This window comes from Klebsiella sp. GG_Kp175 (assembly GCF_040062325.1).
Lineage (GTDB): Bacteria > Pseudomonadota > Gammaproteobacteria > Enterobacterales > Enterobacteriaceae > Klebsiella > Klebsiella quasipneumoniae.
This window is the reverse complement of the sequence record NZ_JBEAFX010000004.1, coordinates 1-56259: the sequence shown is the minus strand read 5'-3', so window position 1 is coordinate 56259 and position 56259 is coordinate 1. Positions and strand designations below refer to the sequence as shown.

Below are 56259 nucleotides of genomic sequence, written 5' to 3'. Positions count from 1 at the left end.
GAACGTTGTTCGAAGTCAGCTTTGGCGAGTAATGGCGTGATGGCGTCGGGATCGCCGACTAAAAGAAGTGTGAGTTGCGAATTAGAGTTCAGTGCCTGCAGTGCTGCAGGCACTGTCACGGATGGGCCGAAATCGCCCCCCATGACATCTAACGCCAGGGTTAGACGTGTCAAGGTATCGTCGCTGCCCGGTTCGGTGATTCCCCAGTTGCCCGGGGAGTCCTCACTAAGCTTCATCACGCTGGCACCCGCGAATTTTCACGCTGCAGACGCAACAATCCGGGCATTGACGCCTCTGGTTATCGGGTTAACCGAGTGCCCAGGTACGTACAAACCCGCCATGGCCTGCAACGGGAAATCCTGCGAGTATCGCGTGATTACTTAGCGATAACCTTGCGACCGCGGTAGAAACCGTCGGCAGTGATGTGGTGACGCAGGTGTTTCTCACCAGAAGTTTTGTCTACAGACAGGCTGGTGACTGCGGTCAGCGCGTCATGGGAACGACGCATGCCACGTTTGGAACGGGTTGGTTTATTCTGTTGTACGGCCATGGACCTTACTCCTCAATTACTTACGCTTTAAGCTGGCTAATACGGCAAATGGGTTTGGTTTTTGTGCCTCTTCAGGCAGTTCGCCAAAGACCATGTCCGCGTCGGACACTTCACAGTGTTCAGAATCATGCACCGGAACTACGGGCAGGGAGAGGATAATTTCATCCTCGACCATTGCCTGCAGGTCGATTTCACCGAATTCGTTAACCTCAATCGGCTCATACGCTTCCGGTAGTGCTTCGGCCTGTTCGTCATTTCTGACGGGGCTAAAACAATACGTGGTGTGGACGTGATGGGAAAACGGTTTCCCGCAACGCTGGCATTCGAGGGTTACCGTCACCTTCGCATCGCCTGTAATAACGGCGAGACGCTGGTTATCGATAGCGAACGACATGCTGCATTCCACATCGCTGTCCACGCTGACTACAGAATCGGCTACACGTTCAACCTGATCGCGGGCATAGATGCCTTCGTAATCAAGGCGTTTTTGAGCCGTGCGTACCGGATCAAGAGTCAGGGGTAATTTTACCTTTTGCATAGGGCGCGCATATTAACTTTGTAATGTCATAGAGTCAAAGAAAAAGGCAGCCTCAGGTTGCCTTTTGCCATTTATTCGCACACATTGCGGCGCATAGTTTAAGATGATGCTCTGCGAAGCGCTATATGTGGATGAAAAAATATGTCTCAACTTATCCTGGCGTCAACCTCTCCCTGGCGGCGCATGCTGCTGGAAAAACTGGGGTTACCATTTGAATGTGCGGCGCCTGACGTCGACGAAACGCCCCGCCCTGAAGAATCCGCGCGTCAGCTTGTCACCCGGCTGGCGCAGGCCAAAGCGCAGAGCCTGGCTTCGCGCTACCCCAATCACCTTATTATAGGCTCCGATCAGGTTTGCGTATTGGACGGTGAGATCACCGGCAAACCGCACACCGAGGAAAATGCCCGCAGGCAGTTGAGAAAGGCGAGCGGGTCGATCATTACCTTTTATACCGGGCTCGCGCTGTACAACTCCGCCAGCGGTCATCTGCAAACCGAATGCGAGCCCTTTGACGTCCACTTCCGGCATCTCAGCGATAAAGAGATCGAAGGCTATGTGCGTAAAGAGAACCCGCTGCAGTGCGCCGGGAGTTTTAAGAGCGAGGGGTTAGGTATTACGCTGTTCGAACGGCTGGAAGGCCGAGATCCGAATACGCTGGTCGGTTTACCCTTGATCGCGCTCTGTCAGATGCTGCGCCGCGAAAATTACAACCCGCTGTTAGGCTGAGGTAAAAAAAACGGCGGAACTGATTCCGCCGTTGCACTTATTTGCTCTTCCGTAGCACCTGTAGACAGTGCTTCAGCTGGTTATCCAGCGGCGCCTCAACGCGCATCACCTCCCCGCTCCCCGGGTGGGTAAACTTCAGCGCAGCAGCGTGGAGGAACAGGCGGTTTAAGCCGGTACCAGAGAGTTGCTTGTCAAATTCGCGGTCGCCATAGCGGTCGTCAAAGGCGATAGGATGGCCGGCATACTGGGTATGAACGCGAATCTGATGCGTGCGTCCGGTGACCGGACTGCAGCGCACCAGAGTGGCGAATTCATAACGCTCTTCCACTTTGAAGCGCGTCTCTGACGGCTTGCCTTCCTGACTCACGCGGACGATTCTCTCGCCGCTCTGCAGAATGTTCTTCAACAGCGGGGCCTGCACCACTTTGGTATGCGACTGCCACTGGCCGCGCACCAGCGCCAGATAGTCTTTCTGCATGCCTTTATCACGCAGCTGCTCGTGCAGCGAACGCAGCGCCGAGCGCTTTTTCGCCACCAGCAGCACGCCAGAGGTATCGCGGTCGAGCCGATGCACCAGCTCAAGGAAGCGCGCCTCCGGGCGCAGGGCGCGCAGCCCTTCAATCACGCCGAAGCTCAGGCCGCTGCCGCCATGTACCGCGGTACCGGAAGGCTTATTGAGGACCAGAATATGATCGTCTTCATAGAGGATCACCTCAGAGAGCGCCGCCACTTTCTGCAGATGCGGCGATACCGCCTCTTCTTCACGCTCCGCCACGCGCACCGGAGGGATACGGACTTCATCGCCCGCCTCCAGCTTATACTCCGGCTTCACGCGTTTTTTATTCACCCGCACCTCGCCTTTACGCAGGATGCGATAAATCATGCTCTTCGGTACGCCTTTCAATTGGGTACGCAAAAAGTTGTCGATACGTTGCCCCGCTTCATCAGCAGCAATGGCAACCATTTTTACGGTTGGGGTCTCAGTTTTCATGGTGCGCGATTCTAAATAGCCGGACACATTAGCGCCACTCATTTTTATATGCTTATATTTATCATTATCCTGTTTTCACGGTTTGCCTGACCGCCATATTGTTTGTTATTAGAACAATCTGTATGGGCAGGTGATAAAACTGTGAGTAACCGGGTGATAAAAGGTGAAAGTCAACTTGCTATAACAAGGTTAGCAATGGAATAATGAGACCGTTTTCCGTATTGCATCTTGTTAGAACAAGACATTAGCGGAATGACCAGTTTTGTCTGACCGATCGCCCACGCAGCAATGGCGTAAGACGTTGTGATCTTTCAGACAGTTAGCGGGCTGCGGGTTGCAGTCCTTACCGGTACAGGCTCTATGGATTTCAAGTCGCAGGAAGGCGTCAACTCCGGGACTCCCGGGAGCTCATCTGGATCCGCTGATCGAGGTGAGCAGGTTAAGCCATCATGCCTGCAACGCGAAAGACGACGAGTATAAATGGAATATTCTCTGGTGATACATCCCAGGCTGTTCCCCTGAATAATTGCGCTGTGTTTCCGTTTGAAACACAGGCGACCGACACTCTGCGCCTCTTAAGCGCGCGACAACCGTGAGGTTGGCGACGTGAACCAGACACGAGGCCATCGGTTTTCCCCCGGAAAGGCATTACTCTGCCCGCAGCTTAGTCGTCAATGTAAGAATAATGAGTAAGTTACGATGAAAAGAATGTTAATCAACGCAACTCAGCAGGAAGAGTTGCGCGTCGCCCTTGTTGATGGGCAGCGCCTGTACGACCTGGATATCGAAAGCCCCGGGCACGAACAGAAAAAAGCGAACATCTACAAAGGCAAAATCACCCGCATTGAACCCAGCCTTGAAGCCGCGTTTGTTGATTACGGCGCCGAGCGTCATGGTTTCCTCCCCCTCAAAGAAATCGCCCGCGAATACTTCCCCGCCAACTACAATGCGCACGGCCGTCCTAATATCAAAGACGTACTGCGTGAAGGTCAGGAAGTTATCGTGCAGATTGATAAAGAAGAACGCGGCAACAAAGGCGCTGCGCTCACCACCTTTATCAGCCTGGCGGGCAGCTATCTGGTATTGATGCCGAACAACCCGCGCGCGGGGGGAATTTCCCGCCGTATCGAGGGCGACGACCGTACCGAACTGAAAGAAGCGCTGGCGAGCCTGGAGCTTCCGGACGGCATGGGCCTTATCGTTCGCACCGCTGGCGTCGGCAAATCTGCCGAAGCCCTGCAGTGGGACCTGAGCTTCCGTCTGAAACACTGGGAAGCGATTCAGAAAGCCGCGGAAAGCCGTCCGGCGCCGTTCCTTATCCACCAGGAAAGCAACGTCATTGTCCGCGCCTTCCGTGACTATCTGCGCCAGGATATCGGCGAAATCCTGATCGATAATCCGAAAGTGCTCGAGCTGGCGCGCCAGCATATCGCCGCGCTGGGTCGTCCGGATTTCAGCAGCAAAATCAAACTGTACACCGGTGAAATCCCGCTGTTCAGCCACTACCAGATCGAATCCCAGATTGAATCCGCCTTCCAGCGTGAAGTGCGTCTGCCGTCCGGTGGCTCTATCGTCATCGACAGCACTGAAGCGCTGACCGCGATCGATATCAACTCGGCCCGCGCCACCCGCGGCGGCGATATCGAAGAGACGGCGTTCAACACCAACCTCGAAGCGGCTGACGAGATTGCCCGCCAGCTGCGTCTGCGCGACCTCGGCGGCCTGATCGTTATCGACTTTATCGATATGACCCCGGTTCGCCACCAGCGCGCTGTGGAGAACCGTCTGCGCGAAGCCGTCCGTCAGGACCGGGCGCGCATTCAGATCAGCCATATCTCGCGCTTCGGCCTGCTGGAGATGTCCCGCCAGCGCCTGAGCCCGTCGCTGGGCGAATCCAGCCACCACGTCTGCCCGCGCTGCTCCGGCACCGGCACCGTGCGTGATAACGAATCGCTGTCGCTCTCTATTCTGCGTCTGATTGAAGAAGAAGCGCTGAAAGAGAACACCAAAGAAGTGCACGCCATCGTTCCGGTACCGATCGCCTCCTATCTGCTGAACGAAAAACGTGCCGCGGTGAGCGCTATCGAATCCCGTCAGGGCGATGTGCGCGTGATTATCGTGCCAAACGACGAAATGCAGACGCCGCACTACTCCGTCCTGCGCGTGCGCAAAGGTGAAGAGACCTCAACGCTGAGCTACCTGCTGCCGAAGCTGCATGAAGAAGAGATGGCGCTGCCGGGCGACGATGAGCCGGCAGAACGGAAACGTCCGGAACAGCCGGCCCTGGCCGCTTTTGTCATGCCTGACGCGCCGCCGGCCCCGATGCTTGAAGAGCCTGTCGCCGCACCTGTCGCCGCAGCGGCACCGGTCGCGGCCGCCGCACCGGCGCAGCCTGGCCTGCTCTCACGCTTCTTCAGCGCGCTGAAGAATATCTTCTCTGGCGCCGAAGAGGCCAAACCGGCTGAGGTTAAGGTCGAGAAGAAAGCGGAAGAAAAACCGGAGCGTCAGCAGGAGCGCCGTAAACCGCGCGCCAACAACCGCCGCGATCGCAACGACCGCCGTGAAAACCGCGACAATCGTGACAACCGCGATAACCGTGACAATCGTGACACTCGTGCGGACAATGCCGAGGGCCGTGAACCGCGCGAATCGCGTGAAGAGAACCGTCGCAACCGTCGCGAGAAGCCGTCGCAGAATGTGGAAGCCCGTGATGTTCGCCAGACCTCAGGCGACGACGCGGAGAAAGCGAAATCTCGTGACGAGCAGCAGCCGCGCCGCGAACGCACCCGCCGCCGCAATGACGACAAACGTCAGGCGCAGCAGGAAGCCAAAGCGCAGACTCGCGAAGAGCCGGTAGCGCAGGAGACGGAGCAGGAAGAGCGTGTGCAGACCCTGCCGCGTCGTAAACCGCGCCAGCTGGCGCAGAAAGTACGCGTTGAGTCCGCTGTCGTTGAGCAGGTTGCCGAGATCGTGCCAGAAGCCGTAGTGGCGGAAGTTATCGCTCCGCGCAGCGAGCCGGTGAAAGCCGAGCTGCCAGCAGTAGTGGAGAGCGTGGCGGACCAGGACGAAAATGGCGAATCCCGTGAAGCGAACGGTATGCCGCGTCGCTCACGTCGTTCCCCGCGTCACCTGCGCGTCAGCGGTCAGCGTCGTCGTCGCTATCGTGACGAACGCTATCCGACCCAGTCGCCAATGCCGCTGACCGTAGCCTGCGCATCGCCGGAGATGGCTTCCGGTAAAGTCTGGATCCGCTACCCGGTGGTTCGTCCGCAGGATCAGCAGCCGGAAGAGGTTCAGGTTCAGAACGACAACCTCGTGGAAACCGTCGCGCCCGTCGCGACCCCGGTTGCCGTCGTTGAAACCGTTACCGCTGCCCCGGTCACCGTCGAGCCGGCTACCATGGAGCCGGTTACCGCCGAGCCTGTGGTCGTCGAGCCGGTCGTAGCCGCCGAGCCGGTGGTGGTTGATGCTGCGGAAGGTGTCGCGCCAGCAGCCGTCGAGCCAGCGCCGCAGGAGCTGGTCACCGAAGCGCCGGCTGTCGAAGCGCCTCAGGCTATCGCGCCAGCGACGCTCGACGCCGAGCCGGTGGTGGTAGAACCTGAAGTGGTGGAAACGGCGCCTGTCGTTGAAGCGCCAGTGGAAACCATCACGCCGGCGGCGGAAACCGCAGTTGAAGCACCGGTTGTTGACGCACCGGTTGTCGAAGCCGCGCCTGTCGAGCCGGTCAAAGTCGAGCCTCCGGTGAGTAAGCCGGTAGTGGTGGCGGGTCATCGCCATGCCACCGCGCCAATGACCCGTGCGCCAGCGCCGGACTATGTCCCGGAAGCGCCGCGCCACAGCACCTGGGTGCGCCCGCCATTCGCTTTTGAAGGCAAAGGCGCCGCCGGCGGTCATAGCGCCACCCATAAAGCCACCGCTGAACCGACCCGCCCACAGCCCGTCGAGTAAGCGTGCTAAATAAAAAAACCGGCCTCCTGGCCGGTTTTTTTATGCGCTTTGCGGAGGCTGCATGCCGGCGAGGTCCGGCATGATCTCCCGCATCAGGTCGAGGAATTTACGCAGCCGCGTCGGATAATAGCGCGCCCAGGGATAGACCAGGTGGACCGGCAGCGAGGCGGGACGCCACTGCGGGAACAGCTCTGTCAACCTTCCGGCAGCAAGATCCTCCGCCACGGCCCAGCTGGACACCATCGCCACCCCCAGCCCCGCCAGCGCAGTGTTACGCGCGACGTAAAGGCTGTCGGTGCTCAGACAGGGGGTGATCGCCGTGGAGACGAGCTGTCCGCTGACCTGATGTCGGAGCCGCACCTCATGCTGATAAAAGGTGTTAATGGCGATCCACGGCAGGCCGGATAACGCCTCCAGCGAGGTTAACGGCGGGTACTTCGCCAGCAGTTCAGGGGAGGCCACCACGCAGCGCGGCACTTCCGCCAGCAGCACGGAGACCGTGGCCGGATCCACCTCCGCCCCCACGCGGATGGCGCAGTCGATATTATCGCTGAGAAAGTCGACAGTATTATCATTCAGCATCCACTCCACCGACAGTTGCGGGTGGCGCTGGAGAAAGGCGACCAGCGGCCCCAGCAGCTGCTGCTGGCCAAAAGCGTGCGGCGCCCTCACCCGCAGCACCCCCACCGGCCGATCGTCGGCAATACGCAGGTCATCTTCCAGCGCCAGCCAGGCATCCACCAGCTGGCGGGCGTGACGGTAGCAACGTTCGCCATCGTCAGTGAGCTTCATCGCATGGGTGGTACGCAGGATCAGCTTGACTCCCAGCAGCCCTTCAAGGGACTGCAGGCGGCGGCTGACGGTCGCCTGGGTGGTCTCCATCTGCCCCGCCGCGGCGGAGAGCGACCCTGCCTCTATAATACGAATATAGGTACGCATCAGCTCAATGCGATCTATACGCTCCTGTCTTTTCATTTTTCTTTTGCCTATACGTGCTACGTATAACCGTTTTACCACCAGCCCGGCTACCGCGCCAACCGCATTCAGGGAAAAATAGCCCCATCGCATTCACGAGGTATTGATCATGACACCGACTTCCCTTTCCACCCGCGACGCAGGCTGGATTATCTTCATTCTCGCGCTCGGCGCCGGCTTTAGCGTCGCCTCTATCTACTACGCGCAGCCGCTGCTGCCGTTGATGGGCGCCAATCTCCACCTGACGGTAGAAGGTATGGGTCTGGTCCCTACTCTGACGCAGGCGGGTTATGCGCTCGGCATTCTGTTCCTGCTCCCGCTCGGCGACCGCCACGATCGCCGCCGGCTGATTTTGGTGAAAAGCGCGCTGCTGGCGCTCCTGCTGCTCCTGTGCAGCCTCACCGGCCAGCTCAGCTCACTGCTGGTGGTCAGTCTGCTGATCGGTATGGCGGCGACCATGGCGCAGGATATCGTCCCTGCGGCGGCGATCCTCGCCCCGGCGGGCAAGCAGGGCAAAATGGTGGGCACGGTGATGACCGGGCTGCTGCTGGGGATCCTGCTTTCCCGGACGGTCAGCGGCGTGGTGGGCGCAGTGTTTGGCTGGCGGGTGATGTATCAGGCGGCGGCGGTCAGCGTGGCGCTGATTGGCCTGGTGATGTGGCGGGTGCTGCCGCGCTTCGCCATTCACTCGACGCTGAGCTATCCGCAGCTGATGGCCTCAATGGCGCATCTGTGGCAGCGCTACCCGGCGCTACGCCGCGCTGCGCTGGCTCAGGGGGCGCTCTCTGTCGCCTTCAGCGCCTTCTGGTCGACGCTGGCGGTGATGCTCTCCGAACACTATCACATGGGCAGTGCGGTAGCGGGCGGCTTTGGTATCGCCGGGGCTGCCGGGGCGCTGGCCGCGCCGCTGGCCGGCGGACTGGCCGATAAATTTGGTGCCGGTAAAGTGACTCAAATGGGGGCGGCGCTGGTCACCGTCTCCTTCGCCCTGATGTTTATACTGCCGCTGCTGCCACTGCATGGCCAGCTGGCGCTGATTGCCCTGTCGGCGATTGGCTTCGACCTTGGCCTGCAGTCAAGCCTGGTGGCGCATCAGAACCTGGTGTATGGCCTCGAGCCGCAGGCCCGCGGCCGCCTTAACGCCCTGCTGTTTACCGTGGTCTTCATCGGGATGTCGCTGGGGTCGGTGCTGGGCAGCAAGCTGTACGTGCTGGCCGGCTGGAACGGGGTGGTTACCCTGGCGGTGGTCAGCGGGGCGATCGCCCTGGCAATCCGCCTGCTGGAGAATGCCCGTATCGTCGCTGCCGAACGCCGCGCATCATAAAAAAACCCGCTTCGCCTGAGGTGAAGCGGGTTCATCCATTCCCGCACAACCGCTTAGGCTGTACGTCGGGCAAACTCTTTCACGCGGAAGCCCAACAGCAGCAGTGTGGCGAAATAGGCCACCACCCCGGCGACAACCACCACCAGCAGGCGCATCAGACGGAACGGCATCGTCCCCAGCGACCACTCCGGCATGATATGCATGACGCCCAGCAGCGCCGCAGCCATAACCAGCACCGCAGCAATCAGACGCAGCAGGAAGGCCAGCCAGCCCGGTTGCGGGGTAAAGATCTTCTGTTTACGCAACTGCCAGTAAAGCAGCGCGGCGTTCAGGCAGGCCGCCAGGCCAATGGACAGCGACAGACCCGCATGCTTCAGCGGGCCGATAAACGCCAGGTTCATCACCTGGGTCATAATCAGGGTGACAATAGCAATCTTGACCGGGGTCTTGATGTCCTGGCGGGAATAGAAGCCCGGCGCCAGCACCTTCACCACGATAAGCCCCATTAGTCCCACGGAATAGGCCACCAGCGCGCGCTGGGTCATTGCCGCATCAAAAGCGCTAAATTTGCCGTACTGGAACAGGGCCACGGTCAGCGGTTTGGCGAGGATCCCCAGCGCCACCGCGCTCGGCAGCGCCAGCAGGAAGCAGAGACGCAGCCCCCAGTCCATCAGCCGGCAATACTCGTCATGATTACCGCTGGCGAAGCTTTTTGACAGCGATGGCAGCAGGATAGTGCCGAGCGCCACTCCCAGGACACCGGACGGAAACTCCATCAGACGGTCGGCGTAGTACATCCAAGACACCGATCCCGACACGAGAAACGAAGCGAAGATAGTATTGATAATAAGGGAGATCTGGCTTACCGACACGCCAAGGATCGCCGGCCCCATCTGCTTCACCACCCGCATCGCGCCGGCATCTTTCAGATTGATGCGCGGCAGGACCAGCATGCCAATTTTCTTCAGGTGCGGCAGCTGGTAGGCCAGCTGTAGCACGCCGCCGACCGTGACCGCCCAGGCCAGGGCCAGCACCGGCGGATGAAAGTACGGTGCGGCAAACAGCGCAAAGCCAATCATGCTGACGTTGAGGAACGTCGGCGCAAAGGCCGGCACCGAGAAGCGGTTCCAGGTATTAAGGATCGCCCCCACCAGCGAGGCGAGGGAGATCAGCAAAATATAGGGGAAGGTAATGCGCAGCAATTGGGTAGTCAGCGCAAATTTATCGGCGGTATCAGCAAACCCGGGGGCGGTGATGGTGATCACCCACGGCGCCGCCAGCATCCCGATAACGGTGACGATCGCCAGGGCCAGGGTCAGCAATCCGGAGACATACGAGACAAACACCCGGGTGGCATCTTCGCCCTGCTTGCTTTTATATTCGGCAAGGATCGGTACAAACGCCTGAGAGAAGGCGCCTTCGGCAAAAATACGCCGCAGCAGATTAGGCAGTTTAAAGGCGACGAAAAAGGCGTCGGTCGCCATCCCGGCGCCAAAAATGCGCGCCACAATCGCATCGCGGGCAAAGCCCAGCACGCGCGAAAACATGGTCATCGAACTGACGGCCGCCAGTGATTTTAAAAGGTTCATTACGCTGTTATTCCAAACCCTGGAGTAAAACGCCCGCAAATGCGGGCGCTGGAAAGTGGCGATAGTCTACCGGGTTCAACATGAATTACTACTGTCAGTTGTTACAACGGATTATTCGCTGATGGCGTCGCGCCAAAGTTTGTCGACCACCCGCTGAGCCAGCAGCGCCTGTTCGCCTGCGGTTTCAGGAACCGTCTGATTTTGCACGCATTCGATAAAATGGCGCGCACAGCCGACAAAGCCGCGCTGCTCAAGGGTGGTTTGCCAGCTGGCGACCGGGCGCTGGACCACGCCGTGACCGCACTCCTCCTGCCATTCGCGCATCTCGCTGACGGCATATAGCCCGCCATCCGTAACCGCCTGCACCCACTCGCGCTGGCTGCCTGCGCGGCGGTGCATGCTGGTGGTGACCTGCAGCCGGGGCGAACTGAACTGGTGTTCGGCATACAGCATCTCGCCCTGCGGAGTGATCTGTAGCGCGCCACCGCGCAGACGCGCCTGACCGTCGGCCAGCCATAGCGCGGTATCCACCACGTGCAGATAGTCATCAAGCAGGGTAAAGCGCAGATCGTTGCCCACGCTATCGCTGCGGTGCTTATCCATCCGCAGCGAGGCCGCCTCGCCCAGCCGCCCCTTTAGCTCCCGATAGAGCGGTGCGAAGCGGCGATTGAAACCGACCATCAGCGTCAGACGACGCCGCGCCGCCAGCTCGACCAGCGTCTCCGCCTCACTCAGCTTGTCCGCCAGCGGTTTGTCTACGCAAACATGAACCCCGGCATTCAGCAAATGATTCACCACTTCATAATGTGAAGCCGTCGACGTATGAACAAAGACCGCATCGCACTGCGCCGCCAGGGCATCCAGCGATTCAGCGTATGGCATCCGCCAGGTTTCGCAAACCCGCAGCGCCTTCTCTTTTCCCGGCGACCAGGCCGCCTGCAGCGTCCAGCTTTCCGCCGCCCCCAGAACCGGCAGCCACGCTTTCTGCGCAATACCGCCCAGGCCAACCACCCCAATGCGCAATCTTGTCCCCACGTTTAGTCCCCCAGATGGTGTAACAGCGAATCGAGGCGCGCTTTCAGCTCCGCCACCTCGCCTTCCAGCGCTTCAACCCTGGCACGCAGATCGTCTTCCTCTTCCAGGGGCGAGAGTGCTTCCACTGTCGTGATCAGTGTGTCCATGTCGTCGCAAAACAGATGCATATAGCGGCTTTCCCGTTTCCCCGGCTCCCGGGGCAGACGGGCGACAAAGGGACCATCTTCGCGGGTCGCCAGCCCTTCCAGCACGCTTTCCACTTCCGCCATATCGCTGAACTCATGCATCCGCTGCGCCCGACTGCGTAATTCACCCGGCGTCTGGGCGCCCCGCAGCAGCAGCGTCGTCACCACCGCCACCTCGCCGGCGCTGAGCTTCAGATCGCCAAATTCGGAGTTGCAAAAGCGCTGCTCATACTTAGTGACCCGATTGCCGAAGCCACTGACCGTACGCAGATAATGGCGTTTCACCAGGGTATCCAGCAGAGCCTGGACTTCGCCTTCGCTCAGCGACATCACCGGCTCGCGGTTGGTTTTCTGATTGCAGGCGGTCACTACGGCGTTCACCGACAGCGGATACTGCTCAGGCGTGGTGACCTGCTTTTCCAGCAGACAGCCAATGACGCGCGCTTCGTGCGCGGTTAACTGATATTTCATCCTCTCTCCTTAACGTCCCGCTGACCAGTCCGGCGTCGTTAGCGCCGTCAATACATGGTCACGCCACTGCCCGTCAATCAGCAGGTAATCTTTGGCGTAACCCTCTTTTTCAAACCCCAACCGCGCCAGCAGCGCGCCGCTGCGCTGATTATGCGGCATATAGTTGGCCATAATGCGATGAATATGCTGCGTACGCTGCATATAGCGAATCGCAGACGTCAGCGCTTCAAACATCAGTCCCTGCCCCTGCCACTTCTCGCCAATAGAGTAGCCGAGATAACAGGCATGGAATGACCCGCGCACCACGTTGGAAAAATTCGCCACGCCGACGATCTCCTTTTCCTCCGGATCGAGTAGCGCGAAATAAAAAGCAGACCCCTGCTTATGAAACTCGGCGATCATCGACAGACGCGCCTGCCATCCGGAAGGATAGCAGTGGCTGTCGTCACGAACCGGCTCCCAGGGTTTTAAGAACGCCTTATTCTCGGCGTAATAATCGGCCAGACGCCAGGCGTCACGATCGTGAACCAGGCGCACCACCAGCCGGTCCGTCGTCAAACGCACCTTCGGCACGTTACTGCGATAGCCAAACATTTCCTTTTCAGTCCCCCTGACTTCATTCTTGCTGCCTTCACTATACCTGTCCTGCGCGACGGTGTGAAAACAGCAACATACCATTTTCTGCGCCATCTCCTCTTTTCGATGAATAGCCTCAATCGAACTTGCATTTTGATAAAAAAATATTGTCGCAAGGGCGCTGGGAAAAGCAGCAGATTGCCCGCAGAATATCCACGCTTATCTCTATTTTTCCCTGGAGGGGAAATGTCCCGCGTCTCGCAGGCAAGGAGCCTGGGTAAATATTTCCTGTTAGTCGATAACATGCTGGTCGTGCTGGGCTTTTTTGTCGTCTTCCCGCTGATTTCCATCCGCTTTGTCGATCAGATGGGCTGGGCGGCGCTGATGGTCGGCATCGCGCTCGGCCTGCGCCAGCTCGTGCAGCAGGGATTAGGTATCTTTGGCGGCGCCATCGCCGACCGCTTTGGCGCCAAACCGATGATCGTCACCGGTATGCTGATGCGCGCCGGCGGCTTCGCGGCGATGGCCGTCGCCCATGAGCCGTGGGTGCTGTGGTTCTCATGCATACTTTCCGGGCTCGGCGGCACGCTGTTCGACCCGCCGCGGGCGGCGCTGGTGGTTAAGCTGGTGCGCCCGCATCAGCGCGGCCGCTTTTTCTCCATCCTGATGATGCAGGATAGCGCCGGCGCGGTGATTGGCGCGCTGCTGGGCAGCTGGCTGCTGCAGTATGATTTCCGCCTGGTGTGCAGCGCCGGCGCCGCGCTGTTTATCGCCTGCGCGGCGTTTAACGCCTGGTATCTGCCGGCATGGAAGCTCTCGACGGTAAAAACGCCGATCCGCGAGGGGCTGGGCCGGGTGCTGCGGGACAAGCGCTTCGTCACCTATGTCCTGACGCTGACGGGCTATTACATGCTCGCGGTGCAGGTGATGCTGATGCTGCCGATCATGGTGAATGACATCGCCGGCTCGCCGGCCGCCGTAAAGTGGATGTACGCCATCGAAGCCACCATTTCGCTGACCCTGCTCTATCCCATTGCCCGCTGGAGCGAAAAACGTTTTCGCCTTGAGCACCGGCTGATGGCCGGTCTGCTGGTGATGACCCTGGCCATGCTCCCCATCGGCATGACCAGCAGTTTGCAGCAGCTGTTTACCCTGATCTGCCTGTTTTACATCGGTTCCATCATTGCTGAACCTGCCCGGGAGACGCTGGGCGCCTCGCTGGCGGACGCCCGGGCGCGCGGCAGCTATATGGGCTTCAGCCGCCTGGGGCTCGCCTTTGGCGGCGCGCTGGGATATGCAGGCGGCGGCTGGCTGTTTGATGCTGGTAAAGCCGCCGGTCAGCCCGAGCTGCCGTGGCTGATGCTCGGGGTCATCGGGGTTATCACCTTCCTGGCGCTGTGGTGGCAGTTTAGTCCGAAACGCTCTGCCTCCGGCATGCTGGAGCCGCGGACCTGATGCGCGCGGCGGCGGTTTCTCCTGCTTTCAGCCTATTCTGCTGGTATCGAGGATGCTGACAGGTCATGATGCTTTGTGTCAGGATGAATGAAGGTATGAGCCAGAGGAACCCCATGAAAAAGATTTTGATCGCCGCCGCGCTGATTGTCAGCGGCCTGCTGAGCGGCTGTAATCAGCTGACCCAATACACGGTAAGCGAGCAGGAGATTAACCAGGCCCTGCAGAAGCGAAACCATTTTGCCAAAGATATTGGTCTGAAAGGCGTTGCCGACGCCCATATCGAACTGCAGAATCTCACCAGCGCCATCGGGCGCGAGGAGCCGGGCAAAGTCACGCTGACCGGGATCGCTAACGTTGACCTGAACTCCCTGTTCGGCACGCAGAAAGCGACGATCGATCTGAAGCTCAAAGCGCTGCCAACCTTTGACAGAGAGAAAGGCGCCATCTTCCTGCAGGAAATGGAGGTGGTGGATGCCAAAGTGGCGCCCGAGAAGCTGCAGTCGGTCATTCAGGCCCTGCTCCCCTACCTGAATCAGTCGCTGCGAAGTTACTTCAGCCAGCAGCCGGCCTATGTCCTGCGTGAGGACGCCAGCACCGGTGAAGCGCTGGCGAAGAAATACGCCAAAGGCATCGAGGTGAAGCCGGGCGAGATTGTCATCCCCTTTACCAATTAATCTCCAGGGCGCCGCGGCGCCCTCAATTTTTTACGGAAATGAGTGCAAAGGAAAACGTTTACGCTTATCCTTAGTGCCCGGCAAAAAACAGCCCTGATGACTGAACCTATTAGCCGGAGCCTTCCATGACAGCACAATCCCAGGTATTGAAAATCCGCCGCCCAGACGACTGGCATATCCATCTACGTGATGACGATATGCTGAAAACCGTCGTGCCTTATACCAGTGAGTTTTATGGCCGGGCGATCGTGATGCCGAATCTGGTGCCGCCTGTCACCACCGTCGCGGCGGCTATCGCCTATCGCCAGCGCATTATGGACGCCGTCCCGGCCGGGCATGATTTTACCCCGCTGATGACCTGCTATCTGACAGACTCCCTCGACCCGGCGGAGCTGGAGCGCGGCTTTAACGAAGGCGTATTCACCGCCGCCAAGCTCTACCCGGCCAACGCCACCACCAACTCCAGCCACGGCGTCACCAGCACCGACGCCATTATGCCGGTGCTGGAGCGGATGGAAAAACTGGGGATGCCGCTGCTGGTACATGGGGAAGTCACCCACGCCGAGATTGATATATTCGATCGCGAAGCGCGCTTTATTGAAACCGTGATGGAGCCGCTGCGCCAGCGCCTGCCCGAACTGAAGGTGGTCTTTGAGCATATCACCACTAAAGATGCCGCCGAGTATGTGCGTGACGGCAATGAACTGCTGGCGGCCACTATCACCCCGCAGCATCTGATGTTCAACCGTAACCATATGCTGGTCGGCGGTATTCGTCCTCACTTGTACTGCCTGCCGGTACTTAAACGCAATATTCATCAGCAGGCTCTGCGGGAGCTGGTCGCCAGCGGCTTCAGCCGCGCCTTCCTCGGCACCGACTCCGCACCGCATGCCCGCCACCGTAAGGAGGCCAGCTGCGGCTGCGCCGGCTGCTTCAACGCCCCGACCGCCCTCGGCAGCTACGCCACGGTGTTTGAAGAAATGAACGCTCTGCAGCACTTTGAGGCTTTCTGCTCGCTGAACGGCCCGCGCTTCTACGGTCTGCCGGTCAATGAGAGCTACGTTGAACTGGTGCGTGAAGAGACGACCGTTGTGGACAGCATTTCCCTGCCTAATGACACCCTGGTGCCTTTCCTGGCAGGTGAAACCGTTCGCTGGACCGTGAAGAAATAAAAACGTAGCCCCCTGTTGTCAACGCCAACCGGATACTGTATAAATAACCAGTATCGAACACAGGGGGCAATTATGCGCATTGAAGTGTCTATCGCCAAAACTACCGCCTTACCCAACGGCGCGCTGGAAGCGCTGAATAACGAACTCTCTCGCCGTATCGCCGAGCAATTCCCGGCCATCGACAGCCAGGTGAGCGTCCGCTACGCCACCGGCAATCAGCTCTCGGTGTTTGGCGCCCTGAAAGAAGACAAAGACCGGATAAGCGAAATCCTGCAGGAAACATGGGAAAGCGCGGACGACTGGTTTGTCCACGATCTCTCCTGAAGCATGGCGGGATCCAGTTACTCTGGTTTGCTCCCTCATTGTGCTTTTTTTTGCCGGGTCGCCCCGGCTTTTTTTAGCCCCTCTTCTGTTCAGAATAGTCCTGATTATTCTGCTCAATATCGACTAAAGTGGCCATTTTACGCGCTTATCTTGAATAAAAAAGCGGCAAAAGAAGAAAATCATGCTGCCTTTCATTTAATTTCTCGAGTTTATTCTTGATCCCTGATATAATTAACTTGCTTCAAAAAATATGCATTAAACCTCGAGAATTGTTGTCTTTTAACATATGAATAAGGGGTTATGATGGAAAAAAATAATGAAGTCATTCAGACCCATCCCCTCGTTGGATGGGACATCAGCACCGTTGATAGCTACGATGCGCTGATGTTGCGCCTGCACTACCAGAACCCCACTCAAGAAAACAGTAATGATGCTGAGATCGGCCAGACGCTATGGCTAACGACGGACGTCGCACGTCAGTTTATTTCAATCCTGGAAGCAGGCATTGCGAAGATTGAATCTGGCGAATACCAGGAAAACGAGTACCGCCGACATTAACGCGGCTTGCGAATGACTTAACATTAAACTTAACAGGCACCTGCGGGTGCCTGAATTATTTTCGGGCTTGTATAAGCACAGGGAGTTAATTACCCTGCTAACAAGGCAATTACCCGGAACTCACCATGCAATACGATCTTATCATTATTGGCAGCGGCTCCGTCGGCGCCGCCGCTGGCTATTATGCGCGCCGTGCCGGACTCAATGTTCTGATGACCGATGCCCATCAACCCCCCCACCAGGAAGGCAGCCATCACGGCAGCAGCCGTCTTATCCGTCACGCCTATGGCGAAGGTGAGAAATATGTTCCGCTGGTGCTGCGTGCCCAGCAGCTATGGGATGAACTGGCAGAGATCAGTGGCGAAGCCGTGTTTGAACGCACCGGCGTCATTAACCTCGGCCCCGCCAGCTCCGCTTTTCTCGCCAACGTCGCCGCCAGCGCCCGTGCGTTCAAGCTTGAGGTGGAAGAGCTGGATGCCCAGGCCGTGATGCAGCGCTGGCCAGAGATACGCCTCCCCGAGGACTATCGGGCGATTTTCGAACCCGCTTCCGGCGTACTGCGCAGCGAACTGGCCGTCGAAACCTGGATCCGTCTGGCGCGGGAAGCAGGCTGCGCGCAGCTATTCAACTGTCCGGTCTCGGCTATTCATCACCATGCTGACGGGATCACCATCGATACCCTCGACGGTGAATATCATGGTAAAAAGCTGCTGGTCAGCGCCGGGACCTGGGTCACCCGCCTGCTCCCGGACCTCCCCATCCAGCCGGTACGTAAGGTGTTTGCCTGGTACCAGGCCGATGGCCGTTACAGCAGCAAGAATCACTTTCCGGCCTTCACCGGCGAGTTGCCCAACGGCGATCAATACTACGGTTTCCCGGCAGAAGATAACGAGCTGAAGATTGGCAAGCATAACGGCGGTCAACCGATCTCCATGCCGCAGGAGCGAGTGGCATTTGGCGCTGTCGCCAGCGATGGCTCCGAATCGTTTCCTTTTTTGCGCAACGTCCTGCCAGGGATCGGCGGCTGCTTGCACGGCGCCTCCTGTACTTATGACAATACCGTCGATGAAGATTTTATTATCGATACGTTACCCGGCAGACCAGACACGTTGCTAATCACCGGTCTGAGCGGGCATGGCTTTAAGTTTGCCCCGGTGTTGGGGGAAATTGCCAGTCAGTTTGCTCAGGGCGAAGCATCGAGCTTCAACCTGGCGCCCTTCTCGCTGGCGCGCTTTAACGCGTAATGGAATGCGGCACTTTTGCAGTCGGGCAAAAAAAACGGCCTCTGTCGAGGCCGTTAGTCATTGAGAGCGATTATGCGTCGCCTGTTTAATTTGCTGGTCAATAACGTCCGCGAGCACTTTATGATCTACCTGGCGCTTTGGCTGCTGCTGGCGATCATCGATCTCGTCTGGTTATGGTTTTTCTGATGGCTCAGGATCGAGGATCCCGAGTTTGGTGTTCAGCCGACCACGCGATTTATTAAAGATTTTATTGCCGTTTTCACGCCCGGCGCGCAGCTTACGCTGCTCCTCTTCCGGTAGCTTATGCTCTTCCATGCAGGCTTCGCTACAGCAGCCGGCAAACTTCTCGGCGCAGCTCGGGCACTGGATAAACAGCAGATGGCAACCATCGTTCAGGCAGTTGGTATGGGTGTCGCACGGCGTGCCGCACTGATGACAGTGCGCGATAACGTCATTGGAGATCCGCTCGCCCATCCGTTCATCAAAGACAAAGTTTTTGCCAATGAAACGCACAGGCAGCCCCTGCTCACGGGCGCGGCGGGCGTACTCGATGATGCCACCCTCGATGTGCCAGACCTTATTGAAGCCGTTATGCTTCATCCAGGCGCTGGCTTTTTCACAGCGAATACCGCCGGTGCAATACATGACAATTTTTTTGTCTTTATGGTCCTGCATCATTTCCACGGCTTTCGGCAACTGGTCGCGGAAGGTATCCGCCGGGATCTCCAGCGCGTTTTCGAAATGGCCCACCTCATATTCATAGTGGTTGCGCATATCGATAAACACGGCATCCGGATCGTCAAGCATCGCGTTGACCTCAGCCGCCTTGAGATAGTCTCCGACGTTGGAGGCGTCGAAGGAGGGATCGTCGATGCCGTCGGCAACGATGCGGTCACGCACTTTCAGGCGTAGTACCCAGAACGATTTACCGTCGTCCTCGAGAGCGATATTGAAACGCAGCCCCGCCAGCGCCGGATCGAAGCCATAGAGAAACTCACGCAGAGCCTCAACGTTGCTTTGCGGCACGCTGATTTGCGCGTTGATCCCTTCCCGGGCCAGATAGATGCGGCCAAAGACCTTCAGCTGGGTTAAGGCAACCCACAGCGCATCACGGGTCGCCTGCGGGTCGACAATGGTGAAATATTTATAGAATGAGATCGTCGTGCGCGGCTCGGTCTCAGCCAGCATTTGCGCCTTTAACGTCTCATTTGAAATGCGGTTGTGTAACACTGGCATGGTGTACCTGCTCGACATAGAAATGAGGAAATAAACGGCGGGCATGATATAGCAAAGCTAATTAATTTACATCCCTACATTTTACGCTACATTTCTCTCACCCGGTCGCGCCCCGCTTAACAAAACGAGCTGACTGTCGCCGCCTTTGGCTGGCCGGTAAAAAAATGCGATAATATAAGACGTTGCTCACTGATACGGGTATGAAATGACTCATTTGCCTAAATTTTCTCCGGCGCTGTTGCATCCGCGCTATTGGCTGCTGTGGCTGGGTATCGGCCTGCTGTGGCTGGTTGTCCAACTGCCCTACCCGCTGATCTACCGCCTCGGGAACGCCATCGGCCGTCTGGCCATGCGCTTTATGAAGCGCCGGGCGAAAATCGCCTATCGCAACCTTGAGCTCTGCTTCCCCGAGAAAAGCGAGCAGGAACGCCACCGAATGGTGGTGATGAACTTTGAATCGGTGGGCATGGGGCTGATGGAGACCGGTATGGCCTGGTTCTGGCCGGTTCGCCGTATCGCCCGCTGGACCGACACCATCGGCTTTGAGCATATTCGCGATGTGCAGGCGCAGCAGCGCGGCATTCTGCTGATCGGTATTCATTTCCTCACTCTCGAGATGGGAGCGCGGATGTTCGGTATGAACGAGCCGGGGATTGGCGTCTATCGCCCCAACGACAACCCGGTGATCGACTGGCTGCAGACCTGGGGCCGCTTGCGCTCCAACAAGGATATGATTGACCGTAAGGATCTGAAAGGCATGATCCGGGCACTGAAAAAAGGCGAAGTGGTGTGGTACGCACCGGATCACGATTACGGCCCGACCGCCAGCGTCTTTGCCCCACTGTTTGCGGTCGACCAGGCGGCGACCACCTCCGGCACCTGGATGCTGGCGAAAATGTCCAAAGCCTGCATCGTGCCCTTCGTCCCGCGTCGCAAACCGGACGGTAAAGGTTATGAACTGATTATCCTGCCGCCAGAGTGTTCCCCGCCGCTGGACGACGCGGAAACCACCGCCGCGTGGATGAACAAGATCGTTGAGCAGTGCATCATGATGGCCCCGGAACAGTATATGTGGCTCCATCGTCGCTTCAAAACCCGCCCCGAAGGCATGCCCTCCCGCTACTGATCCCTTTCCCGGCCGCGCTCATCCCGGCCGGGAAGCTTCGCCGCTCAGGCTTTAGGCTCTCCTTTAGCTTTAAAAGCTCTCCTCCATTGCGGCATCTATTTCTCAGGCGCATAATTAGCAGGCTCATATTTTCTCTTAATTTGACCTGCCGCGCAGGCCAGTGGAACCCTATGTCGTCTGCTGAAACCCCCATTAACTGGAAACGAAACCTGACCGTGACCTGGCTTGGCTGCTTTTTAACCGGCGCCGCCTTCAGCCTGGTCATGCCCTTTCTGCCACTCTACGTCGAACAGCTCGGCGTCACCGGGCATAGCGCCCTGAACATGTGGTCCGGGCTGGTCTTTAGTATTACCTTTCTTTTCTCTGCCATCGCCTCGCCGTTCTGGGGGGGGCTTGCTGATCGCAAGGGGAGAAAAATCATGCTGCTGCGTTCCGCCCTCGGGATGGCCATCGTGATGATGCTGATGGGAATGGCGCAGAATATCTGGCAGTTTCTGCTGCTGCGCGCACTGCTCGGCCTGCTGGGCGGCTTTATTCCCAACGCCAACGCCCTGATTGCCACCCAGATCCCGCGCCATAAAAGCGGCTGGGCGCTGGGGACACTGTCTACCGGCGCGGTAAGCGGCGCCCTGCTCGGCCCGCTGGCAGGTGGCTTCCTGGCCGACCACTGGGGATTGCGCACCGTCTTCTTTATGACCGCGGCGGTACTATTTATCTGTTTCTTGTTTACCCTGTTTTTAATCCGCGAAAATTTTGTGCCGATCGCCAGGAAAGAGATGCTCAGTGCCAGAGAGGTGTTCTCTTCGCTGCAGAATCCCAAACTGGTGCTCAGCCTGTTTGTGACCTCGCTGATAATCCAGGTGGCCACCGGTTCCATTGCGCCGATCCTGACGCTTTATGTACGCGATCTCGCGGGCAACGTCAGTAACATCGCCTTTATCAGCGGAATGATCGCCTCGGTGCCGGGCATTGCCGCGCTGATGAGCGCCCCGCGGCTGGGCAAACTGGGGGATCGCATCGGGCCGGAAAAAATCCTCATCGTGGCGCTGATTATCTCGGTGCTACTCCTGATCCCGATGTCGTTCGTTCAGACCCCGCTGCAGTTAGGTATCCTGCGATTCCTGCTCGGCGCCGCGGACGGCGCGCTGCTGCCGGCGGTGCAAACCCTGCTGGTGTACAACTCCACCAGTCAGATCTCCGGGCGAATCTTCAGCTATAACCAGTCGTTCCGCGATATTGGCAACGTTACCGGCCCCCTGATTGGCGCGTCGGTTTCCGCTAACTATGGCTTCCGCGCTGTATTTCTGGTCACCGCAGGGGTGGTATTGTTTAATGCGATCTACTCCACCCTCAGCCTGCGTCGGCCAGCCGCGGATACTTCGCATTCAGTAAATTAACGTCGAGAGTGGCTCTGTCCCTTGACGCCGTGCGTACCGCCTTCTATAGATTGAATCGTGTTCAATTCATATTCTTCTCAGGAGATCCGCTATGCCAAAGGATTCGATGTTCTACGCCACGCTTGAAGAAGCTATTGATGCAGCACGTGAAGAATTTCTCGCCAACAACCCTGACAGCGATGAAGAGAGTGCCAACGTTGAGCAGCTCAATATTCAAAAGTATGTGCTGCAGGATGGCGATATCGCCTGGCAGGCCGAATTTTTTGCTGACGAAGAGGAACAAGGCGAATGCTTACCGATGCTTAGCGGCGAAGCCGCGCAGAGCGTCTTCGATGGGGATTATGATGAGATAGAGCTCCGTCAGGAGTGGCTGGAGGAAAATACGCTTCATGAGTGGGATGAAGGTGAATTCCAGCTCGAGCCCTCTCTGGACACCGAAGAGGGACAGACGGCGGCCGACGAGTGGGACGAGCGTTAATCAGTTATAGGGCCCGTGGCTGGCGTCCAGCGGCAGCAGAAGCGTATCGAATACCAGCGAGAACGGCAGATCCAGAATGGTGAGATAGCGCCATGCCGAATCGCGAACGTCCCACTGCACGCCCGGGTAATATTGATTGCCATGCCCCTGCCCGGGCACCGTACGGCTGATAATGCTGCCGCAGCCGCTGAGCAGCAGCGCCATGGCAATGATCGGTAGTATTCGCATCCACAACCTCGTCTTTCAGATAAAAAAATACCGGCATCGCTGCCGGTATTTTCCTTAACGTACGGCTTATTTCGTTTTCAGCGCCAGCGGGTTAAGCGCCAGCTGCTGATAGGCGTTCACCCACGAGGAGTATTTCTCCGGCGCGGCCCATACGCGATAGTGCAGACGCGACATGGTTACCGGGTCGCTCAACAGCACCAGTCGACGATCGCGGTTCAGCTTATCCGGCGTTTCATTCAGCGCCTGCTCGACATGACGCTCGCGGGCGATCTCCAGGATATGACCCTGACGGTGCCGCGCGGTGGCCATTGCGGTGGCGAGGGCGTTAAACGACGGATTAAACACCGCGTGCATAAAGCCATCGTCCAGCGAACGCTGACGGTTCATCGTCAGGTACGCATCGGTATCCTTGAGCACCTGCGGCGGCGAATACTCTTCCGGGATCAGGAACAGCTTCCAGCGCTTGGTGCGCAGGCCCACTGTCGCCCGGCTGGAAATCGCCGACACGAACGGCGAGAGGATCAGCGAGACGACGATCGGCGCCAGCCAGAACAGGAAGCGTAGATCCAGCCATGCCATCCCGACCGCCCACACCAGCCCCAGCAGCAGCTGCGAGCCGTGGCGCATAAAGGCTTCCCCCCACGGCGTGGAGTCATCATCACGCTGCGGCGAATTCCATACCACCTCCCAGCCGAGGAAGGCGCTGACCACGAAGACGGTGTGGAACAGCATACGGACCGGCGCCAGCAGGACCGAGAACAGGACCTCCAGCAGCAGGGAAAGCGTCACGCGAATAAATCCACCGTACTCTTTCGGCCCTTTACACCACACCAGAATAATACTCAGCAGCTTCGGCAGGAACAGCAGCACCATGGTCGAAGCGAACAGCGCAATAGCCAGCTCAGGCCGCCACTGCGGCCACACCGGGAACAGCTGACGCGGCTGCAGGAAGTACTGCGGTTCGGTCAGGGCATGCACCACCTGCAACGCCGTCGACAGGGCAAGGAACATAAACCACAGCGGCGCCGACAGGTAGGACATCACGCCGGTAAGGAACACCGCCCGGTGAACCGGGTGCATCCCTCTCACGAGGAACAGGCGGAAGTTCATCAGGTTGCCCTGACACCAGCGACGGTCGCGTTTCAGCTCGTCCAGCAGGTTCGGCGGCAGCTCCTCATAGGAGCCCGGCAGATCGTAGGCAATCCACACCCCCCAGCCGGCACGGCGCATCAGCGCGGCTTCGACGAAGTCGTGCGACAGGATCGACCCGGCAAAGTTACCCTCGCCCGGCAGCGGCGCCAGCGCGCAGTGCTCAATGAACGGCTTCACGCGGATAATGGCGTTGTGGCCCCAGTAGTGGGACTCCCCCAACTGCCAGAAGTGCAGACCCGCCGTAAACAGCGGACCGTACACCCGGGTGGCAAACTGCTGGCAACGCGCATACAGCGTGTCCATGCCCGAGGCGCGCGGGGAAGACTGAATGATCCCGGCATTCGGGTTCGCTTCCATCAGGCGCACCAGGCTGCTCAGACACTCACCGGTCATCACCGAGTCAGCGTCCAGCACCACCATATAGCTATACTGGCTGCCCCAGCGGCGGCAGAAGTCATCGATGTTGCCGCTCTTACGCTTCACTCGACGACGACGGCGGCGGTAGAAGATCTGCCCTTCGCCCTGCACTTCGGCAATCAGCTCCATCCACGCCTTTTGCTCAGCCACACAGATATCGGGGTTATAGCTATCGCTGAGGATATAGACGTCGAAATGAGCGGCGTTACCGGTCGCTTTCACCGACTCCCAGGTCGCCCGCAGGCCGGCGAAAACGCGGTCAACGTCTTCGTTACAGATCGGCATTATCAGCGCCGTACGGTGCGCCGGGTTCAACGGTTCGTCACCGACCGTCGAGGCGGAAATACTGTACTTATCGCGACCGATCAACAGCTGCAGGAAGCCCATTAACGCGGTCCAGAAGCCAGCGGAAACCCAGCAGAACAGCACCGCGAAGAGGATCAGAATGCCGCTCTGCAACACGTACGGCAGCAGCTGCATGAACGAGATCCACAGGTTCTGCCCCACCATGTCGGCCGGGTTGATCAGCGCCCAGCCCTGATAAGGCAGAATGGTTTTCATGTACCAGGTAGCCACCACGGTCTGCGACAGCGTCAGCAGCAGCAGGATGTAGCGACGAATAGTGCCGACGGTACGCCATTTTTGCTCGCTCTCGCGCTCTTCTTGCGTCAGGCGGGAGAGATAGCGCGGCGTGACATCGCGTCCGCGCAGGCGGTCCCAGAAGCGGCCAACCGGGTTGGTACGCCACGGGTCCGGGATCATCGAGGAGCGCTTGGCTTTCGGCATCGCATGCAGCTGGGTGCGGCCTTCATCATCCTTCACCAGCTGATCGCCAGACAGCGAATCCGGCCAGCTGTGCGCCAGCCGCGCCTTTACCGACCCCAGCGGGGAGTCGTCTTCGCGGGCGAAGGTCTGATGTTCGTCATCCAGGGCCTGATGAACGGCCTGCAGGCTGGTGTCCGGCAGCGCCGATTTCTCGGCGTCCGACAGCGGCAATGCGTCAATGTACTTCGTTATCTTATTCATTGGCAGGCAGCTGATAGCTCCAGGTTTCGCTCAACGTGTCATCACCGTTAACCAGTGCGGCGCGCATTTCCGTCGTTTTCTTCGGATCTTTCACCTTCAAACGCAGGATCATACGCCAGCCTTTGGTCACCGGATTGTAACGCACGGTATTTTCAACGATTTCAGCGTTATCGCCGGTGCTCGCCTGGGCGGCGACCGGGGTATCCGCTGGCAGTTTTTTCATATCGGCGCCGGTAAAGTCGACAATGAAAGCAATGGTGCCGTCCGGCTGGCGGATCAGGTTCGACTGCTTCACGTCGCCGGTAGAGCGGCGGGTCTGCATAACGTACGCGTTATCCGGCGCATGCAGCTTGTCTTCATCGCGGCTGAAGGTGATGGTGTACTTGAAGTTCATCTCCTTGCCCGGCTCCGGCAGCTGATCCGGCGTCCAGTAAGTCACGATGTTATCGTTGGTTTCATCGTTGGTCGGGATTTCGACCAGTTCGATTTTCCCTTTGCCCCAGTCCCCTTTCGGGGTGATCCAGGCGCTCGGGCGCAGGTCATAACGATCGTCAAGGTCCTCGAAGCGCGAGAACTGACGGCCGCGCTGCAGCAGGCCGAACCCTTGCGGGTTTTCCATCGCATAGCTGCTAACGGCCAGGTGTTTCGGGTTGTTCAGCGGACGCCAGATCCACTCGCCGTTGCCCGCCAGGATCGACAGACCATTGGAGTCGTGCAGCGCCGGACGATAGTTGAGCGCCGGAGAAGGCTGGTTGGAACCGAACAGGAACATGCTGGTCAGCGGCGCCACGCCCAGTTTGCCCACTTTGTCACGCAGGTAAACTTTGGACTGGACATCCACCACGGTGTCGCGTCCCGGCATGATCACAAAGCGATAGGCGCCGGTTGCCCGCGGCGAATCCAGCAGCGCATAGATAGTCAGACGCTTGTCGGTAGCTTTTGGACGCTCGATCCAGAACTCACGAAAACGCGGGAACTCTTCGCCGGAAGGCAGCGCGGTATCGATAGCCAGACCGCGCGCGGACAGACCGTATACCTGACCCTGACCCAGCACGCGGAAGTAGCTGGCACCGAGCATGCTGACGATTTCATCGTTCTTATCTTTGCTGTTGATCGGATACAGTACTTTGAAGCCGGCGAAACCAAGGTCTTTCACCGTGTCTTTATCGTGCTGAACGTTACCAAAGTTAAAATAGTCCGGGCTATATTTAATTTTACGCACGCTGGTGGCCGTCACTTCATTGATGGTGACCGGCGTGTCGAAGTACATACCCTGATGGTAAAATTCAAGCTTGAATGGGGTTTTCTGGTTATTCCAGTAAGCTTTATCGTGATTAAACTGAATTTGCTGGTAGTCCGCGTATTTCATGTCGCGGAAAGCGGAGGGCAGGTTACTCTTTGGCGCTTCATAGCCTTTCCCGGCTAACGTTTTGGCCTCTTTTGCAACGTCATCAATGCTAAATGCCCATGCAGATGAAGTACACAGGGACAACATTACGGCTGCGCTTAACCAACGCATTTTCATCATCTGTGGTTTATGTTTCATATAAGTAAGCACTTCCCCCTTTGTGTGCTTAAATCGATCCGATCTATTTTAATGGAAACTCAGGCAATCCGACAACATAATCCCTGCTTTGTTCAGCGTAGCGGCGCAGGGAATAAACAGTTCGCAGTCCCGTTTGCACTTTGCGTGCTTATCCTGGAGACAGGTACCCCGAGTTCATGTAGGGTTGCTGATAATGTAAGCGTTATCATCTTGAGTGATAAGACGAATTATCTGAGATTGTCGTGAATCGTATGAATAATACTCCGGTACAGCGTGAATATTTTTTCGACAGCATCCGCGCCTGGCTGATGCTGCTGGGGATCCCTTTTCACATTTCGCTGATTTATTCCAGCCACAGCTGGCATGTCAACAGCGCTGAGCCCTCGTGGTGGCTGACGCTGTTTAATGATTTCATTCATGCCTTCCGCATGCAGGTCTTCTTCGTCATCTCCGGCTATTTTTCCTATATGCTGTTCCTGCGCTACCCGCTGAAAAAGTGGTGGAAAGTGCGCGTCGAACGGGTCGGCATTCCGATGCTGACCGCCATCCCGCTGCTGACGCTGCCTCAGTTTATTATGCTGCAGTACGTCAACGGCAAGGCGGAAAACTGGCACACCCTTTCCGGGTACGACAAATTCAACACCCTGGCGTGGGAGCTCATTTCCCACCTGTGGTTTTTGCTGGTCCTGGTGGTGCTGACTTCGCTGGGCGTGGTGCTGTTTAAATGGCTGACGCGCCGCCCGGCAGGAGGTGCTCACGCTTTCGGTGACACTGTCACTATGGGCCAGCTGACGATGATTTTCCTTGCGCTAGGGGTGCTTTACGCGCTGATCCGTCGGTCATTGTTCGTGATCTATCCGCCCCTGCTAAGCAATGGTCTGTTTAACTTTGTGGTCATGCAGACGCTGTTCTATCTGCCCTTCTTTGTGCTGGGGGCGCAGACCTTTATTAATCCGCGCTTAAAGGCGATGTTCACCACGCCGTCGCCATGGTGCTGCGCGGCAGCGCTGCTGGGATTTATCGCCTATCGGCTGAACCAGCAGTACGGCTCCGGCGACGGCTGGATGTATGAAACGGAATCGGTGATCACCATGGTGCTGGGGCTGTGGATGGTCAATGTGGTCTTTTCGCTCGGCCATCGCCTGCTGAACTTCCAGTCGGCGCGGGTGACCTATTTCGTCAATGCTTCGCTGTTTATTTACCTGGTGCACCATCCGCTGACGCTGTTGTACGGGGCGTGGATCACCCCGGCCATCAAGTCGAATACCTTAGGCTTTATTGGCGGGTTGGTTTTTGTGGTGGGTATTGCCCTGATCCTGTATGAAATTCACCTGCGTATTCCGCTGCTGCGTTTCCTGTTCTCCGGTAAACCGATGAACAAACCGGCCAAAACCCCGGCCTCGGCCAGTTAACCTTTAGCTTTTGCGGCACGCCTGGCGTGCCGCGCTACGCTTGCCCATCAAACAGCCGGTCGAAGATCATGTTATACAGGGCTTCTAAATCCGCTTTATCGACCGGGGTGGATGCGCTCAGCTCACAGCGGTAGGCTGCCCCCTCCGTCAGAACGGCGATGAGCTCTGAAGCGGCATTGCGTCGCGCATCGCTGAGCCCGGGATGATAACGCTGCGACAAACGCCCGCCCTCCTCTTTCAACCGCCGGTCGGCCTGCACCAGGATCTCGCGCAAGCGTGGGTTGCGCGAGGCTTCGGCGTTAATTTCCATCAACAGATAATTGTCGCTTCTGGTGGCTGCCGAAGTCGGGATCCTGCCCGCCAGCACCGCCGCTTTTCGCGCCAGATTGTGGTTCTCATCGATCATCTCGCCGACTCTGGCGTTGACGATTTCGCTGACAATTGCTTCGATGATCGCTTCCTTGCTGGCAAAAATGCGATACAGCTGACCGACGCTCAGACCCGCCTCGCGGGCGATATCCGCGACAGAGGCGCCATGCAATCCCTTCGCCGCGAAACATCTTTGCGCAGCGGCAACGATCTCCGCGCGGCGCGCCTGCTGCTTCTGCTGTACTTTTCCTTCTGACACCCTGCTCCCTCCTGCTATCCATCATTCCTGTCAATATCGGCGGTTATCATAGCCTATTCTGCTGAATCAGGGGCATGCCGCCAGCAGGCGACGATAGATAGCTGCCGTTTCCTCGTCGAAACAGACGAACAGGACCCGTTCAAGCGGGTTATAGCGGGTGAGAAACGCGGTCACGGTGCGCACGGCGATCGCCGCCGCTTCCTCTTTCGGATAGCCATACACGCCGGTGCTGATCGCCGGAAACGCAATGGAGCGATAGTTGTTTGCCGCCGCCAGCTGCAGGCTGTTTTTGTAGGCATCGGCCAGGGTTTGCGCCTCCATGCGGTCGCCGCCGTGCCAGACCGGACCCACGGTATGGATCACCGCGCTGGCGGGAAGATCGCCCGCCATCGTGATCACCGCATGACCAGGGGGACATTCGCCCTGCTGCTGCAACACCTGCTTGCAGGCCGCCAGCAGCGCGGGACCGGCCGCCCGGTGGATCGCGCCATCCACCCCGCCGCCGCCCAACAGCGAGGGGTTTGCCGCATTCACAATCACATCGACATCAAGCGTCGTAATATCGCCGAGAATTACTTCAGGTTGAACAGCCATTTCTCCTCCTGTCGGCATAGCGCGTGGGTACGGCTTTCTGCCGATACTAGGGCATACCCGCCCCCGGGAGCAAGATTATCCCGCAGCGCCGGCGACAAGAAGTTAAAAAAAACAGGACCCTGAGGGTCCTGTTGATATCATCGTCCCGCCGTTCAGGCGTTGTCGTTGGCGAACGATTTTTGCTTTTCCGCACGGGCCGCCAGCCACAGGCCACTATTCTTCATGGCATAGCCAAAGACCAGGCCCAGCGCCAGGGAAGGGATCACCAGACGCCAGTCGCCATCTGCCGCGAAGGTCGCGCAGGCGCCGATAAAGGTGCCGGGGACAAACGACAGCAGCCTCTGTCGCGCCTGGATGCACATCAGAAAGGCCACGACGCCGGTCATCATATAGCTGAGGATCTGCAGCTGTGGGGCCAGCGCGCTACCGTGGATAATCACCAACGCCCAGACCACGCCGCTCATTACCGTGCAGGAGGAGATGGCCAGACCTTTCAGACCGCCCTGCGGGCAGGCGAAATAGGCCGTACAGCCGAGGAAACCGGCCCAGCTCAGCAGGCCGAGGGCGACGGCCACCCATCCCCAAATCCCGGAGAGAATGCCCGTCGTCAATGCGATTGCGAAAAGTATGTTCATGGCGCGTATCCTAGCAGATACGCACTGAAAGAATGCGATCTAAAACACACTAAATGAATGAACCTGATTTCAGTTACATTAAATTAGTGACTTGAATCACATTTTATTGCTCATCTTCTTCCTGAAGCTCGTCCCACATCGCGGCGATGGCGTCGCGGGTTAACGGCGCCATGGTGCGCCAGAACGGTGTGTGCGCATGCGCTTCGACTTTCCCCAGCATCGTCCCGCACCACGGCAGGATATAGTCGGCAAACAGGAGCTCCAGCGTCTCGCTCTGCGCTTCTGTGGCATGATCCTCCAGCCAGGAGGCGGCCAGCAGCAGCGATCCGAGATGATCCGCCGGACCTTCTCCTGTCGGGATGCCGTGATTGCTCAGAAAAGCCCGGACCTCCGCTTCAGAGGAACCCTCCACCCACGCGCTACGGTACGGCGGAACGCTGCAGGCTTCACCGACGAACAGCGCATTATAGTCCGTCGCCAGGGACTGCATTTCACAGCTTTTCTGCAGACGCGCCAGCAGCTCGTCCTGCTCCAGCGGCCAGCTGGCGGCCAGTTTGCCCTCGCGGATCAGGCTAAACAGCGGCACCAGCAGCGGGTCCTGCGGTTGACGGTAATACAGCGAACCCAGCACGCGGCAGAGGATTGAAAACTCGTTCATTCAGTTATTCCAGTTATACAAATTAAAGGTCAGCAAATTCCGGGATCGCCGGCATACCACGCGACTCAAGGAAGTCGAGCAGGCGACGCGGAGAAACGTTGAGGATCCTCTCCTCCGGGAAATCGACAGCATCGAGGATCTTGCGGCACTCGGTAAACTCTCCGAGGGTAAACGCCGTATGAGAGTCCGAGCCCAGCGCCACCCACCCTCCGGCGTCGCGCACCGCGGCGGCGATAGCACGGCAGTTATCTTCACTGCCCACGCGCGATGAAACGAAAGAGGAGTTATTGATCTCCAGCGCCACCTGGTAACGGGCCGCCGCTTCGGCAATGGCCGGGATATCCACCGGGAATTTCGGATTACCGGGATGGCTAATCATATGCACTTTACCGCTGGCCATCGCGGCAATCATCGCCTGCGTATGGGTGGCGCTATCCTGCGGCGGAAACACCGGCTCGTGGAATCCGGCGATGATCAAATCGAGCGACGTCAACATCGGCCCGGAGCAGTCGATCTCACCTTCGATATTTTTAATATTCGACTCAATACCGCGCAGGATCCCCACCCCGTCTACCAGGCGGGGCCAGATGCGCATATTAACGAAGTGCCAGTAATGCGGGGCATCCGCCATATCCGGGCCATGGTCGGTGATGGCGAAGAGTTTGATCCCTTTACGCTTTGCTTCCGCAATATACTCGTGCAGGGTGCTGTAGGCGTGGGTGCTGGCGACGGTATGCATGTGCAGGTCAACGGGATACATCACATTCTCCTCTTCTGTTTGCCGCAAGAATAGCAGGAAACCGGGCTATTGATTAGCAAAAACCCCGCCGTGGCGGGGTTTGCTTATCTTAATAACCGCGCTGACGATCGACCTGACCGCTAACCGATTCCCCTCGCTCCAGCCGGCTAATGGTCCCGGCGATATAGGCAATTGCCTCCATCGGGCGGGTGACTGCCGCCACGTGGGGAGTCATAGCCACCCGCGGGTGCGCCCATAGCGGACTCTCCTGCGGCAGCGGTTCGCGACTGAAGACATCGAGCATCGCGCCTTTGAGCTTACCGTTGTTCAGCGCCGCCAGCAGCTCCTCTTCTACGACATGCACGCCGCGGGCAAGGTTGAGGAGATAACTCTCATCAGGCAGCTGCGCCAAAAGCGTCTGGTTGATAATACCGACGGTTTCGGCGGTATTCGGCAGCAGGTTGATCAGGACGCGGGTCCCCTGCAGGAATCCACCCAGCTCGGCCTGGCCGGCAAAGCTCTGTACCTGCGGCCAGGATTTACGGCTACGGCTCCAGACGCGAAGCGGGAATCCCCAGGGTTGCAGGCTTTCCGCAACCTTCGCCCCCAGCACGCCGGCGCCCATAATCCCGATGGTGAATTCGTCGGCGCGGTACTCGGGCAGAGGCTGCCAGCGGGAAGCCAACTTCAACGCCTGATAGTCATCGAACCGGCGGAACCAGTGGAGCACCTGGCTCACGGCATACTCCTGCATCTGCCGTCCCATACCGGTATCTTCGAGACGAAACAGCGGGATCGACCAGGGCAACATATCCGGATGATCGCGCAGCTTACTAAGGATCGAATCCACCCCCGCCCCAAGGGCGAACACGGCCTTCAGCGCCCTGCCTTGCAGCATCTCTACCGGTGGATGCCAGACCAGGGCATAGTCCGCCGGCTGGTTATCGCCCGCTTTCCACTCGCGTACTCGCGCGCCGGGTAACTGCTTTTCCAGCTCTCGGATCCAGTATTGGGTATCAAAGGTCGGATGGTAAAAAATAATCTCCATAGGGGCTCCTGATAGCAGACGCCCGGAGCAGGTTAATGCAGGCGTCTTATTTTACTCATTGTTTTCTATTGGTTTGCCAGCATAACAAATTTCCCCTTGTCGCAAAGTGAAAAGGGAGTGGCGACAAAAAAAACGGATTTCGCACGTTTAAGGAGCAAGTTGCTCGAAGTTTGTCTAAACGCGCTGATTTTGCAAAAAGTTGATTGACGGGCGATACGTATTTCCCTACATTAGCGCCCGTTCCCGACAACAACGGGAAAGACAATATGGTGAGGTGTCCGAGTGGCTGAAGGAGCACGCCTGGAAAGTGTGTATACGGCAACGTATCGGGGGTTCGAATCCCCCCCTCACCGCCATATTCAAGATGAGAGCCTGTACGCAAGTACGGGCTCTTTTCTTTTATATTCTCCGCTGGGGGGGATGAGAACCCCCTACCGGGGTTCGACAACTGGCGCAGCCAGTTGGACAGACCGCGAGCCCGCGAGCGGGCTGCCCCGCAGGGGCGAGCGAAGCGAGTCAATCCCCCCTCACCGCCATATTCGAGATGAGAGCCTGTACGCAAGTACGGGCTCTTTTCTTTTATATTCTCCGCCGGGGAGAGCCCCCCGAGAAAAGCCAATCCCGAAGCTAATCCTCTTCCATTCGCTGATACTCTTCGCTGAGGTAATCCACCAACGCCCTGACGGAGGGCAGCAGCCCGCGCCGTGAGGCAAATACCGCATGGATCACTTCCCGCCGCGGCTGCCACTCATCCAGTACCACCTCTAACTCCCCTGACGCCAGCTGATCGCGCACCATTAATAAAGGAAGCTGCACCACCCCTACGCCGGCCATCGCCGCCTCGCGCAGCGCCAGCATATCGGTGGTCACCATTCGCGGCGTGAAATACACCTCCGCCCTTGCCCCCTCAGGCCCGGTAAGCTGCCATTTATGCTGATGCTTGTTCGCCCCCAGGCTGAGCCCAGGCCAGGCGCTCAGCTCAGACGGCGCCTGCGGACGTCCGAGCCGGGAAATCAGCTCCGGACTGGCCACCAGCCGGTGCCCTCGGTCCGCCAGCACGCGCATTACCAAATCGCTGTCCTCGATAGGCCGGGGCCGGACGCGGATCGCCACATCAATGCCCTCCCCGACCACATCCACCCGGCGGTTGGTCGCCTCAAGATGCAAAGTGACCCCGGGATAGCGCGCCATAAATCGCGCCAGCATCGGTCCAATATGGACATGCAGCAAGGTGACCGGACAAGTGATCCTGACGCTGCCGCGCGGCTCGGCGCGCAGCGTGTCGACCGCCTGCTGCGCCGCCTCGGCCTCTATCAGCATCGCTTTGCAATGCTGATAAAAGGTCTGCCCGACCTCGGTAACCGCGAACTGGCGAGTGGTTCGCTGAATCAAACGCACGCCCAGCCGCTCCTCGAGTTGCGCAATGCGGCGGCTGAGCTTGGATTTCGGCTGGTCAAGCGCTCGCCCTGCCGCGGCGAAACCGCCATGGTCCACGACCTGGACAAACCAGGCGAAGTCATTGAGATCCTGCATCCTTCCTCCATTGTTCCATTTTTGGAACAGTATAGGCCATTTTTGCTTACTACCGCACATGTCGTCCCGGATATAAGCTTATTCACATCAGATACCGATACACAGGAGAAAGCCATGAAACAGATTACAGGAGTCTACACCGCGCCCGCGCAGCATTGGGTAGGCGACGGCTTCCCGGTTCGTTCGATGTTTTCCTATCAGACGCACGGCCAGCAGCTGAGCCCCTTCTTACTGCTCGACTATGCCGGGCCGTACACCTTCCCGGCGGGCAGCGATAAACGCGGCGTCGGTGAGCATCCGCATCGCGGATTCGAAACCGTCACCATCGTCTACGCCGGAGAGGTAGAACATCGTGACTCCACCGGCCGTGGCGGGGTGATTGGTCCAGGCGACGTGCAGTGGATGACGGCGGGCGCCGGGATCCTGCACGAAGAGTTCCACTCGGAGGCCTTCACCCGCAGCGGCGGCGAGCTGAAGATGATCCAGCTGTGGGTCAACCTGCCCGCCAAAGACAAAATGGCGCCCCCCGGCTACCAGAGCATTACCGCCGGGACGATCCCCACCGTCGCGCTGACGAATGGCGCCGGACAGGTTCGGGTTATTGCCGGCCAGTATGACGACGTCAGCGGCCCGGCCCATACCTTCTCACCGCTTAACGTGTGGGATATGCAGCTGAATCAGGGGCGCGACCTCACGCTGCGCCAGCCGGAAGGCTGGAGTACCGCGCTGGTGGTACTGGAAGGGGAAGTGATCATCAACGGTTCCGAATCCGCCCGCGAAGGACAGCTCGCCGTCCTGAGCCAGGCAGGAGACGCACTGCATCTGGAGGCGACCGCCCAGGCAAAAGTTCTGCTGATGGCCGGCGAACCGCTGCAGGAGCCGATTGTGGGCTATGGCCCCTTTGTCATGAATAACAAAACGCAGATCGCAGAAGCCGTTCGCGATTTTAACAGCGGCCGCTTTGGCCAAATCTAACTGATTGAGGTGAATACTATGTCTACTCCCGCTAACTTTAACGGTGCTCGTCCGGTGATTGATGTTAACGATACCGCAATGCTGTTGATTGACCACCAGAGCGGTCTGTTCCAGACCGTCGGCGATATGCCAATGCCAGAGCTGCGCGCTCGCGCCGCCGCGCTGGCGAAGATGGCCTCGCTTGCCGGGATCCCGGTGATCACCACCGCCTCCGTGCCGCAGGGGCCGAATGGTCCGCTGATCCCGGAGATTCATGAGAACGCGCCGCATGCGCAATACATCGCCCGTAAAGGCGAGATCAACGCCTGGGATAACCCGGAATTCGTCGCCGCGGTGAAAGCGACCGGTCGTAAAACGCTGATTATCGCCGGGACCATCACCAGCGTCTGCATGGCCTTCCCGGCGATTGCCGCCGTCGCCGACGGTTATAAAGTGTTTGCCGTGATTGACGCTTCCGGCACCTACAGCAAAATGGCGCAGGAGATCACCCTGGCTCGCGTGGTACAGGCTGGCGTAGTGCCGATGGATACCGCCGCCGTCGCCTCTGAGCTGCAGCGCACCTGGAATCGCCCGGACGCAGCAGAATGGGCGGAGGTGTACACCAAAGTCTTCCCGGCCTACCAGCTGCTGATTGAAAGCTACAGCAAAGCGCAGGACGTGGTGAAGAATAACGAACAGCTTGATTCCCAGCGCTAAAACACCCGCCCCACTGCGTCGCAGCGGGGCATTGTTCATTGCGTGAGCGGTCGGTAAAGAAAGAAGAAAATATGCTTGACCGTTTTAACGCAACTCCCTATAGTAGCGCCCCGTTGCCCACCCAAGGTGAGCAGCAAGACAATATGGTGAGGTGTCCGAGTGGCTGAAGGAGCACGCCTGGAAAGTGTGTATACGGCAACGTATCGGGGGTTCGAATCCCCCCCTCACCGCCATATTTTAAGAAGAGCTCGTACGCAAGTACGGGCTTTTTTTTCGCATGTGGCACCCACCGGGGGGATGAGAACCCCCGACCGGGGTTCGACTACTGGCAACGCCAGTAGGACAGACCGCGAGCCTGCGAGCGGGCTGCCCCGCAGGGGCGAGCGAAGCGAGTCAATCCCCCCCTCACCGCCATATTCGAGATGAGAGCCTGTACGCAAGTACGGGCTCTTTTCTTTTATATTCTCCGCCGGGGGGGATGAGAACCCCCGACCGGGGTTCGACAACTGGCGCAGCCAGTTGGACAGACCGCGAGCCCGCGAGCGGGCTGCCCCGCAGGGGCGAGCGAAGCGAGTCAATCCCCCCCCTCACCGCCATATTTTAAGAAGAGCTCGTACGCAAGTACGGGCTTTTTTTCGCATGTGGCACCGCAGACATCCCCGGGGTCGGCATCAATGCCTCTCCCGGGCTACCAGACCGTACCCGCCAGGTAGCCCGCTATGCGCAGCGCCGCCGGAAGGCCCTCCAAAAACAACAAAGCCCGGGCTCGCCCGGGCCTTGCTCACAGTATGACGATTAATAATAGGCTTTCAGCGTCCGCTGGCAGAGGGCCGAGCGCACGCAGTCATCGGTGGTGAAACGCACGATGCCGATCATCTCGTCTTCCTCAAAACGCGCCAGCGCATCGCTCAGGCCGGACCGCACCCCTGAGGGCAAGTCGCACTGGGTGATATCGCCATTGACGATGACCGTCACGTTCTCCCCGAGGCGGGTTAAAAACATCTTCATTTGCGCTGCGGTCACGTTCTGGGCCTCGTCCAGAATCACCACCGCATTTTCAAAAGTACGTCCGCGCATATAGGCGAACGGCGCGATTTCCACCTTGCCGATTTCCGGACGCAGGCAGTACTGCATAAAGGAAGCCCCCAACCTTTTCACCAGCACGTCGTAAACCGGTCGGAAATAGGGCGCGAACTTCTCGGCGATATCTCCCGGTAAGAAGCCGAGATCTTCGTCGGCCTGCAGAACGGGACGGGTAACAATAATTCTGTCCACATCCTTATGGATCAGCGCTTCAGCTGCCTTCGCCGCACTGATCCAGGTCTTGCCGCATCCGGCTTCGCCGGTGGCGAAAATCAGCTGTTTATTGTCGATGGCATTCAGATAATGCGCCTGAGCCTCATTGCGCGCCTCAATTGGGGAAGTATCACGGCTGTCCCGCGCCATGCCAATTGCTTCTACGCCACTCATTTGCACAAGCGATGTGACCGATTCTTCTTCACGCTGCTTATGGCTGCGTGAATCCCGTCTCAGCACACGTTTTGCTTCACGACGAGCTTTGATCACTGCTTTTTGTCTTCCCATGGATAGCACCTTGCGTTGTAGGTTTACATCACACGCGTCAACATCGACGCGACTATGCGCACGAACGATTGAGGTTTGGCTTCCTTGTAAGCCATTGCTTGCCGGTAGAACTGACAACGAGTCGCGGCTACGCGCACCGCGTACCCTGCCAAGGTGGTAATAATTCGAAACGGAGGGAGAAAGAGTGAGAAAATCACTGCCGGAAGCGGGGCTTCCGTGCTGAAGAGTACGGTCTGTGGTTTTACGTTGTCCGGTACGGGACCTTACCATTCGCGATCTCCATAGTGAAACGTCACACTGCCGGGAACTACCGCGTATGTAATAAGTACATCAAAAAAGATTCTTAATGCAACTTATTTTTCACAATGACGCAACAAATAGTTCTTAAGCAAGTGTAGGAGACTATCGGTCATTTGTATTACAGAAATATAACACATGGCAGGAAATATAATAAAAAAGAGAAAAACAGCAGAAAACGCCCTGCCCTTGCGGACAGGGTCGGTATCAGGCCTGCAGCAGCGTCTGTCCCAGGTAGTGCTTATCATCCACCACGCCGGGTAAAACAAAGAAGTAGCCCCCGCCGATAGGTTTAACGTACTCCTCCAGTGCCTCGCCGTTAAGCCGTTTCTGCACCGTCAGAAAACCCTTTTCCAGATCGTGCTGATAGCAAACGAACAACAGCCCCATATCCAGCTGCCCGGCATTAGTGACTCCCAGCGAATAACTGTAGCCGCGGCGCATCATCAGGCTGGACTGGGTTTCCGGCGTGCGAGGGTTGGCCAGACGAATATGGCTATCCAGCGCGATCGTCTCGCCGTTAGGATCTTTACTGTAATCCGGGGTATCGTGTTCGTTTTTCATCCCCAGCGGCGCACCGGTGTGCTTGTCGCGGCCGAAGATGGTCTGCTGCTCCTTGAGCGGCGTCCGGTCCCAGAACTCGACGTGGAACTGGATGATGCGCGCCACCTGATAGCTGCCGCCCACCGCCCAGGCCGGCTCGTCCTGATCCGCCGTGACCCACACGACCTGATCCATCAGCGCGCTGTCATGGCTCGCCGGGTTAGCAGTGCCGTCTTTGAAACCCAGCAGGTTGATGGGGGTCTCTTTGCCTTTGCTGCGCGCCGCGCTATCGGAGATAAACCCTTCCCGCTTCCAGCGCACGCTGAGCAAATCCGGCGTATGTTTGATGACATCGCGCAGGGCGTGGATCACCGTGTCCTGAGTATTGGCGCAGATCTGCAGCAGCAGGTCGCCATGGCACAGGGCGGCATCCAGTGAATCATTGGGGAAGCGAGTCATCGGCTGCAGCTTTTTCGGCGCTTTTTCCGCGAGACCAAAGCGCTCATCAAACAGCGAATGGCCGACCGAGACGGTGATGGTCAGATTATCCGGGGCAATCCACGGCCCTAAGATGCCGGAATCCATCGGCGGCAGACGCGGATTAGGCGTATCCGGCGCCGGGCCGCCCTGGGTTAAAAAGGCGATACGCTGGGTCAGCAGCCGAAACAGACGCTCGAGGTCGGCTTTATCTGACGCCAGCACATCGAATGCCACCAGCATCATCGAGGCCTGCTGCGGCGTCAGAATACCCGCCTGATGCCGGCCATAGAATGGCTGTTTTTCCTGGCGCGCGTCAGGTGTGAGCGTCCCGGGGGAACTTTCCGCTTTTGCCGCATGCGCCACCGGGCAGCCGCCGGTGATGGCCAGCGCGCCGCCAAGCGCGCCGATCCCTTTCAGTAAGCGACGACGTGACGGCTCGTTCACGTCGTGTGGTTTCTGTTGTGCCATCGACTCAGTCCAGACCCAGGATCCCGCGCAGCTGAGCCAGATCTTCCGCCAGGGTGGTGATCGGCCCTTTCAGCGCATTACGGTCAGCGGTGGTCAGCTTATCGTAAGTTTCGAAACCCTCTTTGGTGCGGTATTTGCTGAGGATACTGTCCACTTTCTTAAAGTTGGCGTCCACTTTAGCCAGCAGTGCGCTGTTCTCTTTTTGCAGCTGCGGGCGCAGCAGATCGACAATTTTCTGCGCGCCGTCAATATTGGCCTGGAAGTCCCACAGGTCGGTATGGCTGTAGCGATCTTCTTCACCGCTGATCTTGCTGGCTGCGACTTCTTCAATTAATCCTGCCGCCCCGCCCACGACTTTTGACGGTGGGAACGCCAGCTCGCTGATGCGCTTTTGCAGCTCCAGCACATCGCTGTTCAGCTGATCGGCATATTTTTCCATGCCCTTGACGCTGTTATCGCCAAACAGCGCCTTTTCCAGACGGTGGAATCCGGTGAATTTCGGATCTTCCGCTTTTTTCTCGAAATCGTCTTCGCGGGCGTCGATGCTGCCGTCAAGGTCAGAGAACAGCTCAGCAATCGGCTCAATGCGCTCATAATGCTGGCGCGTCGGGGCGTACAGCGCTTTCGCTTTTTCGATGTCGCCAGCTTTCACCGCGTCGGTAAAGGCTTTGGTGCCGCTGACCAGCTGCGCGGTTTCCGCCGTCACATAGGCTTTATAAGCGGTGATCGCTTCGCCGAGGCTCAGCACCGCATCCGCTTTCGCCGCGTCTTTGGTGGCGGCGCCGGTGACGATCAGTTTGCCTTTCGGGTTGGTGAGCAGACCGCAGGTCATGTCATATTCGCCCGGCTGCAGGTTTGCGGTGAGCTTCTGGGTAAAGCCCGGCGCGATGTTTTCGCGCTCTTCCACCACCATCACCCCTTTCAAAATCTCCCACTCCAGCGCTTTCTGGCTGTGGTTCTGAATAATAAACTGGGTTTTACCCGCGTTAACGGTCACCTGCATCGGCTCGCACTGTTTGTCGTTGACGGTGACTTTGACCTGCGGGATATCCGCAGCCTGAGCACCGAATGCAGAGCTGAGCAGCGCGGCCACGGTCACCCGCAGCGCATTACGGCGAAAATGAATCATCATGATCATCCCTTTCGGTAAGTAGAGTGTCGCTTATAAGCTCGCAGCGCCCGGTCAGGCAGCCCGCGAGGCAGTCGTATTATTTCGCGGCGGCAGCGCAAACAGCACCAGCGCCGGGATCAGATAAAGCAGATAGACAGCCACTTCGCTGACGCTTGGCGTCTCCTGGTAGCCGAAGATCCCTTCCAGCAGCGTGCCGAACAGCGTATGCGTCGACAGCACAGTGCTCAGATCGAAGGCGGTCTCCTGGAACAGGTTCCACAGGCCCGCCTCGTGGAAGGCGCGGATCGCCCCCGCCGCCAGGCCAGCGGCCACCAGCAGGATAAACAGGCTGGTCCATTTGAAGAACACGCCAAGGTTGAGACGGATACCGCCCCAGTAGAGGAGGAAACCCAGCACGATTGCCGTGGCCAGCCCCAGCATCGCCCCCAGCGGCGGCCAGATGCCAACGTCCTGCTGGAATGCCGCCAGCAGGAAGAAGACCGACTCCAGCCCCTCACGGGCGACCGCGAAAAAGACCATCATCACCAGCGCCCAGCCGTGGTGATTGCCGCGCTGTAGCGCCTTATCCACGGCCTGCTCCAGCTGCTGCTTGACGTTGCGTGAGACATTGCGCATCCAGAAGACCATCCACGTCAGGATCACCACCGCAATGACCGCGACGATCCCTTCGAACAGCTCCTGTTCGCGCTGAGGAAATTCCCCGGTGGTTTCGTTGATAAAGATGCCTAAGCCAAGACACAGCGCCGCTGCGAGGATCACGCCAATCCACATCACGCCAATCCAGTTGCCGCGCTGGGTGCGTTTCAGATAGCTGGCGATCAGGCTGACAATCAGCGCCGCCTCCAGGCCTTCGCGTAACATAATGAGAAATGGGACAAACATGCCAATACCCTTAAATGTAAAGCACCGTCAACGAATGCAAAAACAGGTAATATTTATGATAGTGATTATCATTACAATACTCAGAAACACAAGCGAAATGTTTAGAGAATGATGACTATCTGTAAATAAATCGCTGGCAAATAATGACTTATGAAAATATTCGCCTGGTATGAGGGAAAAGAATAAGCAAAGGATTTTTTACGCCAGATATTTACCCGTCGCGGCGGCTATGGCTAAATGGCGGCCTTATTGACCTGCGAAAAGAACAACATGACTGCATTTTTTCATTTCCTGCTGGCGCTGGCGGTGATCCTCGCCCTGGCCTGGCTTGTCAGCTACGACAGACAAAAAATTCGTATTCGTTATATTCTTCAGTTGATTATTATAGAAATAGCGCTCGCTTTCTTTTTCCTGCACGCCGAAAGCGGCCTGTGGCTGGTAAAAAATATTTCCGGCTTTTTTGCTTCGCTGTTAGGCTTTGCCGCCGAAGGGACCAATTTCGTCTTTGGCGGCATGAGCGAAAAAGGCTTAGCCTTTATTTTTCTTGGCGTCCTGTGTCCGATTGTGTTTATTTCCGCGCTGATTGGTATTCTCCAGCACTGGCGGATCCTGCCGATTTTTATTCGCGTGATTGGCACCCTGCTGTCGAAGGTCAACGGCATGGGTAAGCTGGAATCTTTTAACGCCGTCAGCTCCCTGATCCTCGGCCAGTCGGAAAACTTCATCGCCTACAAAGGCGTACTGGGCGACCTCTCCTCACGGCGTCTGTTCACCATGGCGGCGACGGCCATGTCGACCGTATCGCTGTCGATCGTCGGCGCCTATATGACCATGCTGGACGCCAAATATGTCGTCGCGGCGCTGATCCTGAATATGTTCAGCACCTTTATCGTGCTGTCGGTGATTAACCCGACGCGGCCGGGCAGCGAGCAGGAAATAAAGCTGGAGAAGCTGCATGAATCACAGAGTTTCTTTGAAATGCTCGGGGAATATATTCTGGCCGGCTTTAAAGTGGCGATGATTATTCTGGCGATGCTGATCGGCTTTATCGCCCTGATCAGCGCCATTAACGCGCTGTTCGCTACCCTGTTTGGCCTCAGCTTCCAGCAGATCCTCGGCTACGTCTTCTATCCGTTAGCCTGGCTTATCGGCATTCCGCTGAGCGATGCGCTGAACGCCGGCAGCATCATGGCCACCAAGCTGGTCGCTAACGAATTTGTGGCGATGATTGAGCTGCAAAAGATTGCCGCCAGCATGACGCCGCGCGGGCTCGGCATTCTCTCGGTCTTCCTGGTGTCGTTTGCTAACTTTGCTTCAATCGGCATTATCGCCGGGGCGATCAAAGGCCTGAATGAACCGCAGGGCAATATCGTCTCCCGCTTCGGCCTGCGGCTGGTGTTTAGCGCCACGCTGGTGAGCCTGCTTTCCGCCAGCTTCGCCGGGCTGGTGCTGTAAGACAAACGGCGGGGCTGCCCCCGCCGTTTACTCAGAACTGCACGCAGACCGGCTGGTCGACACGCATCACCGACTCCTGCGCGAAGCGCGATTTATAGCCCTCGCGCAGGGCCTCAATACCGGTCTCGCTCTGCGCGTCGTGGCCATGGATCACCATCAGCGCCTTGCTCTGCTCCCGCACCACCTGACCATTCTGGCCAAGCCACTGGCCGTGGGCATCAAACACCGTCAGCCCGTCGCGAAAGCGCGGCGTGACGTCGCGGTCGACAAACTGTTGCCACTCTTCAGCGGTGATGTCTTTCCCCGCCGGGCGGCTCAGACCGAAGTAAAGCGTGGTTTGCACCATGGACTGATCCGCCGGGCAGGCGCCGGGCTTCGGCGCGCTGGTCGATGAACTTCCACCCGCCGCGCAGCCGCTGAGTAACCCTGCCAGCACCAGCGCCATTACACCCTGTCTGAACGTCATCTTTGCTATCCTCATTGTTATTAGTCAGGAAATATCAGCGGATTTTCAAATAATTAGCAAGGGTTATAATATTCCGGCCCGGCAACAGGCAATAAAAAGCCCGCCAGCGGCGGGCTCGTGAGCGTCAGATGAGCTTACTCAGCCGTGGCGCGTACCGGCGGCGGCGTATGGTAGTGGGCATCCGCTTCAGCGAAGCGCTGCTGCATGCTGGCTGACGGCGCTTTATCCAGCAGACTAAAGACCACAATCCCGATGCTGCCGAAGACAAAGCCCGGAATAATTTCATACAGGCCCAGCCAGCCAAACTGCTTCCAGACGATCACGGTCAGGGCGCCAATCACCATCCCGGCCAGCGCGCCGTTACGGGTCATACGCGACCACATCACCGAGAACAGCACCACCGGGCCAAAGGCGGCGCCGAAACCGGCCCAGGCATAGCTCACCAGACCCAGCACGCGGTTCTCCGGGTTGGCCGCCAGGGCAATGGCCACCAGGGCAACCACCAGCACCATCATACGGCCCACCCAGACCAGCTCTTTCTGACCGGCGTTTTTGCGCAGGAAGGCTTTATACAGATCTTCAGTAATCGCGCTGGAGCAAACCAGCAGCTGACAGCTCAGGGTGGACATCACCGCCGCCAGAATCGCCGACAGCAGGATCCCGGCAATCCACGGGTTAAACAGGATTTGCGCCAGCTCGATAAACACGCGTTCGGCGTTCTGGTTAACCGCGCCCGCCAGGCTCGGGTTGTTATTGAAGTAAGCGATGCCAAAGAAGCCGACGGCCACCGCCCCGCCGAGGCAGAGGATCATCCAGGTCATACTAATGCGACGCGCGTGGACGATGCTGTGGTGCGAATCCGCCGCCATAAAGCGCGCCAGAATATGCGGCTGACCGAAATAGCCCAGTCCCCAGCCCATCAGCGAAATAATCGCCACGAAGTTCAGCCCTTTCAGCATGTCGATATTTTCGATGCTCTTCTGCTTAATGACTTCCAGCGAATCGCCAAAACCGCCGACGGATATAATCACGATTACCGGGGTAAGGATCAGCGCGAAAATCATCAGGCTGGCCTGCACGGTATCCGTCCAGCTGACGGCGAGGAAGCCGCCGACAAAGGTATAGATAATTGTCGCCGCCGCGCCGGCCCACAGCGCGGTTTCATAGCTCATGCCAAAGGTGCTTTCAAACAGACGCGCCCCCGCCACAATTCCCGAGGCGCAATAGATAGTAAAGAACAGCAGAATAACCAGCGCCGAAATAATTCTCAGCACCCGGCTTTTATCTTCAAAACGGCCGGTAAAATAATCAGGCAGCGTCAGGGCGTTATTATTCACCTCGGTATGCACGCGCAGGCGCCCGGCGACCAGCTTCCAGTTAATCCACGCCCCCAACGTTAAGCCGATGGCAATCCAGCTTTCGGAAATCCCGGAGAGGAAAATGGCACCCGGCAGGCCCATCAGCAGCCAACCGCTCATGTCCGAGGCGCCGGCGGAAAGCGCGGTCACAAATGGCCCCAGACTCCGCCCCCCGAGAATATAATCATCAAAGTTTTTGGTCGAACGCCAGGCAATAAACCCTATCAATACCATACCAAAAATATAAACAATAAATGTCACCAGCATCGGTGTGCTAATAGCCATGCAAAGTCTCCAGAATTTTTATCGACAGCGTCCAACTTCGTCGTTTTTTTCCACTACCGGAACGGGGTAATGGCGCATTGTTTAATTGGGCGACCGTATCCTGACGGAAGCTTCGGTTTTTCACAAACGATTTAACACAGCATTTACACGAAAATCCGACGGCGCAAAACGTCAATTTGCGAGAGGTTGCACTCTCTCACGTTTTTAAAGGTTGCACCAAACAAAAGTGTTAACTCACGCATACAAATACCCTATGAGCCCGGGGTTAAAATTCTGCTATTTTAGGCATTATTTTTAACAAATCCGCCATTTCACGGCTTTCGTCACAAGCCATAATTAACATGGTTGCACAAAGTTGCAACATAGTGGATATTTCCATGCAACCGCATAAGCTAACGATAAATGACAGGAGTTTTGAGCATGGGCACCACCACCATGGGTGTTAAGCTTGACGACGCAACCCGCGAGCGCATTAAGTCCGCCGCGAGCCGCATTGACCGCACGCCGCACTGGCTGATTAAGCAGGCCATCTTCAATTATCTGGAAAAACTGGAGAACGATGAGACGCTGCCCGAGCTACCGGCGCTGCTCTCCGGGGCCGCCAACGAAAGCGATGACGCCAGCGTATTAACGGAAGAGCCGTATCAGCCGTTCCTCGAATTCGCCGAGCAGATCCTGCCGCAGTCGGTAAGCCGCGCGGCGATCACCGCCGCCTGGCGTCGCCCGGAAACCGACGCGGTGCCGATGCTGCTGGAGCAGGCCCGACTGCCGCAGCCGCTGGGCGAGCAGGCGCATAAGCTGGCGTATCAACTGGCGGAAAAACTACGCAACCAGAAGACCGCCAGCGGCCGCGCCGGCATGGTGCAGAGTCTGCTGCAGGAGTTCTCCCTCTCCTCACAGGAAGGGGTGGCGCTGATGTGTCTGGCGGAAGCCCTGCTGCGTATTCCGGATAAAGCCACCCGCGATGCGCTGATCCGCGACAAAATCAGCAACGGCAACTGGCAGTCGCACATTGGCCGCAGCCCGTCGCTGTTCGTCAACGCCGCCACCTGGGGGCTGCTGTTCACCGGCAAACTGGTCTCCACCCACAACGAAACCAGCCTCTCCCGCTCGCTGAACCGCATCATCGGCAAGAGCGGCGAACCGCTGATCCGCAAGGGCGTGGATATGGCGATGCGACTGATGGGCGAACAGTTCGTCACCGGGGAAACCATCGCCGAAGCGCTGGCCAACGCCCGCAAGCTGGAAGATAAAGGTTTCCGTTACTCTTACGACATGCTAGGCGAAGCGGCCCTGACCGCCGCCGACGCCCAGGCCTATATGGTCTCTTATCAGCAGGCGATCCACGCCATCGGCAAAGCCTCTAACGGCCGCGGCATTTATGAAGGGCCGGGCATCTCCATTAAGCTGTCGGCTCTGCACCCACGCTACAGCCGCGCCCAGTATGACCGGGTGATGGAAGAGCTCTACCCGCGTCTGAAATCGCTGACCCTGCTGGCGCGCCAGTATGACATCGGCATTAACATCGACGCCGAAGAGGCGGACCGTCTGGAGATCTCACTCGACCTGCTGGAAAAACTGTGCTTCGAGCCGGAGCTGGCGGGCTGGAACGGGATTGGCTTCGTGATTCAGGCCTACCAGAAGCGCTGTCCGTTTGTCATTGATTACCTGATTGACCTCGCCACCCGCAGCCGCCGTCGCCTGATGATCCGTCTGGTGAAAGGCGCCTACTGGGACAGCGAAATCAAACGCGCGCAGATGGAAGGTCTCGAAGGCTATCCGGTCTACACCCGCAAGGTTTACACCGACGTCTCCTATCTCGCCTGCGCGAAAAAGCTGCTGGCGGTGCCGAACCTGATTTATCCGCAGTTCGCCACCCACAACGCCCATACCCTGGCGGCTATCTACCAGCTGGCGGGCCAGAACTACTACCCTGGCCAGTATGAGTTCCAGTGCCTGCACGGCATGGGCGAACCGCTGTACGAGCAGGTGGTGGGCAAAGTCGCCGACGGCAAACTGAACCGGCCGTGCCGGATCTACGCCCCGGTGGGCACCCACGAGACGCTGCTGGCGTATCTGGTGCGTCGTCTGCTGGAGAACGGCGCCAATACCTCCTTCGTCAACCGTATTGCGGACAATACCCTGCCGCTGGACGAGCTGGTGGCCGACCCGGTCAGCGCGGTAGAAAAACTGGCGCAGCAGGAAGGCCAGGCCGGCCTGCCGCATCCGAAAATCCCGCTGCCGCGCGATCTCTACGGCAGCGGCCGGAGCAACTCCGCCGGTCTGGATCTGGCTAACGAGCATCGTCTGGCCTCCCTCTCCTCTTCCCTGCTCAACAGCGCCCTGCATAAATGGCAGGCATTGCCGATGCTGGAGCAGCCGGTAGCCGAAGGCGAGACGCAGCCGGTAGTCAACCCGGCTGAGCCAAAGGACATTGTCGGCTACGTCCGCGAAGCCAGCGATGACGAAGTGCAGCAGGCGCTGACCAGCGCTATCAACAACGCGCCAATCTGGTTCGCCACCCCGCCGCAGGAGCGCGCCGCCATTCTCGAGCGTGCCGCGGTGCTGATGGAAAGCCAGATGCCGACCCTGATGGGGATCCTGGTGCGCGAAGCGGGTAAAACCTTCAGCAACGCCATCGCCGAAGTGCGCGAAGCCGTTGACTTCCTCCACTACTATGCCGGCCAGGTGCGCGACGATTTCGATAATGAAACCCACCGTCCGCTGGGTCCGGTGGTCTGTATCAGCCCGTGGAACTTCCCGCTGGCGATCTTCACCGGGCAGATTGCCGCCGCGCTGGCGGCCGGCAACAGCGTGCTGGCGAAACCGGCCGAGCAGACGCCGCTGATCGCCGCCCAGGGCGTGGCGATCCTGCTGGAAGCCGGCGTGCCGCCAGGGGTGATCCAACTGCTGCCGGGCCGCGGGGAAACCGTCGGCGCCGCGCTGACATCCGATGAGCGCGTGCGCGGCGTGATGTTCACCGGCTCCACCGAAGTGGCCACCCTGCTGCAACGCAATATCGCCAGCCGCCTCGACGCTCAGGGACGCCCGACGCCGCTGATCGCCGAAACTGGCGGGATGAACGCGATGATCGTCGACTCGTCGGCGCTCACCGAGCAGGTGGTGATCGACGTCCTGGCCTCCGCATTCGACAGCGCCGGCCAGCGCTGCTCCGCCCTGCGCGTCCTCTGCCTGCAGGAAGAGGTAGCCGACCACACCTTAACCATGCTGCGCGGCGCGATGAGCGAGTGTCGCATGGGCAATCCGGGCCGCCTGACCACCGATATCGGTCCGGTTATCGATGCAGAAGCGAAAGAGAATATCGAACGCCATATTCAGACGATGCGCGCCAAAGGCCGCACCGTCTATCAGGCGGTGCGCGAGAATAGCGAAGACGCCCGCGAATGGAACCACGGGACCTTCGTGCCGCCGACGCTTATCGAACTCGACAGCTTTGACGAGCTGAAAAAAGAGGTTTTCGGCCCGGTGCTGCACGTGGTGCGCTATAACCGTAACGAGCTGGATAAACTGGTGGAGCAGATTAACGCCTCCGGTTACGGCCTGACCCTCGGCGTGCATACCCGCATCGACGAGACCATCGCCCAGGTCACCGGCAGCGCGAAGGTGGGCAACCTGTACGTCAACCGCAATATGGTTGGCGCCGTGGTCGGCGTGCAGCCGTTCGGCGGCGAAGGGTTGTCCGGTACCGGTCCAAAAGCCGGCGGCCCGCTGTACCTTTACCGTCTGCTTTCCAGCCGTCCGCAGGGCGCCGTTGGCGTGACCTTCGCCCGCCAGGATGCAGAGCGTCCGCTGGACGCCCAGCTGAAAACGCTGCTGGAAAAACCACTGCAGGCGCTGCAGCAGTGGGCGGCGGGCCGACCTGAGCTGCAGGCGCTGTGCCAGCAGTACAGCGAGCAGGCGCAAAGCGGTACCCAACGCCTGCTGCCGGGGCCAACCGGCGAGCGCAACACCCTGACGCTGATGCCCCGCGAGCGCGTGCTGTGCGTGGCGGATAATGAGCAGGATGCGCTGATCCAGCTGGCGGCTGTGCTGGCGGTCGGTTGTGAAGTGCTGTGGCCGGACAGCGCCCTGCAGCGCGATCTGGCGAAGAAACTGCCGCGGGAAGTCAGCGAGCGGATCCGTTTTGCCAAAGCGGATCAGTTGCCCGGTCAGGCCTTCGACGCGGTTATCTATCACGGCGATTCCGACCAGCTGCGCGAGCTGTGCGAGCAGGTGGCGGCGCGCGACGGGGCGATTGTCTCCGTGCAGGGCTTCGCCCGCGGCGAAACCAATCTGCTGCTGGAGCGGCTGTATATTGAGCGTTCGCTGAGCGTCAACACCGCGGCGGCAGGCGGTAACGCCAGCCTGATGACCATCGGCTAACCCGGGCCCCCCGGTGGCGCTGTGTTACCGGGGCTACATAACACCGTAAAGGGTAGCCCGGATAAGGCGTTGTGCGCCGCCATCCGGGCTATCTGCGATGCGATCAGCTAATGACAGCCGACGTCAGCTGTGCTTAATTAGGGCTCCCTGACGGGAGCCTTTTTTATGGGAGCAGAACAATGAAACGCATGTTATTTGCCGTGGCGGCCCTGCTGGCCAGCGGCGCGGCGCTGGCGGACGAGTGCAGCAACGCCAACACCCAAACCGAAATGAATCAGTGCGCGGCCGCGCAGTTTCAGGCGGCCGACAAAAAACTGAACGACACCTGGCAGCAGGCTCTGCAGCGGGCGGTGGGTAAACAGCAGACATTACTGAAACAGGCGCAGCAGGCATGGATTGCTCTGCGCGACGCCGACTGCGCCTTCCTCGCGTCCGGCGCCGAAGGCGGCAGCATGCAGCCGATGCTGCTGAGCCAGTGCATGACCGATAAGAGCGTGGAGCGGGAATCTTTCCTCGCCTCGCTGCTGCAGTGCGAGGACGGCGATCAAAGCTGCCCGCTGCCGCCGGCCAATTAACTAACGGACGCGAATGCCTTCGATAATCATCCGCTGGACATTATCGACCGTTTGCTCAAAAAAGGCCGCGTCCTGCAGCGTGGCGCCGGTGACCGCCTCTACCTGGGTGGCGAAGTCGGCGTAATGCTGGGTAGTGGCCCAGATCATAAAGATTAAATGCTGCGGATCGACCGGCGCCAGCTTGCCGCGGTCGATCCAGCCGGAGACAATCGCCGATTTCTCATCGACCAGCGCTTTCAGATCCCCGGTCAGCTCACCCATCAGCAGCGGCGCGCCCTGCAGCATCTCGAGACAGAAGAGCTTCGAGGCCTGGGGGTGATCGCGGGACACCTCCAGCTTCAGGCGAATATACTCGCGGATCGCCACCAGCGGGCTGATATCCTCGCGAAAGGCCTTCAGCGGCGCCAGCCAGATGGCGAGGATCTGCTGCAGAACGGCCACGTACAGCGCCTCTTTCGAAGGGTAGTAATAAAGCAGATTGGTTTTCGACACCCCGGCGCGCTCAGCTACCTGCTCCAGCCGCGTACCGTGAATACCAAATTGCGAAAATGCCTCCAGCGCGGCGGCCAGGATGGCCTCCTTTTTGGCGCTGACCGCTTGTGAACGTTTGCCGTTTTTCTTCACCGCGCCCTGTGCCATACATCCTCTCCTTCAGTTGACGCCACCAGCATAGCAAAAGCCCTTCGCCGACACGACCCCATGCACCCTGATTGCGCATGACTGCCGTTTTTTCGTGCACTGATTTTGACCATCCAGTCCACTTTTTTATCGTCCTTTTTAGCAACCCAATAGCAACACATTAATAACATTAGCATTTATAAAACTGGCATCGCGTTTGCTTTACCTGTTCTGCGAGGTGGTCCAGGGAGAGGCAGGATGCCGCACCACCGCAACCCATCTTCCATGACTGTAGAGAGGTAGGTATGAAAATTGGTGTTTTCGTTCCCATTGGCAACAACGGCTGGCTGATCTCCACCCATGCCCCGCAGTATATGCCGACCTTCGAACTGAATAAGGCTATCGTGCAGAAAGCCGAGCACTACCATTTCGACTTCGCGCTCTCCATGATCAAGCTGCGCGGCTTCGGCGGGAAAACAGAATTTTGGGATCACAACCTGGAGTCCTTCACCCTGATGGCCGGCCTGGCCGCGGTGACCTCGAAGATCCAGATCTACGCCACCGCCGCCACCCTTACGCTGCCGCCGGCGATCGTCGCCCGGATGGCCTCCACCATCGATTCCATCTCCGGCGGCCGGTTTGGCGTCAATCTGGTGACCGGCTGGCAAAAACCGGAATATGACCAGATGGGCATGTGGCCGGGGGATGACTATTTCGCCAGCCGCTATGACTATCTCACCGAATACGTTCAGGTGCTACGCGACCTGTGGGGCACCGGGCGCAGCGATTTCAAAGGCGATTACTTCACCATGAACGACTGCCGGGTCAGCCCGCGCCCTTCGCAGCCGATGAAGGTGATCTGCGCCGGGCAGAGCGACGCCGGTATGGCCTTCTCCGCCCAGCACGCGGACTACAACTTCTGCTTTGGCAAAGGGGTCAACACGCCGACGGCCTTCGCGCCGACCGCAGCGCGCATGATGCAGGCGGCGGAAAAAACCGGCCGTGACGTAGGCTCCTATGTGCTGTTCATGGTGATCGCCGACGAAACCGACGAAGCGGCGCGCGCCAAATGGGAGCACTACAAAGCGGGCGCCGATGAAGAAGCGCTGGCGTGGCTCACCGAGCAGAGTCAGAAAGACACCCGCTCCGGCAGCGATACCAACGTGCGCCAGATGGCCGACCCAACCTCGGCGGTCAATATCAACATGGGCACCCTTGTCGGATCGTATGCCAGCGTCGCCCGTATGCTTGATGAAGTAGCGAGCGTGCCCGGCACCGACGGCGTGCTGCTGACCTTTGATGATTTTCTTGCCGGCATCGACGCCTTTGGCGAACGCATTCAGCCGCTGATGCGCTGCCGGGACCACATTGCTCCTGTTACCCGTGAGGTGGCCTGATGATTACCCTTCCCGCTCGCCCGGAATCCCTGACCTTCGCGCCGCAGCAGAGCGCGCTGATTGTTGTCGATATGCAGAACGCCTACGCCAGCCAGGGCGGCTATCTGGATCTTGCCGGCTTTGACGTCTCCGCCACCCGACCGGTTATCGACAATATTAATACCGCCGTCGCCGCCGCCCGCGCCGCGGGCATGCTGATTATCTGGTTCCAGAATGGCTGGGATGACCAGTATGTTGAAGCCGGCGGCCCGGGCTCGCCGAACTACCACAAGTCCAATGCGCTGAAAACGATGCGTCAGCGCCCGGAGCTGCAGGGCAAGCTGCTGGCGAAAGGCGGATGGGATTATCAGCTGGTGGACGAACTGACGCCGCAGGAAGGCGACATCGTGTTGCCGAAACCGCGCTACAGCGGCTTCTTTAACACCCCGCTCGACAGCATTTTGCGCAGCCGCGGTATACGCCACCTGGTGTTCACCGGGATCGCCACCAACGTCTGCGTCGAATCGACGCTGCGCGATGGCTTCTTCCTCGAATACTTCGGCGTAGTGCTGGAGGATGCCACCCATCAGGCCGGCCCGGCCTTCGCCCAGCAGGCAGCGCTGTTCAATATTGAAACCTTTTTCGGCTGGGTCAGCGACGTCGAGAGCTTCTGCCGCGCGCTATCCCCTGCCACCCCGCTGTCTTTAGCCAAGGAGAAACGTTATGCCTAAACAGGTGATCATTCCGCCAGGCACTACCACGCCGATTGCCCCCTTTGTTCCGGGGACGCTCGCCGATGGCGTGGTCTACGTCTCCGGCACTCTGCCGTTTGATAAGCAAAATAATGTGGTGCACATCGGCGACCCAAAGGCGCAAACCCGCCACGTGCTGGAGACCATCAAGAGCGTTATCGAAACGGCGGGCGGGAGTATGGCGGATGTGACTTTCAACAGCATCTTTATCACCGACTGGACAAATTACGCCGCGATTAACGAGGTTTACGCCGAGTTTTTCCCCGGCGATAAACCCGCGCGCTTCTGCATTCAGTGCGGTCTGGTGAAGCCCGATGCGCTGGTGGAAATCGCCAGCGTCGCCCATATCGGCACCCCGACATGATGAGGCTCAATATTGCTCCAGCCCCATGGCCCGGCGCGCCGGTGGTGGTCCTCAGCGCCGGTCTGGGCGGCGGCGGCGGCTACTGGCTGGCGCAGCGCGCGGCGCTGGAGGAACAGTATCAGCTGGTGAGTTATGACCATAACGGGACCGGGGAGAACGCCGGTCCGCTGCCCGCCGACTACAGCATGGCGACGATGGCCGGAGAGCTGTTCAGCGCTCTGCAGGCGGCGGGGATCGCCCGATTCGCGCTGGTGGGCCACGCGCTGGGGGCGCTAATTGGCCTGCAGCTGGCGCTCGATCGCCCCGAGGCGGTGAGCGCCCTGGTGCTGGTCAACGGCTGGCTGTCGCTGTCGCCGCACACCCGCCGCTGCTTCCTGGTGCGCGAGCGTCTGCTGCATGCCGGCGGCGCGCAGGCGTGGGTCGAAGCACAGCCGCTGTTTCTCTACCCGGCGGAATGGATGGCCGCGCGCCTGCCGCGCCTCGAAGCGGAAGATGCGCTTGCCATCAGCCATTTTCAGGGCAAGGAGAACCTGCTGAAGCGGCTGCAGGCCCTGAAGCAGGCTGATTTTTCGCGTCGCGCGGCGGCCATCGCCTGCCCGACGCTGATTATCAGCGCCGCTGACGATCTGCTGGTCCCGGCCTCCTGCTCCCGCGTGCTGCAGACGGCTATCTCCGGCAGCCAGCACGTGGAAATGCCATGGGGCGGCCATGCCTGTAACGTCACCGACGCCGATACCTTTAATACCATTTTACGCGACGGGCTGGCCGCTATGCTGCCGGTCGCCACGGAGACCCGATGAACGACGCGATAAACCAGACGGCCTGCGAGACGCTGTTTACCCAGGCCCGAACCCACAACGGCTGGCTGGATAAGCCAGTGAGCGATGCGCAGCTGCAGGCAGTCTGGGACCTGATGAAAATGGGGCCGACTTCCGCCAACTGTTCGCCGGCGCGCATCGTGTTTGTGCGCAGCGCGGAAGGCAAAGAGAAACTTCGCCCGACGCTCTCCAGCGGCAATCTGCAAAAAACCATGCAGGCGCCGGTGACCGCCATCGTGGCGTGGGACAGCGCCTTTTACGACCGGCTACCGACCCTCTTTCCCCACGGTGACGCCCGCAGCTGGTTCACCTCCAGCCCGCAGCTGGCGGAGGAGACCGCGTTTCGCAACAGCTCCCTGCAGGCGGCATATCTGATTTTCGCCTGCCGGGCGCTGGGTCTCAACACCGGGCCAATGTCCGGCTTCGACCGGGAAAAAGTCGATGCGGCGTTTTTCGCCGACAACGGCTGGAAAAGCAACCTGCTGGTGAACATCGGCTATGGCGACCCCGGCAAACTGTACGGCCGCCTGCCGCGTCTGTCCTTTGATGAAGCCTGCCTGCTGGCATAAGGAGTTTACGATGGAGTTAGCGGACAAAGCGAGTTTCCGTGACGCCATGGCCCACGTCGGCGCCGCGGTTAACATTATTACCACCGATGGCCCGGCGGGCCGGGCGGGATTTACCGCCAGCGCGGTCTGCAGCGTTACCGACACGCCGCCGACCCTGCTGGTCTGCCTGAACCGCTCGGCCTCGGTGTGGCCGGTGTTCAGCGAACATCACACGCTGTGCGTCAATACCCTGGCGGCGGGACAGGAGGCGCTGTCGACGCTGTTTGGCGGAAAAACGGCGATGGACGAGCGCTTTGCTGCCGCCGACTGGCAGACCGGCGCCACCGGCTGCCCGCGGCTGGAGGCGGCGCTGGTCAGCTTTGACTGCCGCATCGACCAGCGCGTCAGCGTCGGCACGCACGACATCCTGTTTTGTCACGTCGTGGCCATTACCCGTCACCCGGAACCCCGGGGTCTGATGTGGTTTGACCGCGGCTATCACACGCTTATGCGACCCGCTTGTTAACCTCTAACCCGGGATATCATCATGGCACTCTTCGATTTTCCTCGCTGGAAGCTGACCTCCCCCGCCGCCGAATCCGGCGTCGTCGCGCCCGATGAACGCTTATCGGCCGGGCAAACGCTGGTGATGGGCGTGCAGCACGCCGTTGCGATGTTCGGCGCGACGGTGCTGATGCCGTTGCTGATGGGGCTCGACCCTAACCTGTCGATACTGATGTCGGGAGTCGGCACCCTGCTGTTCTTTGTCGTCACCGGCGGACGGGTGCCGAGCTATCTCGGCTCGAGCGCCGCCTTTGTCGGGGTGGTGATCGCCATTACCGGCTTTAATGGCCAGGGGCTCAACCCTCATCTGAGCGTCGCCCTTGGCGGGATCATCGCCTGCGGGCTGGTCTACACCCTGATCGGTCTGGTGGTGATGAAGATCGGCACCCGCTGGATCGAGCGCCTGATGCCGCCGGTGGTGACCGGGGCGGTGGTGATGGCTATCGGCCTGAACCTGGCGCCGATTGCTGTGCGCAGCGTGTCCGCCAGCGCTTTCGACAGCTGGATGGCGGTGTTGACCGTGCTCTGTATCGGCATAGTGGCGGTATTTACCCGCGGAATGCTGCAGCGTCTGCTGATCCTGGTCGGCCTGATCGTCGCCTGCGCGCTGTACGCCCTGCTGGCTAACGGTTTTGGCCTCGGCAAACCGCTGGACTTCTCCCCCCTCGCCCAGGCGGCGTGGTTCGGGCTGCCGCACTTTACCCCCCCATCCTTTAACGGCCAGGCGATGATGTTGATTGCCCCGGTCGCGGTGATCCTGGTGGCCGAGAACCTCGGGCACCTGAAGGCCGTCGCCGGGATGACCGGGCGCAATATGGATCCATACATGGGGCGCGCCTTCGTCGGCGACGGTCTGGCGACCATGCTCTCCGGCTCGGTGGGCGGCAGCGGGGTCACTACCTATGCGGAGAACATCGGCGTCATGGCGGTGACCAAGGTCTACTCAACGCTGGTGTTTGTCGCCGCGGCGCTGATTGCCATGCTGTTGGGTTTCTCGCCGAAGTTCGGCGCATTAATCCACACCATTCCCGGGCCGGTGATCGGCGGCGCCTCGATCGTGGTCTTTGGCCTGATCGCCGTCGCCGGGGCGCGGATCTGGGTGCAAAACCGCGTCGACCTCAGCCAGAACAGCAATCTGATCATGGTGTCTGTGACCCTGGTGCTGGGCGCCGGCGATTTCGCGCTGTCGCTGGGCGGCTTTACGCTGGGCGGGATTGGTACCGCCACCTTCGGGGCGATCCTGCTGCACGCGCTGCTTCATCGCGGGACGCGGGAGGCGAAGGAGGCCAGAGTAACGCCGGTTTAAGCCACATTAGCGCGGCGTTGGCGCAGGGAGCGGGTGGGCCGGATAAGGCATTTATACCGCCATCCGGCCTGCCGGGAACGTCTCAGCGATGTTGAGGCCGTCAGCACCGGCAGTTTCAGCAACAATGGTGAATAAATTAACGACAG

At 58.8% G+C, this 56259-nt stretch carries 53 protein-coding genes and 2 tRNA genes (1 of these 55 only partly in view); 28 read left to right on the top strand and 27 right to left on the bottom strand.

Annotation, left to right across the window (positions count from 1 at the left end):
* From plsX to yceD, 3 genes are all read right to left on the bottom strand, one after another.
* A protein-coding gene (gene plsX / locus ABLU73_RS08890; RefSeq protein WP_201785712.1) for a phosphate acyltransferase PlsX crosses the window boundary here: on the bottom strand, nucleotides 1-173 show its beginning. The gene continues 925 nt to the left of window position 1, outside the view; the window shows 173 of its 1098 coding nt (coding positions 1-173); its start codon is at nucleotides 171-173; its stop codon lies off the left edge, out of view.
* A gap of 203 nt (nucleotides 174-376) precedes the next feature.
* Complete coding sequence (gene rpmF / locus ABLU73_RS08885; protein WP_000290724.1) at nucleotides 377-550, bottom strand: 50S ribosomal protein L32; 174 nt, start codon at nucleotides 548-550, stop codon at nucleotides 377-379.
* 16 nt (nucleotides 551-566) lie between these two features.
* Nucleotides 567-1088 (bottom strand): 23S rRNA accumulation protein YceD, encoded by a 522-nt coding sequence (yceD, locus tag ABLU73_RS08880; protein ID WP_017900733.1) that lies wholly within the window; start codon nucleotides 1086-1088, stop codon nucleotides 567-569.
* Nucleotides 1089-1229: 141 nt separating this feature from the next.
* Here yceD and ABLU73_RS08875 point away from each other — a divergent pair, with 141 nt between their 5' ends.
* A complete protein-coding gene (locus ABLU73_RS08875; RefSeq protein WP_004204559.1) occupies nucleotides 1230-1814 on the top strand; it encodes a nucleoside triphosphate pyrophosphatase in 585 nt (194 codons plus the stop codon).
* Nucleotides 1815-1851: 37 nt separating this feature from the next.
* Here the strand turns inward: ABLU73_RS08875 and rluC are convergent, their stop codons facing one another.
* Nucleotides 1852-2805: a 23S rRNA pseudouridine(955/2504/2580) synthase RluC gene (gene rluC / locus ABLU73_RS08870; RefSeq protein WP_012542245.1), complete on the bottom strand. Its 954-nt coding sequence runs from the start codon at nucleotides 2803-2805 to the stop codon at nucleotides 1852-1854.
* A gap of 699 nt (nucleotides 2806-3504) precedes the next feature.
* Between rluC and rne the strand changes: the two genes are divergently transcribed.
* Complete coding sequence (gene rne / locus ABLU73_RS08865; protein WP_236062950.1) at nucleotides 3505-6753, top strand: ribonuclease E; 3249 nt, start codon at nucleotides 3505-3507, stop codon at nucleotides 6751-6753.
* A 39-nt stretch (nucleotides 6754-6792) separates the two neighbouring features.
* Here rne and ABLU73_RS08860 read toward each other — a convergent pair whose 3' ends face one another.
* Nucleotides 6793-7821: a LysR family transcriptional regulator gene (locus tag ABLU73_RS08860; protein ID WP_186921044.1), complete on the bottom strand. Its 1029-nt coding sequence runs from the start codon at nucleotides 7819-7821 to the stop codon at nucleotides 6793-6795.
* Between the two features lie 16 nt (nucleotides 7822-7837).
* Here ABLU73_RS08860 and ABLU73_RS08855 point away from each other — a divergent pair, with 16 nt between their 5' ends.
* Complete coding sequence (locus ABLU73_RS08855; protein WP_004204552.1) at nucleotides 7838-9052, top strand: MFS transporter; 1215 nt, start codon at nucleotides 7838-7840, stop codon at nucleotides 9050-9052.
* Between the two features lie 53 nt (nucleotides 9053-9105).
* Here the strand turns inward: ABLU73_RS08855 and murJ are convergent, their stop codons facing one another.
* The 4 genes from murJ to rimJ all read right to left on the bottom strand — a co-directional run bounded on the left by murJ (nucleotide 9106) and on the right by rimJ (nucleotide 12926).
* Complete coding sequence (murJ, locus tag ABLU73_RS08850) at nucleotides 9106-10641, bottom strand: murein biosynthesis integral membrane protein MurJ (protein WP_004204551.1); 1536 nt, start codon at nucleotides 10639-10641, stop codon at nucleotides 9106-9108.
* A 111-nt stretch (nucleotides 10642-10752) separates the two neighbouring features.
* Nucleotides 10753-11664 carry a Gfo/Idh/MocA family oxidoreductase gene (locus tag ABLU73_RS08845; protein WP_072140422.1) on the bottom strand — a complete coding sequence of 304 codons (912 nt, stop codon included), beginning with the start codon at nucleotides 11662-11664 and terminating at the stop codon, nucleotides 10753-10755.
* A 14-nt stretch (nucleotides 11665-11678) separates the two neighbouring features.
* The gene (locus tag ABLU73_RS08840; RefSeq protein WP_004204549.1) at nucleotides 11679-12332 is read right to left on the bottom strand and encodes a YceH family protein; all 654 of its coding nucleotides are present in this window, start codon (nucleotides 12330-12332) and stop codon (nucleotides 11679-11681) included.
* A 9-nt stretch (nucleotides 12333-12341) separates the two neighbouring features.
* The gene (gene rimJ, locus ABLU73_RS08835) at nucleotides 12342-12926 is read right to left on the bottom strand and encodes a ribosomal protein S5-alanine N-acetyltransferase (protein WP_017900738.1); all 585 of its coding nucleotides are present in this window, start codon (nucleotides 12924-12926) and stop codon (nucleotides 12342-12344) included.
* 228 nt (nucleotides 12927-13154) lie between these two features.
* Between rimJ and mdtH the strand changes: the two genes are divergently transcribed.
* The 7 genes from mdtH (at nucleotide 13155) to ABLU73_RS08800 (ending at nucleotide 18521) form a co-directional block, all read left to right on the top strand.
* Complete coding sequence (mdtH, locus tag ABLU73_RS08830) at nucleotides 13155-14363, top strand: multidrug efflux MFS transporter MdtH (protein ID WP_053810568.1); 1209 nt, start codon at nucleotides 13155-13157, stop codon at nucleotides 14361-14363.
* Nucleotides 14364-14476: 113 nt separating this feature from the next.
* Entirely contained in the window at nucleotides 14477-15037 is a 561-nt protein-coding gene (locus ABLU73_RS08825) for a lipoprotein (RefSeq protein ID WP_004204546.1), read from the top strand.
* Nucleotides 15038-15162: 125 nt separating this feature from the next.
* The gene (gene pyrC, locus ABLU73_RS08820) at nucleotides 15163-16209 is read left to right on the top strand and encodes a dihydroorotase (protein WP_348850148.1); all 1047 of its coding nucleotides are present in this window, start codon (nucleotides 15163-15165) and stop codon (nucleotides 16207-16209) included.
* Between the two features lie 72 nt (nucleotides 16210-16281).
* Nucleotides 16282-16533, top strand: a complete 252-nt coding sequence (dinI, locus tag ABLU73_RS08815) for a DNA damage-inducible protein I (protein WP_002898994.1) — start codon at nucleotides 16282-16284, stop codon at nucleotides 16531-16533.
* A 303-nt stretch (nucleotides 16534-16836) separates the two neighbouring features.
* Nucleotides 16837-17091, top strand: a complete 255-nt coding sequence (gene bssS / locus ABLU73_RS08810) for a biofilm formation regulator BssS (protein ID WP_002898992.1) — start codon at nucleotides 16837-16839, stop codon at nucleotides 17089-17091.
* Nucleotides 17092-17216: 125 nt separating this feature from the next.
* Nucleotides 17217-18335, top strand: a complete 1119-nt coding sequence (gene solA / locus ABLU73_RS08805) for an N-methyl-L-tryptophan oxidase (protein WP_004204542.1) — start codon at nucleotides 17217-17219, stop codon at nucleotides 18333-18335.
* A gap of 72 nt (nucleotides 18336-18407) precedes the next feature.
* A complete protein-coding gene (locus tag ABLU73_RS08800) occupies nucleotides 18408-18521 on the top strand; it encodes a DUF2770 family protein (protein WP_004204539.1) in 114 nt (37 codons plus the stop codon).
* Here the strand turns inward: ABLU73_RS08800 and ABLU73_RS08795 are convergent.
* The gene (locus ABLU73_RS08795; protein WP_017900742.1) at nucleotides 18507-19571 is read right to left on the bottom strand and encodes a rhodanese-related sulfurtransferase; all 1065 of its coding nucleotides are present in this window, start codon (nucleotides 19569-19571) and stop codon (nucleotides 18507-18509) included. The two genes, ABLU73_RS08800 and ABLU73_RS08795, sit on opposite strands and share 15 nt — an antisense overlap.
* Before the next feature lie 205 nt (nucleotides 19572-19776).
* Between ABLU73_RS08795 and ABLU73_RS08790 the strand changes: the two genes are divergently transcribed.
* From ABLU73_RS08790 to ABLU73_RS08780, 3 genes are all read left to right on the top strand, one after another.
* A complete protein-coding gene (locus ABLU73_RS08790) occupies nucleotides 19777-20697 on the top strand; it encodes a Kdo(2)-lipid IV(A) acyltransferase (RefSeq protein ID WP_004140735.1) in 921 nt (306 codons plus the stop codon).
* A gap of 170 nt (nucleotides 20698-20867) precedes the next feature.
* Entirely contained in the window at nucleotides 20868-22094 is a 1227-nt protein-coding gene (gene mdtG / locus ABLU73_RS08785) for a multidrug efflux MFS transporter MdtG (protein ID WP_002898984.1), read from the top strand.
* Nucleotides 22095-22185: 91 nt separating this feature from the next.
* The gene (locus ABLU73_RS08780; RefSeq protein ID WP_002898981.1) at nucleotides 22186-22572 is read left to right on the top strand and encodes a MysB family protein; all 387 of its coding nucleotides are present in this window, start codon (nucleotides 22186-22188) and stop codon (nucleotides 22570-22572) included.
* Here ABLU73_RS08780 and ABLU73_RS08775 read toward each other — a convergent pair whose 3' ends face one another.
* The 3 genes from ABLU73_RS08775 to mdoG form a co-directional block, all read right to left on the bottom strand.
* Nucleotides 22573-22800 carry a YceK/YidQ family lipoprotein gene (locus ABLU73_RS08775; protein ID WP_002898978.1) on the bottom strand — a complete coding sequence of 76 codons (228 nt, stop codon included), beginning with the start codon at nucleotides 22798-22800 and terminating at the stop codon, nucleotides 22573-22575.
* Nucleotides 22801-22866: 66 nt separating this feature from the next.
* Nucleotides 22867-25395 carry a glucans biosynthesis glucosyltransferase MdoH gene (mdoH, locus tag ABLU73_RS08770; RefSeq protein WP_094334168.1) on the bottom strand — a complete coding sequence of 843 codons (2529 nt, stop codon included), beginning with the start codon at nucleotides 25393-25395 and terminating at the stop codon, nucleotides 22867-22869.
* Complete coding sequence (gene mdoG, locus ABLU73_RS08765; protein ID WP_094311294.1) at nucleotides 25388-26941, bottom strand: glucans biosynthesis protein MdoG; 1554 nt, start codon at nucleotides 26939-26941, stop codon at nucleotides 25388-25390. Before mdoG ends, mdoH begins: the two co-directional genes overlap by 8 nt.
* A 251-nt stretch (nucleotides 26942-27192) precedes the next feature.
* On the opposite strand from mdoG, the gene mdoC reads away from it, so the two are divergent.
* The gene (mdoC, locus tag ABLU73_RS08760; protein WP_004204532.1) at nucleotides 27193-28353 is read left to right on the top strand and encodes a glucans biosynthesis protein MdoC; all 1161 of its coding nucleotides are present in this window, start codon (nucleotides 27193-27195) and stop codon (nucleotides 28351-28353) included.
* A 34-nt stretch (nucleotides 28354-28387) separates the two neighbouring features.
* On the opposite strand, the gene ABLU73_RS08755 is transcribed toward mdoC, so the two are convergent.
* From ABLU73_RS08755 to ghrA, 6 genes are all read right to left on the bottom strand, one after another.
* On the bottom strand, nucleotides 28388-28981 hold the full coding sequence (locus ABLU73_RS08755) for a TetR/AcrR family transcriptional regulator (protein ID WP_264923435.1): 594 nt from the start codon (nucleotides 28979-28981) through the stop codon (nucleotides 28388-28390).
* A gap of 66 nt (nucleotides 28982-29047) precedes the next feature.
* The gene (gene ymdB / locus ABLU73_RS08750; RefSeq protein WP_004204529.1) at nucleotides 29048-29575 is read right to left on the bottom strand and encodes an O-acetyl-ADP-ribose deacetylase; all 528 of its coding nucleotides are present in this window, start codon (nucleotides 29573-29575) and stop codon (nucleotides 29048-29050) included.
* A gap of 152 nt (nucleotides 29576-29727) precedes the next feature.
* Entirely contained in the window at nucleotides 29728-30210 is a 483-nt protein-coding gene (locus ABLU73_RS08745) for a DUF1097 domain-containing protein (protein ID WP_049092943.1), read from the bottom strand.
* A gap of 103 nt (nucleotides 30211-30313) precedes the next feature.
* Nucleotides 30314-30868, bottom strand: a complete 555-nt coding sequence (locus tag ABLU73_RS08740) for a molecular chaperone (protein ID WP_049092945.1) — start codon at nucleotides 30866-30868, stop codon at nucleotides 30314-30316.
* A 22-nt stretch (nucleotides 30869-30890) separates the two neighbouring features.
* Entirely contained in the window at nucleotides 30891-31628 is a 738-nt protein-coding gene (locus ABLU73_RS08735; protein WP_348850147.1) for a phosphatase, read from the bottom strand.
* Nucleotides 31629-31716: 88 nt separating this feature from the next.
* A complete protein-coding gene (gene ghrA / locus ABLU73_RS08730; RefSeq protein WP_049092946.1) occupies nucleotides 31717-32655 on the bottom strand; it encodes a glyoxylate/hydroxypyruvate reductase GhrA in 939 nt (312 codons plus the stop codon).
* A gap of 268 nt (nucleotides 32656-32923) precedes the next feature.
* Between ghrA and ABLU73_RS08725 the strand changes: the two genes are divergently transcribed.
* Nucleotides 32924-33011, top strand: a tRNA-Ser gene (locus ABLU73_RS08725).
* 271 nt (nucleotides 33012-33282) lie between these two features.
* On the opposite strand, the gene ABLU73_RS08720 is transcribed toward ABLU73_RS08725, so the two are convergent.
* The gene (locus ABLU73_RS08720; protein ID WP_004204523.1) at nucleotides 33283-34188 is read right to left on the bottom strand and encodes a LysR family transcriptional regulator; all 906 of its coding nucleotides are present in this window, start codon (nucleotides 34186-34188) and stop codon (nucleotides 33283-33285) included.
* A gap of 114 nt (nucleotides 34189-34302) precedes the next feature.
* Between ABLU73_RS08720 and ABLU73_RS08715 the strand changes: the two genes are divergently transcribed.
* From ABLU73_RS08715 to ABLU73_RS08705, 3 genes are all read left to right on the top strand, one after another.
* Complete coding sequence (locus ABLU73_RS08715) at nucleotides 34303-35163, top strand: pirin family protein (protein ID WP_043523224.1); 861 nt, start codon at nucleotides 34303-34305, stop codon at nucleotides 35161-35163.
* 18 nt (nucleotides 35164-35181) lie between these two features.
* The gene (locus ABLU73_RS08710; protein WP_004204521.1) at nucleotides 35182-35859 is read left to right on the top strand and encodes an isochorismatase family protein; all 678 of its coding nucleotides are present in this window, start codon (nucleotides 35182-35184) and stop codon (nucleotides 35857-35859) included.
* Between the two features lie 145 nt (nucleotides 35860-36004).
* Nucleotides 36005-36092, top strand: a tRNA-Ser gene (locus ABLU73_RS08705).
* A gap of 562 nt (nucleotides 36093-36654) precedes the next feature.
* On the opposite strand, the gene phoH is transcribed toward ABLU73_RS08705, so the two are convergent.
* The 4 genes from phoH to efeU all read right to left on the bottom strand — a co-directional run bounded on the left by phoH (nucleotide 36655) and on the right by efeU (nucleotide 41245).
* Complete coding sequence (gene phoH, locus ABLU73_RS08700) at nucleotides 36655-37443, bottom strand: phosphate starvation-inducible protein PhoH (RefSeq protein ID WP_002898923.1); 789 nt, start codon at nucleotides 37441-37443, stop codon at nucleotides 36655-36657.
* Nucleotides 37444-37947: 504 nt separating this feature from the next.
* Complete coding sequence (gene efeB, locus ABLU73_RS08695) at nucleotides 37948-39231, bottom strand: iron uptake transporter deferrochelatase/peroxidase subunit (RefSeq protein WP_264923436.1); 1284 nt, start codon at nucleotides 39229-39231, stop codon at nucleotides 37948-37950.
* Between the two features lie 4 nt (nucleotides 39232-39235).
* A complete protein-coding gene (gene efeO / locus ABLU73_RS08690; RefSeq protein WP_017901109.1) occupies nucleotides 39236-40363 on the bottom strand; it encodes an iron uptake system protein EfeO in 1128 nt (375 codons plus the stop codon).
* A 51-nt stretch (nucleotides 40364-40414) separates the two neighbouring features.
* The gene (efeU, locus tag ABLU73_RS08685; protein ID WP_004204515.1) at nucleotides 40415-41245 is read right to left on the bottom strand and encodes an iron uptake transporter permease EfeU; all 831 of its coding nucleotides are present in this window, start codon (nucleotides 41243-41245) and stop codon (nucleotides 40415-40417) included.
* 270 nt (nucleotides 41246-41515) lie between these two features.
* Here efeU and ABLU73_RS08680 point away from each other — a divergent pair, with 270 nt between their 5' ends.
* Nucleotides 41516-42700, top strand: a complete 1185-nt coding sequence (locus tag ABLU73_RS08680; RefSeq protein ID WP_004204514.1) for a nucleoside transporter C-terminal domain-containing protein — start codon at nucleotides 41516-41518, stop codon at nucleotides 42698-42700.
* 31 nt (nucleotides 42701-42731) lie between these two features.
* On the opposite strand, the gene ABLU73_RS08675 is transcribed toward ABLU73_RS08680, so the two are convergent.
* Both ABLU73_RS08675 and putP read right to left on the bottom strand, forming a co-directional pair.
* Nucleotides 42732-43166 (bottom strand): DUF3574 domain-containing protein, encoded by a 435-nt coding sequence (locus ABLU73_RS08675; protein ID WP_004204513.1) that lies wholly within the window; start codon nucleotides 43164-43166, stop codon nucleotides 42732-42734.
* A 134-nt stretch (nucleotides 43167-43300) separates the two neighbouring features.
* Nucleotides 43301-44809 (bottom strand): sodium/proline symporter PutP, encoded by a 1509-nt coding sequence (gene putP, locus ABLU73_RS08670; RefSeq protein ID WP_004147889.1) that lies wholly within the window; start codon nucleotides 44807-44809, stop codon nucleotides 43301-43303.
* A gap of 420 nt (nucleotides 44810-45229) precedes the next feature.
* Here putP and putA point away from each other — a divergent pair, with 420 nt between their 5' ends.
* Nucleotides 45230-49192 (top strand): trifunctional transcriptional regulator/proline dehydrogenase/L-glutamate gamma-semialdehyde dehydrogenase, encoded by a 3963-nt coding sequence (gene putA / locus ABLU73_RS08665; RefSeq protein ID WP_064178139.1) that lies wholly within the window; start codon nucleotides 45230-45232, stop codon nucleotides 49190-49192.
* Between the two features lie 179 nt (nucleotides 49193-49371).
* Nucleotides 49372-49767, top strand: coding sequence for a lysozyme inhibitor LprI family protein (locus ABLU73_RS08660; protein ID WP_017901106.1), 396 nt, complete (start codon nucleotides 49372-49374; stop codon nucleotides 49765-49767).
* On the opposite strand, the gene rutR is transcribed toward ABLU73_RS08660, so the two are convergent.
* Nucleotides 49768-50406 (bottom strand): HTH-type transcriptional regulator RutR, encoded by a 639-nt coding sequence (gene rutR, locus ABLU73_RS08655; RefSeq protein WP_004204508.1) that lies wholly within the window; start codon nucleotides 50404-50406, stop codon nucleotides 49768-49770.
* A 284-nt stretch (nucleotides 50407-50690) separates the two neighbouring features.
* Here rutR and rutA point away from each other — a divergent pair, with 284 nt between their 5' ends.
* From rutA to rutG, 7 genes are read left to right on the top strand one after another with little or no spacing between them, the layout of a single operon-like run.
* Nucleotides 50691-51782, top strand: coding sequence for a pyrimidine utilization protein A (rutA, locus tag ABLU73_RS08650; RefSeq protein WP_004204507.1), 1092 nt, complete (start codon nucleotides 50691-50693; stop codon nucleotides 51780-51782).
* The gene (gene rutB / locus ABLU73_RS08645; RefSeq protein WP_004204506.1) at nucleotides 51782-52492 is read left to right on the top strand and encodes a pyrimidine utilization protein B; all 711 of its coding nucleotides are present in this window, start codon (nucleotides 51782-51784) and stop codon (nucleotides 52490-52492) included. The genes rutA and rutB overlap by 1 nt, the downstream gene beginning before the upstream one ends.
* Nucleotides 52485-52877 (top strand): pyrimidine utilization protein C, encoded by a 393-nt coding sequence (rutC, locus tag ABLU73_RS08640; protein WP_004204505.1) that lies wholly within the window; start codon nucleotides 52485-52487, stop codon nucleotides 52875-52877. The genes rutB and rutC overlap by 8 nt, the downstream gene beginning before the upstream one ends.
* Complete coding sequence (rutD, locus tag ABLU73_RS08635) at nucleotides 52874-53677, top strand: pyrimidine utilization protein D (RefSeq protein ID WP_049093322.1); 804 nt, start codon at nucleotides 52874-52876, stop codon at nucleotides 53675-53677. Before rutC ends, rutD begins: the two co-directional genes overlap by 4 nt.
* Entirely contained in the window at nucleotides 53674-54264 is a 591-nt protein-coding gene (locus ABLU73_RS08630; protein ID WP_264923437.1) for a malonic semialdehyde reductase, read from the top strand. Before rutD ends, ABLU73_RS08630 begins: the two co-directional genes overlap by 4 nt.
* 10 nt (nucleotides 54265-54274) lie before the next feature.
* Complete coding sequence (rutF, locus tag ABLU73_RS08625; protein ID WP_012968592.1) at nucleotides 54275-54769, top strand: NADH-dependent FMN reductase RutF; 495 nt, start codon at nucleotides 54275-54277, stop codon at nucleotides 54767-54769.
* Nucleotides 54770-54790: 21 nt separating this feature from the next.
* Nucleotides 54791-56113 carry a pyrimidine utilization transport protein G gene (gene rutG / locus ABLU73_RS08620; protein WP_004204500.1) on the top strand — a complete coding sequence of 441 codons (1323 nt, stop codon included), beginning with the start codon at nucleotides 54791-54793 and terminating at the stop codon, nucleotides 56111-56113.
* Nucleotides 56114-56259 lie beyond the last annotated feature (146 nt).

What these genes read in the sequence shown, in the direction of transcription:
- ABLU73_RS08840 (WP_004204549.1), bottom strand. Translation starts at nt 12,332, where the DNA reads ATGAAATATCAGTTAACCGCGCACGAAGCGCGCGTCATTGGCTGTCTG.
- bssS (WP_002898992.1), top strand. Translation starts at nt 16,837, where the DNA reads ATGGAAAAAAATAATGAAGTCATTCAGACCCATCCCCTCGTTGGATGG.
- yceD (WP_017900733.1), bottom strand. Translation starts at nt 1,088, where the DNA reads ATGCAAAAGGTAAAATTACCCCTGACTCTTGATCCGGTACGCACGGCT.
- putP (WP_004147889.1), bottom strand. Translation starts at nt 44,809, where the DNA reads ATGGCTATTAGCACACCGATGCTGGTGACATTTATTGTTTATATTTTT.
- ABLU73_RS08800 (WP_004204539.1), top strand. Translation starts at nt 18,408, where the DNA reads ATGCGTCGCCTGTTTAATTTGCTGGTCAATAACGTCCGCGAGCACTTT.
- mdoC (WP_004204532.1), top strand. Translation starts at nt 27,193, where the DNA reads ATGAATAATACTCCGGTACAGCGTGAATATTTTTTCGACAGCATCCGC.
- rutA (WP_004204507.1), top strand. Translation starts at nt 50,691, where the DNA reads ATGAAAATTGGTGTTTTCGTTCCCATTGGCAACAACGGCTGGCTGATC.
- ABLU73_RS08715 (WP_043523224.1), top strand. Translation starts at nt 34,303, where the DNA reads ATGAAACAGATTACAGGAGTCTACACCGCGCCCGCGCAGCATTGGGTA.
- phoH (WP_002898923.1), bottom strand. Translation starts at nt 37,443, where the DNA reads ATGGGAAGACAAAAAGCAGTGATCAAAGCTCGTCGTGAAGCAAAACGT.
- rutF (WP_012968592.1), top strand. Translation starts at nt 54,275, where the DNA reads ATGGAGTTAGCGGACAAAGCGAGTTTCCGTGACGCCATGGCCCACGTC.
- ABLU73_RS08675 (WP_004204513.1), bottom strand. Translation starts at nt 43,166, where the DNA reads ATGACGTTCAGACAGGGTGTAATGGCGCTGGTGCTGGCAGGGTTACTC.
- ABLU73_RS08795 (WP_017900742.1), bottom strand. Translation starts at nt 19,571, where the DNA reads ATGCCAGTGTTACACAACCGCATTTCAAATGAGACGTTAAAGGCGCAA.
- ABLU73_RS08680 (WP_004204514.1), top strand. Translation starts at nt 41,516, where the DNA reads ATGACTGCATTTTTTCATTTCCTGCTGGCGCTGGCGGTGATCCTCGCC.
- rpmF (WP_000290724.1), bottom strand. Translation starts at nt 550, where the DNA reads ATGGCCGTACAACAGAATAAACCAACCCGTTCCAAACGTGGCATGCGT.
- ABLU73_RS08780 (WP_002898981.1), top strand. Translation starts at nt 22,186, where the DNA reads ATGCCAAAGGATTCGATGTTCTACGCCACGCTTGAAGAAGCTATTGAT.
- ABLU73_RS08735 (WP_348850147.1), bottom strand. Translation starts at nt 31,628, where the DNA reads ATGTATCCCGTTGACCTGCACATGCATACCGTCGCCAGCACCCACGCC.
- rutD (WP_049093322.1), top strand. Translation starts at nt 52,874, where the DNA reads ATGATGAGGCTCAATATTGCTCCAGCCCCATGGCCCGGCGCGCCGGTG.
- ABLU73_RS08660 (WP_017901106.1), top strand. Translation starts at nt 49,372, where the DNA reads ATGAAACGCATGTTATTTGCCGTGGCGGCCCTGCTGGCCAGCGGCGCG.
- ABLU73_RS08740 (WP_049092945.1), bottom strand. Translation starts at nt 30,868, where the DNA reads ATGAACGAGTTTTCAATCCTCTGCCGCGTGCTGGGTTCGCTGTATTAC.
- rutB (WP_004204506.1), top strand. Translation starts at nt 51,782, where the DNA reads ATGATTACCCTTCCCGCTCGCCCGGAATCCCTGACCTTCGCGCCGCAG.
- dinI (WP_002898994.1), top strand. Translation starts at nt 16,282, where the DNA reads ATGCGCATTGAAGTGTCTATCGCCAAAACTACCGCCTTACCCAACGGC.
- ABLU73_RS08710 (WP_004204521.1), top strand. Translation starts at nt 35,182, where the DNA reads ATGTCTACTCCCGCTAACTTTAACGGTGCTCGTCCGGTGATTGATGTT.
- pyrC (WP_348850148.1), top strand. Translation starts at nt 15,163, where the DNA reads ATGACAGCACAATCCCAGGTATTGAAAATCCGCCGCCCAGACGACTGG.
- ymdB (WP_004204529.1), bottom strand. Translation starts at nt 29,575, where the DNA reads ATGGCTGTTCAACCTGAAGTAATTCTCGGCGATATTACGACGCTTGAT.
- rutR (WP_004204508.1), bottom strand. Translation starts at nt 50,406, where the DNA reads ATGGCACAGGGCGCGGTGAAGAAAAACGGCAAACGTTCACAAGCGGTC.
- ghrA (WP_049092946.1), bottom strand. Translation starts at nt 32,655, where the DNA reads ATGGAGATTATTTTTTACCATCCGACCTTTGATACCCAATACTGGATC.
- ABLU73_RS08775 (WP_002898978.1), bottom strand. Translation starts at nt 22,800, where the DNA reads ATGCGAATACTACCGATCATTGCCATGGCGCTGCTGCTCAGCGGCTGC.
- rutC (WP_004204505.1), top strand. Translation starts at nt 52,485, where the DNA reads ATGCCTAAACAGGTGATCATTCCGCCAGGCACTACCACGCCGATTGCC.
- ABLU73_RS08745 (WP_049092943.1), bottom strand. Translation starts at nt 30,210, where the DNA reads ATGAACATACTTTTCGCAATCGCATTGACGACGGGCATTCTCTCCGGG.
- ABLU73_RS08875 (WP_004204559.1), top strand. Translation starts at nt 1,230, where the DNA reads ATGTCTCAACTTATCCTGGCGTCAACCTCTCCCTGGCGGCGCATGCTG.
- mdtH (WP_053810568.1), top strand. Translation starts at nt 13,155, where the DNA reads ATGTCCCGCGTCTCGCAGGCAAGGAGCCTGGGTAAATATTTCCTGTTA.
- efeU (WP_004204515.1), bottom strand. Translation starts at nt 41,245, where the DNA reads ATGTTTGTCCCATTTCTCATTATGTTACGCGAAGGCCTGGAGGCGGCG.
- putA (WP_064178139.1), top strand. Translation starts at nt 45,230, where the DNA reads ATGGGCACCACCACCATGGGTGTTAAGCTTGACGACGCAACCCGCGAG.
- ABLU73_RS08825 (WP_004204546.1), top strand. Translation starts at nt 14,477, where the DNA reads ATGAAAAAGATTTTGATCGCCGCCGCGCTGATTGTCAGCGGCCTGCTG.
- rne (WP_236062950.1), top strand. Translation starts at nt 3,505, where the DNA reads ATGAAAAGAATGTTAATCAACGCAACTCAGCAGGAAGAGTTGCGCGTC.
- ABLU73_RS08630 (WP_264923437.1), top strand. Translation starts at nt 53,674, where the DNA reads ATGAACGACGCGATAAACCAGACGGCCTGCGAGACGCTGTTTACCCAG.
- mdoH (WP_094334168.1), bottom strand. Translation starts at nt 25,395, where the DNA reads ATGAATAAGATAACGAAGTACATTGACGCATTGCCGCTGTCGGACGCC.
- rluC (WP_012542245.1), bottom strand. Translation starts at nt 2,805, where the DNA reads ATGAAAACTGAGACCCCAACCGTAAAAATGGTTGCCATTGCTGCTGAT.
- rutG (WP_004204500.1), top strand. Translation starts at nt 54,791, where the DNA reads ATGGCACTCTTCGATTTTCCTCGCTGGAAGCTGACCTCCCCCGCCGCC.
- murJ (WP_004204551.1), bottom strand. Translation starts at nt 10,641, where the DNA reads ATGAACCTTTTAAAATCACTGGCGGCCGTCAGTTCGATGACCATGTTT.
- solA (WP_004204542.1), top strand. Translation starts at nt 17,217, where the DNA reads ATGCAATACGATCTTATCATTATTGGCAGCGGCTCCGTCGGCGCCGCC.
- efeO (WP_017901109.1), bottom strand. Translation starts at nt 40,363, where the DNA reads ATGATGATTCATTTTCGCCGTAATGCGCTGCGGGTGACCGTGGCCGCG.
- ABLU73_RS08855 (WP_004204552.1), top strand. Translation starts at nt 7,838, where the DNA reads ATGACACCGACTTCCCTTTCCACCCGCGACGCAGGCTGGATTATCTTC.
- ABLU73_RS08720 (WP_004204523.1), bottom strand. Translation starts at nt 34,188, where the DNA reads ATGCAGGATCTCAATGACTTCGCCTGGTTTGTCCAGGTCGTGGACCAT.
- ABLU73_RS08790 (WP_004140735.1), top strand. Translation starts at nt 19,777, where the DNA reads ATGACTCATTTGCCTAAATTTTCTCCGGCGCTGTTGCATCCGCGCTAT.
- rimJ (WP_017900738.1), bottom strand. Translation starts at nt 12,926, where the DNA reads ATGTTTGGCTATCGCAGTAACGTGCCGAAGGTGCGTTTGACGACGGAC.
- efeB (WP_264923436.1), bottom strand. Translation starts at nt 39,231, where the DNA reads ATGGCACAACAGAAACCACACGACGTGAACGAGCCGTCACGTCGTCGC.
- mdoG (WP_094311294.1), bottom strand. Translation starts at nt 26,941, where the DNA reads ATGAAACATAAACCACAGATGATGAAAATGCGTTGGTTAAGCGCAGCC.
- ABLU73_RS08860 (WP_186921044.1), bottom strand. Translation starts at nt 7,821, where the DNA reads ATGCGATGGGGCTATTTTTCCCTGAATGCGGTTGGCGCGGTAGCCGGG.
- mdtG (WP_002898984.1), top strand. Translation starts at nt 20,868, where the DNA reads ATGTCGTCTGCTGAAACCCCCATTAACTGGAAACGAAACCTGACCGTG.